Source organism: Sphingomonas sp. ID0503 (assembly GCF_048565625.1).
In the GTDB taxonomy this organism is placed as follows: Bacteria; Pseudomonadota; Alphaproteobacteria; order Sphingomonadales; family Sphingomonadaceae; genus JBLZUR01.
In genome coordinates, this window is sequence record NZ_JBLZUR010000002.1 from 1,358,518 (window position 1) to 1,414,207 (window position 55,690).

Sequence of the window (55,690 nt, forward strand, 5' to 3'; positions counted from 1 at the left end):
GGTCGCCCGCATCGATCTGCATCGCCAGGCGATGCTTCGCGAGGCGCGGTGGTTGGTCGAGAATGGCGTACTCGACCGGATCGACGACATTTACTACCTCCGTTTCGACGAACTGCGACAGGCGGTCAGGGCGCAATGCGCCGACCGCGACCTCGTCGCGGCGCGCAGGGCCGAATTCGCGTTACACGAACGGCTTGTACCGCCTCGGGTGCTGACGTCTGACGGCGAGGCGCTGTTCGGTGATTTCAGGCGCCACGATCTGGATGCGAACATGATCCCCGGACTGGGGGTTTCCGCAGGCACGGTCGAAGGTCGCGCCCGGGTCATCCTTGACGCGGCGGCGTTGGATATCGAGGCCGGAGACATTCTCGTCACCACCTTCACGGACCCGAGCTGGACACCGCTGTTCCTGACCGTGGCAGGGCTTGTCACTGAAGCCGGTGGACAAATGAGCCATGGCGCAGTCGTCGCGCGCGAGTACGGGATTCCCGCTATCGTCGCCGTCAAGGATGCGACGCGCCGGATCGAGGACGGCCAGACAATCCGCATCGATGGAGCGACGGGCATCATAACCGTTCTGTCGTGATACCGCCCGCGCGATGTTCCTGAGGTTGGATGACAGACCTAAGCCTTGATTTTCGGCATCTCAGGTGTGCGCTTGCGGTCTCCGACTGGGGCAGTTTCCGTCGCGCGGCCTTGGAGCTCGATTTGCCTCAATCGACGGTCAGTCGTCGGGTTCAGTCGCTTGAACATCAGCTTGGCTTCCCACTTTTCATTCGTGACCGGCGGGGTGCGAATTTGACTGTGGCGGGCTCGAGCTTTCTCAAGGACGCATTGCCTAGCGCCAGGGATATTGCTCTTGCGGCGGAGGTTGCCGCCAAAGTTCAGAAGGGCGAAACAGGCGGCCTCTCGATCGGCATGCTCGCCTCCCTGACGCCGGGCCCGATCCACGATATTATTTACAAATTCAGGAAATCTGTTCCGAAAATCCGCATCACGCTTCGAGAGGGGCAACGTCAGGGATTGTTGCGGGATTTGGCGACTGGCACCTTAGATGCCGCGTTTGTTACCGGTTATTTCCATGTCGCCAAGCTCAATATGCGACAACTTTGGACCGAGGCGGTTTTCGCAGTGCTGCCGCAGTCACATCGCCTAGCGAATTCCGGGACCCTCTCCTGGGACGATCTGCGTGATGAACTCTTTCTCGTCACCTTCAGCGATTCTGGGAGCGAAATACACGACTTCATCATTCGGAAGGTCTCGCAACTCGGACTCAAGCCGCGGATCGACGTTCATGAAGTATCGCGCGAGAGCCTTTTAAGCTTGGTTGCAATGGACGACGGCATCACGCTCTCACGGACTTCCTCGATGAGAGAGGGGTTCCCTGGAATCGTCTATCGGCCGATCATCGGCGAGCATGAGGCTGTTCCTGCGAGCATTGTCTGGGCGTCCGAAAACGAGAACCCCGCATTGCGTCGCTTCCTCGCGCTCTCTAACGAGTTCATTGCTTCGGCGGCGCATTCCAACAGCAAGCACCGTGAAGAAGGCCGCGATGACCCGGAGTAAGGCTCGCAGATAGCATCGTACTCACGATCGGTCCTTGCTAGGGCGTACTCCCGGAACCAGCTCTACGCGACCTGGCAAATCCCCGATCGGTCGCGATGAACCGCTCGAGCATGGGGACGATTAGGCGCACTGGGTCGACGGCAGGCTGGCCGTTCTCCTGTGCCAGAATCTCCGCATAGGCTGCTAGATCTCGATGCAGAGGAGCCGGCAGTTCGACCGTAATCTTGATCGGCTTGTCATCGGTGATCGCGCCGAGTTTGAGCTTGGTCATCTCAGCCTCCGTAGGGTTCGAGCACAAGGTCGCGCGTGACGATCACCCGCACGGGGAAACCCGGCCGGATCGTCAGCGTCGGGGCAATATTGAGCTGGCGGCGGATGATCTGCTGGCCTGCGTCGTTGATCGTGTCCTGGCCGCCGTTGCGGATCGCCTGGATCAGCCGGTCGTCGTCATTGGTGGCGAGTTCCGCGCCGACGCTCAGCAGCGTCGAGAGGCCGGCCGCCTTGGCAAGATCCCACCAGTGGTAATCGACACCGTCCTGCAGGCCGGCATAGCCCTCGGCATCGGCGCCAGGCTGCCGCTCGAGCACGATGCTCCGGCCATTCGGGAAGATCAGGCGGTTCCACACCAGGAGGACGCGGCTTTGTCCGAACTGGACGTTGTTGTCGTACTGACCGATGACGCGCGTGCCCTGCGGGACCAGAAGGATGCGGCCGGTCGGGCTGTCATAGATATTCTCGGTAACCTGCGCGGTGATCTGACCCGGCAGGTCCGAGCGGATGCCGGTGATCAGCGCCGCCGAGATGACCGCGCCCGCCTGCAGGATGTTCGGCGATGCCGGAGCGGCGACCCGGTCGGTCGCAACGGTGCGTCGGTCGACTGGAGCGTTGAGGAACGCCTGCTGCCGCTCCTGAGCCGTCGGCGTCGCCGCCGGCGGTGCGAGGCCCAGGCTCGTGAGGTCGGGCTGTACGGTCGGCGTGCTCGTCGTCGCTGGCGTCGTGGTGCGTGCCTCCGAGGTCGCAAACAGCCGGCTGGTGCGCGCGGTCTCGATCTCCTGAAGGCGACGCTGTTCTTCCGGGCTGACACCGGGCTGCACAGGCGCGACGCCGGGCGTCGGCACTGGCTGGCCGCGGTTCTGAGCGCTGACGATCGGCCGGCCGAGATCGCCGGGCAATGGCGGCCCGAGCTGGGGAACGCCGGTATAGTCGCGCGGCAGGCCCTGGAGGCCATCCGCCGTCGAGCGGTTGTCGGTCGAATAGAGTTCCTCGGGCGGCCGCCCGCCGTTGCGGGTCTGCAGCGCGTAGACGAGCGCGCCGCCGAGGCCTAGGCTCGCCACCAAGCCAAGCCCGGCCAGCACCTTGCGCGACAGCCGCGTGACACGGGGAGCCGCTGCGCGCAGCCGCATCGGCGCTGCCGCCTCCGGCGCCGATCCCGTCAGCGGCGCGCCGGCTTCCTCTTCCTCGTTTCGGTCATCACTCACGACGCGGGCCTCCCGTCGGTACGGGTGATCCGGACGCGCTTCTGGGTTTTCCCCGAGCCGAAGCGGAGCTCGGCAGCGGCGAACAATCGGTCGACGACCATGTAATTGTTGCGGACCCGGTAATTCACGAGTTCGGAGGTGTTGCCCTCGGCTCCGACGACGAAGAGCGGCGGCATCTCGCCCTGGCTGATGCCTCTCGGAAACTCGATGAAGACCTGCCGGCCATCGTCATAGGCACGCAAGGGACGCCATGGCGCACGGTCGCCGGTGACTTCGTAGCGGAAGTTGATGCGCGAGAGATCAACGCCGGTCGCCACCGGCTTGGCCGCCTGCGCCTCGGCGTTCTGGCGGCGGAGCGCGATGAGCTGGTCCTGCGGATACTGCCAGGAGACCGAGGCCATATAGGTGCGCTCGGTCGAGCGCAGCTCCATGTGGTAGGTGCGCAGATTGGTGTTGATGACGAGATTGGTCATCAGGTCAGCGCGGGTCGGCTTCACAAGTATATGGACCTGTTGCGTCGCGCCCGAGCCGCTCTGCGTGTCGCCGATGATCCAGCGTACGGTGTCGCCGGCGGCGACCGGCCCGGAACCGACGAGCTGCTCGCCGGGCTGCAATGCGATGTCGGTGATCTGACCGACTGCCGTATAGACCTGATAGAGGGCGCCTTGCGTGAAGGGATAGACCTGCATCGAGTTGATGAAGCCGTCGCGCACCGGCTGAATGCGGGCGGCGGCATTGGCCTGGTTGACGCGGGCCGTGGGATCGGCTGGCTCCGGCGCTCGCCGAGATTGCTCAACGGGCTTCATCTGCCCAGGCAGCGGCAGCGGCCTCGGCAATTCGATCACTTGGACCGGTGCTGGCGGATCTACGTTCTGCACGGCGGCGGGCGCATCGTCGTAGCTGATCTCGGGCGGTTTCTGCGTCGTCGCGCAGCCAGCGATCGCCATGGCGGAAAGCAGCGAAGCCGCCAATGTGTGAGTACGGAAAGCCGGTTCTCCGGCTTTACGGAAAAGCGGCTTCTTCATTGCCCCAGCTCCCGTGACCATGAAATTGCGTTGACGTAGATCCCCAGTGGATTGGCGCGCAGACGGTCGGCGTTGCGCGGTATCTGGACGACGATGGTAAGGATCGCCGTCCACCGGGTCGTTTCGGCGAGTTGGCCGTTCTCGTAGCGGCGCTCGGTCCATGCGACCCGGAAGCTGTCGGGAGACGCGCGAATCACGCTCGAGACGTCTACGGCGATCTGCTGGCGGCCAACCTTGGTGAAGGGATCATTCGAACGCGCATAGTCATTCAGCGCCGCCGCACCTCGGTCCGTCGTGAAGTCGTAGGCGCGCAGCCAGTTCTGGCGCACGATGATCGCGTCCGCCGGAATCGAGCGGATTTGCTCTATGAAGCGTGCCAGATGAAACGCGATCTGCGGGTCGGTTGGCTGATAGTCGGCCGTGGCCGGCGCAATCGCCTGCGCCTGGCCGAGCCGGTCAGTCTGGACAACCCAGGGAACGACGGTCCCGCGCGCCGATTGCCAGACCAGCGCGGCCGCAAACCCTGCCGACAGGAAGAGCGAGCCGAACGCCATGTAGCGCCAGTTTCTTGCTTGGACACGGGCCGAGCCAATGCGGTCGTCCCAGACCTGGGCTGCGCGCTGGTACGGTGTTTCGGGTTGGGGGGCTTTTCCATAGTGCGTTGAGGGTCGTCGAAACATCAGCGGTCACCTTCGGAGAGATTGACGGAGGAGCCGCCGCCGTGGCTGTCGCCGCTGCGCACGGCACGGATTGTGGTCGAGACGGCATGGCTCATCTGTTGGGAGCGCTTCATGCGGCGGGCCCAGGCGGGCGGCTGATCGCCGCCGCCGGTGGGGCTCGCGGCTGGATCGGTGGCTGCCTCGCCGACGGTGCCTATGATCGAGGAGCCGCCAGTCGCCTCGAAGCCGGCGCGGGCTCCATCGGCGAAGCTGCTGCGCATGCTCGACGAAGCGCGTTCGGCAGCGCGCCGGAGCGGCGATGTGGCGACGGAACCAGCGGCCCGCGCTACTCCGCCCAGCCCGCTGGCCACACCGGAGGCGCCCGTCTGCCCTGCGGCGCCCAAGCTGTATGCGGTCGACGCGCCACCCGCGAGGGCCGCACCGCCGCGAGCTGCGGCGGCTACACCGCCCGCCAGCGCGGCGCCGCCGGAGGCGACAGCGCCAACCGTGGCGGCTCCGGCCGCGACCATGCCCCCAGCGGCGAGCCCGGTGCCCACGGCAGCGCCTGCGCCGAGTTGGGGACCGCCGGACACGAGGCCGTTGGCGATACCCGGGCCGAAGATGCCAAGTCCGAGCAGCGTCAGCGCCGCAAGCACGATCGCCATGGCTTCGTCGATTGTCGGCGTGCGGCCGCCGAACCCGGCAGTGAATTCGGAGAAGAGGCTCGATCCGATGCCGATGATGACGCCAAGGACAAGAACCTTGATGCCGGAGGAAATCACGTTTCCGAGCACGCGCTCGGCCATGAACGCCGTCTTGCTGAACAGGCCGAAGGGGATGAGCACGAACCCGGCGAGCGTCGTCAGCTTGAATTCGATCAGCGTCACGAAGAGCTGGATCGCGAGGATGAAGAAGGCGAGCAGCACAAGCGCCCAGGCCAGCAGCATTACCGCGATCTGAATGAAGTTCTCAAAGAAACTCCAGTAGCCCATCAGATCTGATATGGAATCGAGCAGCGGCCGGCCGGCGTCGAGACCGGTCTGGGCGATGCGGCCGGGACGCATCATGTCGGCGACTGTGAAACCCGTGCCGGACGCCCTCAGCCCGAGCCCGGCAAAGCTCTCGAAGATGATCCGCGCCAAGTTGTTCCAGTTGCCGATCAGATAGGCGAACACGCCGACGAACAGGGTTTTCTTGACCAAGCGCGCCATGATGTCGTCGTCGGCGCCCCAGCTCCAGAACAGCGCGGCGAGCGTCACGTCGATCACGATCAGCGTCGTGGCGATGAAGGCCACTTCGCCGCTGAGGAGGCCAAAGCCGCTATCGATGTAACGGGTGAAGACCTCCAGGAAATGGTCGATGACGCCGGTGCCGCCCATGATCTCAACGCGCCTCGTTCGTGTGAGAGCCGATCACCGGCGCGGTCTCGTTCACGGCCGGATGGCGGGCGGACGGGAGGTTCTGCGGGTGGCCCTGCGGGCCCGGCGCTTGCGGTGCCGGCTGCTTCTGCAAGGCCTGCGACGGTTTCAGGAAGCGGTCGCGGTTGTCCGCCCAGGCTCGGAGGCAGGCGGCGTCACGGGTGCCGGCTTCTCCGAGCTGCTGGCAGCGCCGCAGCTCTGTCTTCAGCGGGTCGACGCCCGCTTCGGTCTGCGCTGCGAGGCTGCGATAGTGCGGCGGTTCGTCCTTGCGGGAGAGCTCGATCGCCGTCGCCGTAATCGCGAACGTCACGAACCCGACGGCACCGATACGCGCGAGAATCTTTCCGTCCATCGCCGCGACCTCAGTTGTTGCCCGGGAACATCTGCGCGTTCCCGGGCTGGTATCCGGTGCCCGGCGTCAGAAAGCGGCGGCGCTGCTCGCGGCCCTGTTCAGCAGCCGCGGACCGCTCGGCTTCGGCGAGGGCCTGGGCCCTGCCGTTGGCGGAAACGACTGCGGTGAGATCGGCGAGCTGCTGGGCCTGCAGCGCGAGAAGCTGGTTTCCCGCCTGCGTCGCCTGCAACGCTCCGGTCGCGCCCTGGCTTTGGCCGACCAGCGCCGACATCTGCGTTCGGTTGGTGTCGATGTTGCCGACGACGCCCGCTTGGACGCGCATCGCGTCTTGCAGCCCCGAGACGGTGTTATTCCAGCGCTCCTTCGCCTGGGCGACGAGTTGCTGATCGGACGCGCTCATCGAGGCGCTGCCGGCGCCGTAGTTCGTGCGGAACGCCTGGTCGATGTTCTGGACGTCATAGGCGATGCGCTGGGCTTCGCCGAGGAGCTGCTGCGTCCGCTGAACCGACTGTTGAAGCTGTTGGAGCGAGGAATATGGGAGGCTGGCGAGATTGCGGGCCTGGTTGATCAGCATCGTCGCTTCGTTCTGAAGCGACGTGATCTGGTTGTTGATCTGCTGCAAGGCGCGTGTCGCCGACAGCAGGTTCTGGGCATAGTTGGTGGGATCATAGACGATCCACTGGGCCGAGGCCGGCGCGATCAGCACCGGCGACACCGACATCGGCGCGGCGAGGATGACTGCGGCAAGCGCCGCGCGAGGGATGCGCAGTTTCATGGCTGGGTCTCCAGGTTGGTGAGGTTGGGAATGAGGTCCGCCGCCCAATCGACGCCGCGATGGCGCAGCCACGCGGCGAGGAAGCCGTCGCGCCCGTGCTCAGTGACGATGCGGTCGATGGCGGCCTGGTCGGTCTTGGAGGATGCCGCGCAGAGCGCGAGCGCGACATCGGCGAGGCCCAGCTCGAACAGCCGGTTGCCGCGACGGCTCTGGCAGTAATAGTCCCGCTTGGGCATGGCCCTGGCGAGGATCTCGATCTGCCGGTCGTTGAGGCCGAAGCGGCGGTAGATCGCGGTTATCTGCGGCTCGATCGCCCGTTCGTTCGGCAGCAGGAGCCGCGTCTGGCAGCTCTCGATGATGGCGGGCGCGATCGCCGACCCGTCGATGTCGGAAAGCGACTGCGTGGCGAAGACAACGCTGGCGTTCTTCTTCCGCAGCGTCTTCAGCCATTCACGGAGTTGGCCGGCGAAACCCTCGTCGTCGAGGGCAAGCCAGCCCTCGTCGACGATGATCAAGGTCGGCGCACCGTTCAGCCGGTCCTCGATGCGGTGGAAGAGATAGGCGAGCACCGCCGGCGCCGCGGCTGTCCCGATAAGCCCTTCGGTTTCGAAGGCCTGGACGGTGGCGACACCGAGATGCTCGCTCTCAGCGTCGAGCAGTCGGCCATAGGGTCCGCCGACGCAATATGGGCGCAGCGCCTGCTTCAGGTCGTTCGATTGCAGCAGCACCGAGAGGCCGGTCATCGTGCGCTCAGCCATGGGTGCGCTGGCGAGCGACGACAGCGCCGTCCAGATGAGCTCCTTGACCTCGGGCGTGATCTGGATGCTCTCGCGCATCAGGATGGCGACGATCCAGTCGGTGGCCCAGGCGCGTTCGGCCGCCTCATCGATGCGGGAGAGCGGCTGAAGCGCAACGCTTTCGGCCGAACCCTCGGTCAGGCCGCCGCCGAGATCGTGCCAATCGCCGCCCATGGCGGTGGCGGCGGCGCGGATCGAGCCACCAAAGTCGAAGGCGAAAACCTGCGCCCCGGGGTAGCGGCGGAATTGCAGCGCCATCAGCGCCAGCAGCACGGACTTGCCCGCGCCGGTTGGGCCGACGACCAGCGTGTGTCCGACGTCGCCGACGTGAAGGGAGAACCGGAACGGAGTGGACCCTTCGGTCTTGCCGTACAGCAAGGGGGGTGCACCAAAGTGCTCATCCCGTTCCGGCCCCGCCCACACGGCACTTAGGGGGATCATGTGGGCGAGATTGAGCGTCGAGATCGGCGGCTGACGCATATTGGCGTAGACGTGGCCCGGCAGTGAACCGAGCCAGGCGTCGGCCGCGTTGATCGTCTCGGGCATGGCAGTGAAGTCGCGGCCCTGGATCACCTTCTCGACGAGACGGAGCTTCTCCGCGGCAACGCGGGGATCATTGTCCCAGACGGCGATCGTGGCGGTAACATAGGCCTGACCGGCATAGTCGGCGCCGAGTTCCTGCAGCGCCTGATCGGCATCGGCGGCCTTGTTGGCGGCGTCGGTATCGACCAGGGCGCTCGCCTCGTTGGTCATCACCTCCTTGAGGATCGCGGCGATCGACTTGCGCTTGGAGAACCACTGCCGGCGGATCTTGGTTAGCAGTTTGGTCGCGTCGGTCTTGTCGAGCAGGATCGCCCGGGTCGACCAGCGATACGGAAAGGCGAGCCGGTTGAGATCGTCGAGGATGCCGGGCGTCGTCGCGGTCGGAAATCCGACGATCGTCAGAATGCGCAGATGCGCGTCGGCAAGACGCGGCTCCAGCCCGCCTGTGAGCGGCTGATCGGCGACCAGCGCGTCGAGATACATCGGCGTCTCGGGAACGCGCACGCGGTAGCGCTTCGTCGAGACAGTCGAGTGCAGGTAGGTCAGCGTCTCGACATCATCGAGCCACGCGCATTCCGGCATGAAGGCTTCGACGAGCTGCAGAACGCGATCGGTACGGTCGACGAAGCCGCGTAGCGCCTCCCAAGCGTCGACACCGCGCTCGGCCTTGCCTTCGTAAAGCCAGCTCTCGGCGCGCGCGGCATCCTCGGCCGGCGGCAGGAAGGTGAACGTCAGAAAGTAACTCGAACTCGTAATGGGCCGCGTCCTCTTCGAAATCGGCCTTGCGCTCGGCGTCGACCATCGCCGAGGCGGGGTCGGGAAACCGGCTTGCCGGATATGCGCCGACGGCATGGCGCTGCGCCTCGACGAAGATCGCCCAGCCGCTGCCGAGACGGCGGAACGCGCTGTTGAGGCGGCCGGCGACGGCGACCAGCTCGGCCTGCACTGCGGAATCGAGATCGGGGCCGCGAAATCGCGCGCTGCGTTGGAAGCTGCCGTCCTTGTTCAGCACGACGCCGGGCGCGACGAGCGCCGCCCAAGGGAGGAAATCGGCGAGCCGCGTCGAGGTGCGGCGATATTCGGCGAGATTCATCATTCGCGCGCCTCAGACGTTCAGGTGACCAGGGATGCGGAGGTGCCGGCGCCCGACATCGACGAATTGCGGGTCGCGCTTCGCCGCCCAGACGGCAGCGAAATGGCCGATGGCCCAGAGACTTAGGCCGACAAGCCAAAGGCGAAGGCCGAGACCGATGGCGGCGGCGAGTGTGCCGTTGAGGATGGCGATCGCCCGGGGTGCGCCGCCAAGCAGGATATGCTCGGTCAAGGCCCGGTGGACCGGGACGGCGTAGCCCGGCACGTCGCCGCCGCTCTCGATCAAGCCAGCCATCAGACGAGCGCTCCGCCGCCGAACGAGAAGAACGACAGGAAGAAGCTCGACGCGGCGAAGGCGATCGACAGACCGAAGACGATCTGGATCAGGCGGCGGAAACCGCCCGAGGTGTCGCCGAAGGCCAGCGTCAGGCCGGTGACGATGATGATGATCACCGCGACGATCTTCGCGACCGGGCCTTCGATGGATTCGAGAATCGATTGCAGCGGCGCTTCCCACGGCATTGAGGAGCCGGAAGCATGGGCGGCCGGCGCGAGCAGGACGCTGGCCAGGAGGACGGACGAGGCCGTCGCCACATGGCGACGGGAATGCAGGGCACGGCGGATCATTCGGGTTCTCCTTCGAGGGGCTGGGTTGCGGGGCGGACGCGGTAGTCGCCGTCGGGGCTGAGCCCTTCGACGCGACCGAGCGCGGCCAGGCGCCGGGTCGAGCCGCGGCCCGAGAGGACGGCGACGAGGTCGATCGTCTCGGCGATGAGCGCGCGCGGGACAGTGATCACGGCTTCCTGGATGAGCTGCTCGAGACGCCGCAGTGCGCCGAGCGCGGTGCCGGCGTGGATCGTGCCGATCCCGCCGGGATGGCCCGTGCCCCAGGCCTTGAGCAGGTCTAGCGCCTCGGCGCCGCGCACCTCGCCGATCGGAATGCGGTCTGGCCGGAGGCGCAGCGAGGATCGGACGAGATCGGAGAGCGTCGCGACGCCGTCCTTGGTACGCATGGCGACCAGGTTCGGCGCGGCGCATTGCAGCTCGCGGGTATCCTCGATCAACACCACGCGGTCGGATGTCTTGGACACCTCGGCGAGCAGCGCGTTGGTGAGCGTCGTCTTGCCGGTGGAGGTGCCCCCAGCGACGAGGATGTTGCGGCGATCGGCGACGGCCTGGCGCAGGATCTCCGCCTGCTCGGCCGTCATCGTGCCGGCGGCGACGTAGTCCTGCAGCGTGAAGACGGCAACGGCGGGCTTGCGAATCGCGAAGGCCGGCGCCGCCACGACGGGCGGCAGCAGGCCCTCGAACCGCTCTCCCGTTTCCGGCAGCTCGGCGGAGACCCGCGGATTACCGGCATGGACCTCGGCGCCGACATGGTGGGCGACCAGGCGCACGATGCGCTCGCCGTCGGCCGCCGACAGCCGCTCGCCGGTGTCCGACAAGCCTTCCGAGAGCCGGTCGACCCAGAGACGGCCGTCGGGGTTGAGCATCACCTCGACGACGCTGGCGTCCCCGAGAAAACCGGCGATGGCGGGGCCAAGGGCGGTGCGCAGCATGCGCGCCCCGCGAAGTAGCGCCTCAGATTTCTCGGAAGAGACTGCCACGTTGTCCCCGTTCTTTGCGGGACCGCGTCAGGCCGCCCCTGGATCGGGGATGATTAAGAGAACTGGAAATCAGTCCTCGGCAACAGGTGTCAGGGCGTAGTAGTAGCCTAGCGCGCAAAGACAGGCGTTCGGCGGAATTGACGATTACTTGAGTTGCCGCAATCGATGCTTATTGCGCGTCGCGCGCGGGGTCGATGTCCTCCGAAATCTCCTGCCGCAGCTTCGGCCCCTTGGCGAGTCTGCGCCCGAGTGCTGCGACGAAGGCGTCGTAGCGCTCGGCGGCCTGGGCGCGTGCGGCGGCCTGCGCCGGTTCGGGCAGCGGCGGATTGGCGGTCAGCCAGAAGCGCACGAAGACGGCGAGCATCTCGACCGAGATGCCGATGTCGCGCTCCATGCGCGTCATGCGCCGGTCGAGCTGGTCGAGGCGTTTGGTCGTCGCCGCCTCCTGCCGCTCGGAGGCGTCCGGCGAGAGGAAGGATGCGATCGCCGCTTCGGCGATCAGCGAACGCGACTGATCGCGCCGCGCCGCATAGGCGGCGAGCGCCTTCATCACCTCGGGTTCGAGATAGACCGATAGCCGCTGTTTCTTCGAAGGATTGGCCATGGGCGTCTCACAGCTCCATGCCGTCGTTCGGGTCGAGCGCGACCTGGCGCGCCACGCCCTGCATGATCTGGTTGGCGCGGCTGATCCGAGCCGTGTCGTCATCGGCCTCGTCGTCGAAGCCGTCGAATTCATTCTCGATGGGCGCCTTCTTATCGATCGGCACTGCGCGGTCCAGCTCGGGCTGGCGACGCCGTTCCGATCCGGTTGGATCTTCGTCGCCGGTGTCTGCGGCGCCGGATGCGTCGGCGGAGACCATGCTCGCCGGGCGTACCGGAAGTGGCAGCCGGCTCCAATCGTCCATTCCATGGTGTTCTGGCCTGGTGAGCGCCGGCGGCGCCAAGATCCGATCCTTGAAGCGGCGATCCTGGTAATAACGCGCCTTCTTCGCGCGGATCGGCGGCGTGCCAGCCACCATGACGATCTCGTCGGCGGACGGGAGCTGCATGATCTCGCCCGGGGTAAGCAGCGGCCTTGCTGTTTCCGAGCGCGACACCATCAGGTGGCCGAGCCAGGGCGAGAGCCGATGACCGGCATAGTTGCGCATGGCGCGCATCTCGGTCGCGGTGCCGAGCGCATCGGAGACGCGCTTGGCCGTCCTTTCGTCGTTGGTTGCGAAACTGACCCGGACGTGGCAGTTGTCGAGGATCGAATTGTTTGGGCCATAGGCCTTCTCGATCTGGTTCAGCGACTGCGCGATCAGGAAAGCCTTCAGGCCGTAGCCGGCCATGAATGCCAGCGCCGATTCAAAGAAGTCGAGCCGGCCGAGCGCCGGAAACTCGTCGAGCATCAGGAGCAGCCGATGCCGGTTGCCCCGGGCCTTGAGATCCTCAGTCAGACGCCGGCCGATCTGGTTGAGGATCAGGCGGATGAGGGGCTTGGTCCGGGCGATGTCCGACGGCGGCACCACCAGATAGAGACTTGTCGGTTGCCGGGCGCCAACGATGTCGGCGATGCGCCAATCACAGCGGCGCGTCACCTCGGCGACCACAGGATCGCGATAGAGGCCGAGGAAGGACATGGCGGTCGAGAGCACGCCGGAGCGTTCGTTGTCGGACTTGTTCAGCAGCTCGCGCGCGGCCGATGCGATCACCGGATGCGGTCCGGCGTCGCCGAGATGGGCGGTTTTCATCATCGCCGCCAAGGTCGACTCGATCGGCCGCTTGGGATCGCTGAGAAAGGCGGCGACACCGGCGAGCGTCTTATCTTCCTCTGCATAGAGGACATGCAGGATCGCGCCGACCAGGAGCGCGTGACTGGTTTTCTCCCAGTGGTTCCGCTTCTCGAGGCTGCCTTCCGGATCGACGAGGATGTCTGCGATATTCTGAACGTCCCTGACTTCCCACTCGCCGCGGCGCACCTCAAGCAGCGGATTGTAGGCGGCCGACTTCGCATTGGTCGGATCGAAGAGCAGCACGCGACCGTGCCGCGCTCGGAAGCCGGCGGTCAGCGTCCAGTTCTCGCCCTTGATGTCATGGACGATCGCCGAGCCCGGCCAGGTGAGCAGCGACGGCACGACAAGGCCGACGCCCTTGCCGGATCGCGTCGGAGCGAAGCACAGCACATGCTCGGGCCCGTCGTGACGAAGATAGGCGCGGTCGAACTTGCCGAGCACCACTCCGTCCTCGCCGAGGAGGCCGGCGCCGCGCACCTCGTCATGACGCGCCCAGCGCGCTGAGCCGAAGGTCTCGGCATTCTTCGCCTCCCGAGCACGCCACACCGACATGCCGATGGCGACCGCGATCGACACGAAGCCGCCGGAGGCCGCGATATAGGCGCCCTCGACGAAGATCGGCGGTGCATACGCGTCATAGAAGTACCACCAAGGGAAAAACGACCACGGATAGTAGATCGGCCAATCGCCGAGCATGAACCACGGCGGTCCGAGCTGGGGCTGGAAGCCGAGCCTGTAGGCCGTCCATTGCGTGGCGGACCATGTCGTCAACAGGACGATTGCGAAGACGGTGAGGATTTGCCCCCAGAGGATCTTGGTGGCAGACATGGCGGGGTCCTTTCGCTTGGGATGGTAATCACAGGCCGAGCCCCCGCTGGCGGCCGAAGCTCCAGTCGACGCCGCCGTCGGCCCTCGCGACGCCGGAGACGTGACGGCCGAGCTGCTTTTCGATTGATGGCGTCCAGGGCACGAGGCTGAACCCGAGGCCGTCATCGATCATGGCGAAGCGGCCGCTCGCGAGGTTCAGCCGTCGCTGGTAGGTGCCGGTCACATATTCGCCGGACTCAGGCTTGACCTGCGGCCGACCGGTCTCGGCGGCGATGCGGTCGGCAACCGCCTCGAGCTCGCGCCGGCGCAACGCGTCGATCAGGCCAGGCTGGAAGCTGACGCCGCGCTTCTGGCGTTCGGCGAGGCCCTGGTCGACGAGGTGCTCGGACCGCCGATCCATGGCGTCGCGCACCTCAGCGCCGAAGCCCCCGCCGAGTGCCACCGGCTCGCGCGCGATGTTCTGCCGGTCGAGCCAGGTGGCGCCGGTCGCTGACACCTGCCGCTCGATGTCCAGGTCGGAGCGCACCGCGATCGCCACGCGGCGTTGGCCGCGCGCGTCATCGAACTTGCGAAGCTCGACGATCGAGCCGGGCGCGCTGTCGCCGGCCGCGTCGAGGTCGGGCAGCTTGATGTGATGGGTACGGCCGTCGACGCCATCGACGACCGCGAAAGCCGTCCCCTTCAGCTCGTCGTCGAGGCCGCGGGCGACCAGGCGGCCGATGACCGGATCGTTGAGGCTTTCGGACGCCAGCACGTAGCTCGCCGCGCCGCGCTCGATGCCACGCTCGGTCAGGCCGTGATGGATGCGCTTGATGATGTCGCCACGCTCGCCGAGCTCGCGCAGCGTCGCCTCGGCCTTGTCCGAGATGGTCCACTGTCCCGGACCGATCTCGTCGGCGAGCCCGAGCCCTTCGAGCTTGCGCAGCCGCCCGACCTTCAGCGCGTGGAACTCGTCGGGCTGTCGATCAGCCCGTGGCGCGAGATCGATGACGCCGGTGCGATAAGCGTCGCGGGCGAGCTGCCGATCGAGATTGGTCCAGCGGTCGGCGTCGATCTGGCGCTGCAGGGTTCGCCGGATCTCCTGATCGGTGCGCGGTCCCAGCTCCTGGGTGATGAGGTCGCGCGCCCGATCGCGCATGCCCTCTTTGATATAATCGCGCGAGATGACCAGGTTCTCGCCGTCATCGCGCACGCCGCGCACGATCAGATGGACATGCGGATGCTCGGTGTTCCAATGATCGACCGCGACCCATTCGAGGCGTGTGCCGAGATCCTTCTCCATCTGGCCGACCAGCTCGCGGGTGAAGCCCTTGAGATCGGACATTTCCAGCGCGTCGTCCGGCGAGACGATGAAGCGGAAATGGTGGCGGTCGTCCTCGGAGCGCTCTGCGAAATCCTTGGCGTCGACATCATCGCCGCCCAGACCGAACAGCCGAGCCTTCTCACCGTCGCGGGTGACGCCGTCACGGCGCAGGTAATCGAGATGCGTCGAGAGCGGCGCGGACCGCCCGCCGTGGCGAACGACGCGCGCCTTGATTACCGCGCCGCGCGAGCGCGCGGTGATGAGGCGGTTCGCCTGGATCGAGGCGCGCTGGCCGCGCCCGAACCGGGACCGCGCGCCCGACCCGATCTTCCCCTGCCGGGAGACGCTGCCGCCGGCGCGCTGGGCGGCCGCCAGCGCCTGGGCGATGAAGGGCCGCGCCCGCTGCGCGCTGGTCGAGCGGATGCGGCCTGGCCGGATGCGGAAGTCGTGCTCGTCAGTCATGACGAAGCCCCCGCACATCGCGCCAACACGATGATTTCTCTTGCAAATGCGCGGAAGCGCAGGCTGCGCCGATCAGGCGCACCTCGCGAAATCGCGCTATATCCCCTTGAAAAAGCACAACCGAACCGAGGCGCACATCGCGCCCCTTTATCCTGCCATCGTGCGGTTGTGCTTGCGGTTCTCCCTCCCAACGCCCTCCAATCTGCGCTGGGGTTCGCTATGCTGCGATGGGCGGGTGAGACGGTCATCGCGGGCCTGCAGGCTCCCAGCGGGAGACGAACAGGCCGCCGGTCGGGTTCGCATCGGCCGCCGCATCACGCGGTGGAGCCGCGGTGTCGCCGTCACGCGCCTGCGCATCGGCCTGCGCCGGACCTGCGCCCGGGCCGCGATCAGAGGCGCCGATGAAGAGCGGCGCGCGCGTCCACGCCAGGGGATCGGCGGCAGCCACAGTGACGATGGCCGGAGATGCTTCGCCGCCGACAAGGGGCGTGAGTTGGGCGACATATGCGCGCGTCTCGGCCGGCAATGGGCGACCCTTCGCGAGGTATTCGTCGTATCGGCCAGGCCCCGCATTGTAGGCGGCGAGAAAGCCCGGAGCGCCGTATCGATCATAGAGCTCACGCATGTAGGCGGTGCCGGCGATGATGTTGTCGCGGGGATCGAATGGATCGCTGCCAAGCCGATGCCGGGCACGCAGATAGGCCCAAGTATCTGGCATGATCTGCATCAGTCCCATCGCACCCTTGGGCGAGACGGCGCGCAGGTCATTGGCGCTCTCGACCCGCATGAGCGCACGAATCCATGCGACCGGAATGCCGAACCGCTGCGAGGCCTCCGCCACAAAGGGAGCGAACGGCGCGCCGGCCTCGGCCGAAACCGGCGGCATAGACTGAGTGTGCCCGGGCGACGTCGCCGAGACGGCCAGTGACAAGCCGGAAAGGAGAAGGAGGACCGTCAGCCGGGCGGCGCTAGACCGCCCGCTGACAATGTGATCACGGCGGGCCAGCATCGATCAGTCCCGCTCGCCGCGTTTTGGCGCGCGGTTCCAGTGCAGGCTCCAGGTCGATTTACCGTCGGTCGACTGGAACAGACGGGCGCGGATCGGCTGCAGGAAAGTTGGATCGTCGAACTGCAACGAAACGTAGTCGCCAGCCTTCTCCCCGGTGCGCTTCCATCCTGCACCGATTTCCGGTCCGGTTTCATTGTTCATGCTGTCGAAGATATGGACGCGGTAATCCGGTGCATTCTCGGCGTCGGAGGGCTCGACCGGGACGATGATGATGTCCTGGTGGAGCGATAGGGTCTGCAAGTGGCCGATAAAGCCGGAATCGTCGCGGCGGAATTGTCCGATCTGGGTCATGGTCTTCTCCTTCGGTTGGGGGTGGAAGCGGCGGTTCAACGGGGCGGCGCGCGCCACACGTAGCGGCCGTCGCCGTGCTCATCGGTCCAGAGCGGCGTCGCTCGGCCGATCACCGTGCTGGTCGGCAGCGGGCCGAAATAGCGACCGTCCAGGCTGCCGCTGACCGACCAGTTCATCAGGAAGAGTTCGCCGTCAGCGATGCGGCGGCAGCCATGCCAGACGGGCAGCGAGCGGCCGAGATGATCGCGATCGAGCGCAAAGCCCATCGGCACGCCATCGACGGTGATGGCGTGATCGCGGCGGCAGACCTGTTGGCCAGGAACACCCGCGACCCGCTTCATCAGGGGCACACCGTGGCCGATGTAGCCACGTTCGACCATGAAGGCGGCGAGCGGTTCCGGCGCGCGGACGGCGACGAGATTGGTGACCTCGAAGCGATCGGCCGGGGCGATGCTGTAAAGCCCGATCGGCGTGCTCGCCGACGCGTTCCAGATCAGCTTTTTGGGGAAATCGACGAAGGCGGCGATCGCCGTTCCCATGGTCAGGACGTAGGTGACCATGACGTAGCCGAAGCGGCTCATGATCCGACCCTCCGACGCAGGAGGAAGGCCTTGTGGTGCTGGGCCGTGTAGGGTCGCGGCTGTTCGCCGGCGATCATCCTGTTGTGGACGTGCCGCCAATGATCGGGCGAGACGTCGCCGGGATCGATGCCGATCGCTTCGATCGCATCGATCATCTGCAGCACGCGCTCGACTTTCGGCCAGCCCTCGACCTTGAGCAGGATGTCGCCGCCGGGACGCACGAAGGACACGGTCTGCTGCGGCTCGCCGGCACGGACGGTGCGCAGCACGTCGAGATGTGAGGCGATGGTCCCGTAGTCGTTCGCGGCCCAGCGCACGAAGCCGAAGACGCTGTCCGGCGCAAAGCGAAGCACGCGCCGACGGCGGTCGAGGATCTGTTCGCCGACCTCGCGGCCGAACCTGATCCAATTCTCGATGCGCTTCTCGATCCAGGTGAGCTCGACTTCGGTCAGGTTGTCGGGCGGCGGCGCGGCCGGCCTCGGCTCGCCGCGCGCATGGATGGCGGCGGCGCCGGTCATGTCGCGTCTCCAGTGCTCTCAGGGAATTCGCGCGCGAGCAGCTCGCGCAGCATGTCGGCCACGGTGACGCCGCGCTGGAAGGCGGCGATCTTGATCCGGGCGCGCTGGGCCGGCGTGACGTCGATCGTCAGCCGTGCCGAGTAGATCGCGGCGTCAGGCACGCGCGGCGCAGGCGCATCGGCGGACCTGATCCAAGTCTCTGCATCGCCTGGCCGGGTGGCGAAGGCCCGCTTCGGAGGCGTCGCTGTCATGGCGCGATCCTTCCAATCTCGGTAACAAGCGCGGCGATCTCGCGCGCGGCAGCGCTGTCGCTGTCGATTTCGCTGACCAACCGCCCGGCCTGTGCAGTGTCGGCGAAGGCGACGCGCTGGCCGATCCTGGCTGCGAGCAGCGGCGGGTCATGGTCGGCGAGCGTTTCGGCCGTCTCGCGAGCGATGACCGTGCGGGCAGCGCAGCGATTGAGGACAAAGCGAGCCACGAGTTGCGGCCGGTAGATGCGGGCTTCGCCGAGCAGCGACAGCATCTCGGCCGACGCCCACCCGTCGAAGGGAGACGGCTGTACGGGGATCAGCACCAGATCAGCGGCGAGCAAAGCTGAGCGCATCAACCCGGCGACCCGCGGCGGCCCGTCGATGATGACGTGGTCGACGTCGCGTGCGATCTCCGGCGCCTCGCGATGCAGGGTGTCGCGCGCCAGGCCGACGACGCCGAAGAGCCGAGGCAGGCTTTCCCGCGCCCTCTGTTGCGACCAGTCGAGCGCGGAGCCCTGCGGGTCCGCATCGATGACAGTGACGCGCTGACCACGCTTCGCCCATTCACCGGCGAGATGAAGAGCGATTGTCGTCTTGCCGACGCCGCCTTTCTGGTTGAGCAGCGCGACGATCATGACGGTCTCCCGGCGATCGGGGACTCGTCCACAGAGGGCGAAAAAGCGCTCCGCGTTAGAAAGATTCCGAAGGAATTTAGGTTAGAGAAGTTACGGGGCTCGCAAGTCGCTGATTTTGCGAGCGGATTCGGCGATTCCGGTCCCCGATAGCACGAGGATCGGGTCCTCGATGGCACGATGGGTCCGGTCCCTGATAGCACGAGACGATTCACAGCTTATCCCCAGGGCGCTTGGTCGAGCGGCGGCGCTGGCGGGGGATGCCGAGCGCGTTCGGATCGATGGGTTTGAAGGAGAGGATTTCGGGACCGCCGAGGCACTGCTCGATGGTCAGGCGATAGCCCGGCAGCGGCTGCCGGCGGACGATGTCGCGCAGGTCGTAGGCGAAGTGCTTGAGCGGCGAGAGCGATCCGGACTTGGCGTGGAGATGCGGGAAATCGAAGCTCCAGCCGAATTCCTGCTTGCCGCCGTGCTTGCGCACGAGGCGATAAAGCCAGCGCTCCAGGCCGCCAGTCAGACTGAAATAATTGCGGTCGATCGTCAGCACGAGTGCGTCGTCGAGAACGGCAGCGTAGAACCAGTCCGGCACGATCAGCTCGAGGCCGAGTGGCCGGCCTCTGCCGTCGGCGCGCTCCTTCCATTCGTTAATCCAGGAGAAGCGGTGCAGCCGCCGCTCGGTCGGCTGACGGATAGACGTCGCCACCGTGGTCGACTGCAAGCGGTCGAGCGCGGCCTTCAATCGGTCGTAGTCGCGCAACGAAACACCGCGGCCGATGAACTGCAGAATATCGTAGGGCGTGGTCGCCATCAGGCGCGATGGCCTCAGACCGGCGTCGCGCGCCTCGACGATCTGGGAGGCTGCCCAGATCAGCACGTCTGCGTCCCAGATGGTGGCCATTCCGTGCTCGGGAACGGCCTCCACGCGGATGACGATGGAGCCGGCTTTGAAGTTGATCGGCGCCAGTCGCTTGGACTTGCCGAGCGCAAAGAATGGGTACGCCATCAAGTCCTGCGCGTCGCGCGGCGCGAGATCGCCGGGGAGCGCCCGGAAGAGATCGAGCTGCTCACGTTCGCTGCTGTGATGGCGCGCCGGCATCTGCTGGTCGCTCAGCGCTGCGGCGCGGGGTTGCCTGCCGCGCCGTTCGTTTCGTGACGTTTCGCCGGCAGGATGGTGTCGCTTTCGGCGGTCGAGTTCTTGGTGCCGCGGTTGGCCCAGGCTTGCAGGTCGGCGATCGCATAGACCACGCGGCCGCCTAGTTTCTTGAAGGCCGGTCCGGTGCCGTAGGTGCGGTGCTTTTCCAGCGTGCGGCCCGACAGTCCGAGGAAGCGGGCCGCCTCCGGCGTGCGCAGGAAGCGTGGTGGAACGTGGACAGTCGCACTTTCGGCCATGATCGAAGCTCCGTGTGGTGCTGGGTGGCTGCCGGATGTCGGCGGCGGTTCCAGCGCACGGTCGTTCGCTCAGGCGCGATCCACGATGTCGAAGATTTGAGGGAATAATCGACACCCCTTCGGGTGCCGGTCCGGCTAGGGCTTGCGCGGCCGCTTCAGGAGGTCGCGATAGCCGCCATTGACGAGCTTCATGCCGTCGCGGGCGAGACGGATGGTCGTCTCCCGGAGCGCGTCGCCCGCCCATGACGCGGCCTCGATGTGGTGCTTCGGGAAGAGCACGGTCGCAATGGCCCGGTAGCTCTCCCGTTCGAGCCGGGCATCGACGGCGCGCAGCATCTGTCGTAGGCGCTGCCGGCGCTGCGGCGTGACGCGCGGGTCAGGCGGCGCCGGTGGCGCGCGCAGGCCGCGCCAATAGCGGGCGAGCGCCTCCAGACGATCCGGTGTGGCCTCGTCGAGCAGGACGATCGCGACGGCGGGCGGCTGCGCGCCATCCAGGCCGTGACTGCGCGTGCGCATCACCTCATCGCCCACGCGGATACGCATGTCGGTGACATCGTGGGATGTACGCAGCGATGCCCGGTCAGCAGTAGGTGCGGGTGCAACCCAAGTCGGGAGCGCCTGCAAGATCAGCATCCAGGGATCGGCTGTCGGCGTCCAGGCGGCGTTCGCGCTGGGGGCCGGAAGGTCGGGATCGGCCGCGAAAGGATAACCCCCATTTGGCCGAGAGAGCTGCAGCAGCCTGATCTTCTCCAAGACCTCTTTGCTTCAGCCGGTTATAGTCTTGCTGATACTCGGGATTACGCCTCAGAAATTCCCAGGCCAGGTCCGGAGCGTCCAACTCATTCACATAATCATAGGCGGTTGAGATCCGCCATGTGCCTTGCTCCGGCATCCTTGGCCTCCCATTGCGTCGCTCAGCGCGAGAACTGCAAGCCCCAACGATTCTCGGTTGAGTGGCATTTTGGGAAGCCCGAAGGCGCGTGTGGGTGATGCAAGATCTGCATCACTGGGCGCTCAAGGGTTAATGAAAGCTGGATCGTATAAGATCGCGGAAACCGTTGTTGGTCATCCAATGTGCTCGCGCCAGATGGTTCTGATACAAAGCTTCGGCGCGTACGTGATCGGTCTTCGGATCGATGCCAAAGATAATCTTGGCTACTTCTTCCCAGGGGGCGCCTTCACTTTCCGCGTCGAGTAGGCGCAGATAGGTCGCGAGATGTGCGCGGTCATAGTCAGTGAGCCGCGCATCCGTCGGTGGCTTGTCGAGAAAGTCGGATTTGCCGCTCATAGTTAACGTCCCCATCGCGTCTTATCCGAAACGGAGGGAGTTTGCACGACGCCCATAGCGTAGAAATGACGGCGCAATGCGGCATTGTTGAGCTTAGGCGCGCCGAGAAGGCCGCTGGCGATTTTGCCGGACAATCATCACTCCTTCGCCCTGATCGGAGTTGAGGAAGACGATGCCGTTCTCCTCAAGGGCTCGGCGGACCTGATCGCGCGTCGACTCATGCACGGGGAGTCCGTTCGCGGACTCCACGCGCTTCAGAGCAGTCAGCGATACCAGGGCCTTGTCAGCGAGCGTCTCCTGATTCCAACCAAGTAACGCGCGGGCGGCCCGCGACTGTCGGGCGGTGATCATGCATGACCACCTCCTACAGTCCTGACTTCGCACGCTACGAAAACGACTATAATAGTCGTCCTTGGTCGGTTTGGCGAGCCGAAAGTCGCCCTTCGGCCTGTTATTGCCACCCTCACCAGGCGAACTGATTCGGTCGCCCTGAACGCCGAAGGCCCCGGCCTTTCCGGCCGGGGCCTTGCGCTTTGCCTCAGTCGCCGCGCCGGCCGTTGGGACGGGACCAGATCAGCGAGAAGGTGTCGCCTTCCTCGTCGTCGAAGAGGTTGGCGTAGATCGGGGCGTTGAAGCTCGGATCGTCGAGCTTGAGGCCCAGATAGTCGCGACCCTCGCTGGAGCGCTTGGACCAGGCGGCGCCGATCTCGGCGCGGCCGACCAGAACCCGATGGCTGGGTGCGTTCTCGCCGGTGGCGCGCTGATCGGGGACGATGCGCACGTTCTTGGCCTGGACGCTGAGGGTGACGATTTCGCCGGTGAACTCGTTCGAGCCGGTCTTCTTGAAGGTGCCGATGGTCGCCATTGTAGATCTCCGTTTTCCGTTCCCGAGCCCGCACCATTGCGGCCTCGATGGGGATCGGTTGGCCGGAGGCGATCGACGGCGCACCCCGCAGGGGCCTGACAGCTAAGGAGGACTTTCTTGTACCGCGAGGAATGACGGCGCAGCCGGCAGGGGAAGAAAGCTTGACGCCGCTGTTGCGTCATAGGCGATCGAGGCGCAGCCGGCCTTCGGCCAGATCAGCCCATTGAAGAGGCCGTTTGGAGCGGTCGAGCTACGGTCAGATAACGGAGGAAATGGCGGCCGTCCCGCATCGGCAAACCAGCGCCACGGCAGTCTCGCCGGCGGCGTCTTCACCTGCCAGGCCGACACTGCTGCATCCTGGCCTCCCACCGCCACCTCGGAGATCGCCGTGCCGGTTGGCCTGGCCGCCGCCAAGACACGGCTCTGCTCCGGCAGCGGTCCAGTGAGGACCGCCTTTTCGTGCCAGCCTCGATCCGTGGCGCACACGCCCACCGCTCGGACATGAGACGATGGAAGCGAACACGACCACGGACGCCCTGATCCTCCTGACGGCGATGACGACGATCAGGCTCGCGCAAGGTCCCGACCGGAGGGGCTTGGTGCCGCCATTCCAGCGACCCGCACGAAGGCGGTGATGCCGACCGCGATGGCGCCGATGACGGAGAACGTGATCTGCCACGCGTTGGACGGCATGAAGTGCTTCACAACGCCATGGGTGGCATGAAAGCCTGCGATCGCGGCCGGTGCGACGAAGGCCGCGGCCACTACCAGCTTCAACCACATCGGCCGGACGAAGGTGATGAGCAGATGGCCTGCGGCGAGCGTGATCGCGGCCGCGACGGCCCCGACGAGGATGGCGCCCGGGATGCCGGCGCCCGTGCCGTGCGCCCAGGCGCCAGCAGTCAGCCCGACGAACGCCGGCAGAGCGAAGACGGCCAGCGTGAACAGCAGCCAGCAAAGCAGGCCTATCGCCGCGACGGATGCAAGTATTGCGAGGATCATCATGGTGGTGGTCTCCGTATGGACAAGGTCTGACGGGCGCGCCTTCCACCACCACGGCGCGGCTGAAGTATAGCGCAAGAGTGCGCGTGCCGGGAGCGGAAATCGGCGGCGATTTCCGCACCTTCGGCCGGGTCGCCCCAGTCATGGGGCGAAGGGGTCGATCTCATGGACGATCGCGGCCGTGTCGCCGTCATATTCGCTGGCGGGCGTGACCGACAGCGTGCCGTCGCCGGCCTGGAAGATGATGATGGCGGCCATCAGCGTGGTCGCGAGGCTGAAGGCGAAGGCGTGTGCATCGTTGAGGGACATCGATCCGACTCCTGTTTCGAGCGGAGGACCATCCCCCGCTGACAGGCGCCCGAGGTGTCGGACTGAGCGCTGCGATCACCGCGCAGGCGAAGCCGCAGCGGCGGCATGCTCGCATAGCCGACCCTTTACGGGTTGATGGCGTCAAGCGATCAGTCGGACCAAGGATCAGCGCAGATAAGCGGGGGTGCGTCAGCCGGTCCGAAATGGTAGTCAGTGAATATCTCAACAGCCCAGGTGCCAAGACTTCTGCCGGACGTCTCGCGCAGCGTGGCGACAACATCGGTAGGGGAATTGTGGCGGGTGGATTTCATGTGCCTGACGGCAACGAGGCGCTTCGGGCGGACATTCCCGCGATCGTCGAGCTGATTGAGCGAACGGCGCGGTGGGTCCATCCGGAGACGTTTCGCGCGCTGCCGGTGTGGGCGCCGCACACGGCGCGAGGCCGCGCGCTCTACGATGCCGGTTGGTCTCGCCGATATACCAATACGCGGAAGGCGACGGGCGTAACCGCAGAGAAGTTTGAGGGGAACGTGGCGGCGCTCAATGCTCTGGTGGCTGCGCTCGATGTGGCGGCCCCCAAACCGAAGAATTGGACCGTCTGTCATATCTGGGGCTACGACGATCCGTCGTTCGCTCAGCGTAGCAGTGTTGTGCAGGACCCTCGTTACTTCTCCTGCGTCGCGAACATGGTGTGGCTGCCGACGTCACTGAAGGGCTTCACCGACACGATTCCCGAGATCAAGTCTATGCTGCGGGTCTGCTCGTTCCATCTCTATGGATGGGCGTGCGAGCACGAGTCCGTACAGTCGCAGGCGGAACAGGTTCGATCCGGTTGGGAGCCGTCAGATTACCCCATAAGCTGGCCGAGTCCTGATCGGCCCGGCATCTTACCGCCCGGCACTGCACCGTTCACGCAACGCATTGAGCGTGAAATCGCAAAGCGCAAGGCGAAGATGCGCTCCGATTTGGCCAATGCCGACTACCTCCATTACCCAAAGGCCGAGGTTGAGGACGTGCTGAGATTCTGGAAGATTGACTTGAGCTAGGCGGCGCTCACGCGCCGCCGAACTTCCATACCGGGATGCCGAGCTTCTTGGCCTTGTCGGCGAGGTTGTCGTGGATGCCGGTCCCGGGGAAGTGCATGACGCCCTTGGGCACGATCTGCAGGATCTCGTCGTTGCGCTTGAATGGTGCTGCCCGGCCGTGCGTGGTCCAGTCGGGGGCGAAGCCGATCTGCGGGACATTGCGGTTCTTCGCCCAGAGCGAGGCGATTTTCTCGGCGCCTTTCGGCGATTTTCCGTGGATCAGCACCATCTCGGGATGCTTCTCATGGACCTGGTCGAGCTTGGCCCAGATCAGCCGGTGATCGTCGTAGTCGAGCCCGCCGGTGACGACGATCTTCGGGCCCGGCGGCAGGAGCACCTCCTGGTCGGCACGTTTCTTTGCCATCAGGAAATCGCGGCTGTCGATCATCGCCGAGGTCAGGTTGCGATGGTTGACCTTGGATCCGCTGCGCGGGAGCCAAGGCTTGCCAACGTGGCGTTCGTAGTGCTCGGCTGCCTGATCGCGCATCAGTTCGAAGGCGTTCTGGCGCTCGATCAGCGTGATGCCCTCGGCGCTCAGGCGCTCCAGTTCGACGGACTTCACCTCGCTGCCATCCTGTTCGCGCTGCGCCCGCTTCTGGGCCTGCTCGTTGTCGTCCAGTTCCCGGCCGATCCGGTCGGTTGCGCGGTGGAAGACGTTGACCGTCGACCAGAGGAGATCGTCGAGGTCGGGCTCGAGGCGCGTGTCCTCCAGGGTGCTGATCAGTGCGTCGAAGATGTCTGCTACGACGCCCGCGACCTGGTTGCCATCGGGCAGAAGCCGTTGGTCTGGCTCGTCGGCGAAGGGGCGGTAGCCGTGGAGCTGAAGTTCGTTGAGGACATGGTCTGTCGGTGAGGATTCGTGGTGCGGTTCGTAATCGTCGTGATAGCGCATGGGATGCTCCGTCGGCTGGACCGCGACCGTCGCGGCCTTCATGGCGACGAAGCCCACGGGCCGGACAGCCGGGCACCCGGAGCGCAGCGCAGGGCCTGATGGCTAAGGCCGGCTATTTTGCCTCGCGATGGAAAGGCCCGCAGGGCCGCCGGAAAATAGTCGGCCGCCGCCATTGCCCGGCTGGCCGGTTTGTGGGCCGATCGCCCTCTCGAAGGCCGAGGCGCAGTCCCTCCGATGGATTGATGCATCCGCCGAGCACGGCATCGAGCCGCTGGCGCGTTCTCCTGCCGGCTATGCCGCCAACGCCATGAAGCGCGCTACGTCCTGCGGCACCACCTGCAACCTGGCTTCCATGCGCAGTGCGTCCAGTCCGAGGGTGCGCAGATCTTCGTTGAAGTCGCCTAGCTCCGGCGAGATGACGATCGCCTCGATCCCGGCCGCGTTCGCCCGTTCGATCAGTGTGTCGCGGGCCGCGTCACCGGCCGGATCGTTGTCGCGGACGATGTAGAGCCGCCGTAGCGTGTCGGGGAACAGGATGGCGGCGAGATGCGCCGCCGAAAGCGCCGCCGCCATCGGCATGTCAGGAAGAACCTGCCGGAGCGACAGGACGGTCTCGATGCCTTCGCCGGCCGCCATAACGTCGCCACCGATGCCGAAACGCACAGCGTTCCCGAGAAGATCGCCCATTGCCCGCCTTGGCGTGTCGATTGGCGCCTTGTCGCGGCGGCAGGGATCGATCCAGGTGCGATGCGCGCCCGTAATCTTGCCGTCGAGGTCGGTGACGGCTGCGATCATCGCCGGCCAGGTCTCAGTCTGCGAATACTCGTCAGGTCGATAATAGCAGCGCGGGTGGTAATTCAGGCTTCCGGTTCCGCGTAAATCCGTAATGCCGCGTTCCCGTAAATACGCCTGTACGAGGGTGCCGAAGATCGGCTGTGACATGCGAACCAGCCGGCGCGCTGCTTCGGGCGATCCATGCGGCGCTGGGTTCTGCCGCTGGTGCTCACGAGGTTCCGGCTCCGGTGGCGGCATGCTGAGGAAGGTCCGGGCTTCGTCGGCGACGTCTCTGAAGTCGATCAGGCCGCAGCTTTCGCGGATGACGTCGAGGAGATCGCCATGCTCGCCGGTCGCCGCGTCGGTCCACTTGCCGGCAGGACCTTTGGGCGTGTCCTTGAGCCGAACATACATCGAGCGACCGGGCGTGTTGCGCGCGTCGCCGACCAGCCAGTAGCCTCCCTCGCGACGGCCGCTGGAGAGATAGTGCCGGCACACCGCCTCGGTCTGCTGGCCGAGACTGTGCGCGAGATCAGAAGCGCCCTGACGTGCCATTACGCGGCCTCCCGCTCGGAGATGCGCTCCATCGGGAAGGTGTCGAGCAGCTTGGCGAGAACGCCAGGCCCGGTGGCGTCGACCGGCACGAAGAAGCGGAGCTTCCACGAGATGATCTCACTGAATAGACCATAGGCCCGCAGCCGGTCTCGCATCGCCTCGGTGAAGCCGCTCAGTTCCAATCGCTGGGCTCCCATGACGCGCGCGCGGCGGAGCTGAAGGCCGTCGGCGAGATCGAGGATCGTCTTGCCATCCATCAGCGCCGCGAAGGCTTGATCCGGAGTCAGCGATGCAGCTCCCGTGGCGACGGCGTTCGCCGCCCAGGCGGGCGAGACGCGGCGGCCGATGATGCGCTCGCCGGCATCGGTTTGGAGCCGATAGACGCGGGTCGACTCGTTCGGCAGACGCTTCCAGATCGGCAGGAGCAGGCCGGAGACGATATGAATCGTGCTGTCGGCGAACTCCGGCACGTCGTTGAGCTCCGCCCACCACGCGGCGGCGAAGGCGCCACGATCGGCTTCCTCCCAATGGCTCTCGTCCATCATGCGCAGCGGCGCGTGATGCTGCTCCATCGGTCGGATCAGGCAGACACGGCGCTCGATCTCGCCATCGTCGAGCATCATCGACGGTGCCGACACCTGCACGGCGGCGCGCCCGGAGCGGCCGTTGACCAGGAGCCGAGCCCGCGGATCGGAGAGGTGGTCGAGCGCGTCGGCGAGACTCGTCGGCCGATTGCGCTCGCGGCGGGTGATGGTGAGCAGCCGCGTTTCCGCGCCCGTGCCCGGATGGGTGTGGATCACTTGGCTGTCGGTGACGACGAAGCTCTCGGCCTGCAGCGTCTCGAGCCCGATGTCATAGATGCCGCTGCGGATCGCGCCCTCGACCTTTGCGGTCAGGAGCTGCTCGAACGCCGTGAACAGCACGTTCTGCAGGTCGATGGTGAGCGCCAGCAGCCGGTTGAGGAAGGTAGTGATGGGCGGCAGCTCGTCCTTGATGCCGTTATCGTCCATGAGCTTGAGGCCGGTGGCGGACTCGAAGCGGTCGAGAGAGCAGCCCTCGACCTTGCCGCGGACGAGCAGCAGGTAGAGGTGGCGCAGCGCGTCGCGGGCATAGGCGCTTTCCAGATTGTCTTCGGGCCGGAAGAGGCCCTGGCCGCCGGTCTGGCGCTGCCCGCGCGTGATGGCGCCGAGCGTGTCGAGCCGGCGCGCGATCGTCGAGAGGAAGCGCTTCTCGGCCTTCACGTCGCTGGCGATCGGCCGGAAGAGCGGTGGCTGCGCCTGATTGGTGCGGTTGGTGCGGCCGAGCCCCTGGATCGCCGCGTCCGCTTTCCATCCAGGTTCCAGGAGATAGTGGATGCGCAGGCGCTGGTTGCGGGCGGCGAGATCGGCATGATAGCTGCGCCCCGTTCCGCCAGCGTCCGAAAAGACGAGGATGCGTTTCTGGTCGTCCATGAAGGCGGCCGCCTCTGCGAGATTGGCTGACGCCGCCCGGTTCTCGACAGCAAGGCGTTCGCCCTTGCGCACGACGCGGCGCGACCGGCCGGTGACCTCCGCGACCACATCGGTGCCGAAGCGTTGGACGATTTGGTCGAGCGCGCCGGGTACGGGCTCAAGCGATGCGAGCCGTTCGATCAACTCGTCGCGGCGGGCGACGGCTTCCCGGCTCTCAACCGGCTGGCCGTCCCGGTAGACTGGCCGCGACGACAGATTGCCCTCACTGTCGGAGAACGGCTCGTAGAGCTGCACCGGGAAGGAATGGGCGAGATAGTCGAGAACATATTCGCGCGGTGTGATGTCGACGCGGACGTCGTTCCATTCCTCGGTCGGAATCTCGGCCAGCCGCCTTTCCATCAGCGCCTCGCCGGTCGAGACGATCTGGATGACGGCGCTGTGCCCGTCGGCCAGGTCCTGCTCGATCGAGCGGATCAGCGTCGGGGTTTTCATGCTGGTCAGGAGATGGCCGAAGAAGCGCTGCTTCGCGCTTTCGAAGGCCGAGCGCGCGGCCGACTTCGCCTGCCGGTTCAGCGTGCCGCTGTCTCCGGTGATGTTGGCGGCCTGGATCGCCGCGTCGAGGTGATTATGGATAATGGCGAAGGCGCCGGCATAGGCGTCGTAGATGCGGGTCTGCTCGGGCGTGAGCTGATGCTCGACCAGCTCGTATTCGACGCCGTCATAGGAGAGCGACCGGGCGGTGTAGAGACCAAGTGAACGCAGGTCGCATGCGAGCACTTCCATGGCCGCGACGCCGCCATTCTCCACTGCCTCGACGAACTCGGCCCGATTGGCGAAGGGGAAATCGTCGCCGCCCCACAGACCGAGCCGCTGGGCGTAGGCGAGATTGTGGACGGTGGTCGCACCGGTTGCCGAAACGTACACGACGCGGGCGTTCGGGAGCGCGTGCTGGAGCCGGAGCCCCGCACGGCCTTGCTGCGATGGGGCCACATCACCCCGTTCTCCCTTGCCGCCGCCGGCGTTCTGCATCGCATGGGACTCGTCGAAAATGATCACTCCGTCGAAATCGGAGCCCAACCATTCGACGATCTGCTTGACCCGCGAAAGCTTCTCCCCGCGGTCGTCGGACCGTAGCGTGGCGTAGGTTAGAAATAGGACGCCTTCGTTGAGCCGGATCGGCGTGCCCTGCGGGAAGCGCGACAGCGGTGTAACCAGCAGGCGCTCCATGCCGAGCGCTGACCAATCCCGCTGCGCGTCTTCGAGCAGCTTGTCCGACTTCGAGATCCAGACGGCCTTGCGGCGGCCCTGGAGCCAGTTGTCGAGGATGATGCCGGCCGATTGGCGGCCCTTTCCCGCGCCGGTGCCGTCGCCGAGCATGAAGCCCCGGCGAAAGCGGACGGCGTTCGGCGCATCGTCAGCGGCGGCGTTGACGAGATCGCCGGTCGCATCGACTGTCCAGGCGCCGGCGAGATATTCGCCATGGGCCTCGCCGGCATAGATCACCGTCTCGAGCTGGGCGTCGGACAGCACGCCCTCGCTGACGATCGCGGCCGGTAGGATCGGACGGTAGCTCGGCGTTGGCGGTGCGACCGACGCCATGGCGGCCGATTGCACCAATTTGGTGGGATGAGGTTGCGCGTCCGGGATGCGGATCGACTGGAGGGCATAAGCCTCGTAGATCGAGTCCGACAGGCGTCCACCCTCGGGCGGCGTCCACTCCACGGCATCATAGTCGAGCGGCACGCCCTCGATCTGCGCCGTGCGCCGGGCGGGCGATGTGGCCGCGGCCCGGGCGAGATAACCGCGCACCGTGCGCGGCGCTGCGTCCGGTTCGACCTTTGGCAGGGTGACGGCCATGCGCGTCGGAACATCGCGCTCGATCCAGGCAAGCAGCGACCCCACGTCCGGCGCGACACCGGGAGATTCGGGGAAGCGAGCCGCATCTCCGGCTGGCGTCTTGTCGATCACGGTCAAGCGCGTCTCGATGGTCGTGCCCTGCTTGGCATAGACCGAGCCCGCGATGGCCGCGGTGAACACGACGCGGCCGCGCTCTTGCAGCCGGATGAAGCTGTCCCGCCAGGCTGGCAGCTCGGGCGAGAAATTCGCCCCGGTGATCGCCACCAGCCGGCCGCCCGGTGCGAGCCGCGCCAACGCCGAGGCGATGTGGCGATAGGCGGCGTCCGCCACGCGACCGGAAACATTCGCCATGACCGAGAACGGCGGGTTCATGATGACGACGCTGGGAATGGCGGCCCGATCGAGATGATCGTCGATCTGAGCGGCGTCGAAGCGCGTGACGGCGATGGCCGGAAAGAGGGAGGCGAGGAGATCGGCGCGGGTCTCGGCCAGCTCGTTGAGGATAAGATCGGAACCGGCGACCTCGACAAGGACCGCGAGCAGGCCCGTGCCGGCCGAAGGCTCCAGGACCCGGTCGGCGGGCGTCAGCGAGGCGGCGGTCAAGGCCGCGAGGCCGAGCGGCGTCGGCGTCGAGAATTGCTGAAAGGCCTGGGCCTCCTCAGACCGGCGCGTGTGGGTCGGCAGCAGGCGGGCGACCTTGGTTAGCGCGGCGAGCCGTTCAGCCGGAGACGCGGCTTTTCGGAAAAGCGGCTTTCCGTATTTGCGCAGGAACAGGACGGTCGCCGCCTCACAGGCGTCGTAGGCGGCTTTCCAGTCCCAGGCGCCGCTGGCGTCGGACGCGCCGAAGGCCTGTTTCATGGCGGTGCGCAGGATCGCGGCGTCGATCGCGTGCCCTTGTTCGAGGTAAGAAAGGAGGCGGCCGGCGGCGGCGAGAATAGCGACGGCCGGAGGCGCGCCGGGCGCGAGCGGAAGCGAGGCTGCTGGAGCGGCTCTGGAGACGGGAGCGTGAAGCATGGAGGATACCTCGAAAGAGCGGAAGACGGACGAGCCGGCCCAGCGCTCTCTCTCGACCAGACGGGCTCGAACCCGTCCCGGCCGACCTCTCACTCTTGCGCGGTCGGCGCCTGTCCCATCGCTCCGGCTTCCAGCGGCGGCGATGGGACGCTAATCTCGGTTGGGAAAATTAGCCGCGCGGCGTCTTCTTCGACGGGCTCGCCGCGCCGCGCGAAAGGCAGACGGCATGAAGGGACGCGCGATCGTGCGACGCTGAATCTCGGCGACTGCTCGCCGGGTGGTGTCGGTCCCGGCGTGACCTGCATGACGCAACTCGTCATGGACCCGACGAAGGCCGGTGCGGCTCCGCAGAACCGCCCAATCGGCTTCGCCCGGGTTAACGGTCAGTGGGAAGTGGCCGTCTGGTAGCGCAGTCGAGATCGACAGCGAGCTGGCAGCCACGTTCCTCGCCAATGGCGAAGGATTCCTACCGGGCGCAGACACGGCCGATCGCGGAGATGCGCGCGAGATCTGCTACGCGATCGCCATTGCCATCGAGCTGGCGCTGAAGGCGTTCCTCGTGGCCCAGGGCTGGAGCGACGATCGCTGCCGCAACAAGGTGCGGCACGATCTGGAGAAGGCGCTGGCCTTCGCTAAGGCTGAAGGTCTGAAGGCGACGGCGGAGCTGGAAAGCACCGTCTCAGTGCTGAACGCCTAATATCCGAAGCACGCCTTCGGCAGCTTCCTCGTGCCGGCCGGCGACGCGATGTTTCCGGTCAATGCCCGCGCGATCGCCGCGGACCTCATCGAGCGCGTCCGCCCTCAGGTCGAGGCCTCGGGCGGACGGTAAAGCTCGAAGGGGTCGCCGTCGGCGAGATGGCCGAACGGCGTGAACATATAGTCGTCGCCATCGCGCCCAACGGCGCAGATCACGTAGCGGATCTCGCCCGTCGCGATTTCGGTGCATTCCACTAGCGCTAGGTCGCCGCATGTGGCGGCGCGCAGCAACGTCTGGAAGTTCGCGCGGGCATGGTCGGGAATGCTCATCGCGGGCCTCCCTCTCCAAGGCGGTCGGCGAGCCATCGCCCGGTGCTGATCCATTCGAGCGTCTCGCCGGTCGAAAGATCGAGCACATGGGCTCCGCCGGAGAAGCCGTTAATGACGGGGTCGGAGGCAATGTTCGCCCATTGGAATCCCCAGCGGCCGGTCAGGCCGAAGGCTTCGGCGCAGCGCGTCACGAAGGTGATCGCGAGCTGCTGGTCCGCGCTGCCGGGATCGCGCAGCCAAAGGCGGTCCGGGCCGTGCTCGGGCGTCAGCGAGAGCAGAAACGGTTCGGCGGGCGGGTGTTCGCGGGCGTTTTCCGCGATCAGCGCGGTGTAGATGTCGAAGGCGCGCGCCGCGTTGCCGGCCGTGCCAACGTCGAGCAGGCATGAGAAGCGGCTTAGAAAATCGGTCATGAAGGGCTCCTGAAACGAAAAAGAGCCCGGCGCTGGGCCGTGCTCGGTAAGGATCGGAGGCTGGTTGGGCTAGTAGCCGAACTGCCAGGACGGCCAGGGCTGGCCGTCGTCGGCGGCCCCCACGGCATCGTCGAGATAGGCAGGGTCGCCTTCGACGACGGCGGGATCGCGGACCGGCGTCTCGTCGATGACGGTGACGCGGGCAACGCGCCCGTCCTCGACCTCGACATGCACGGGCACGAGATATTGGAAGACGACGCGCCGGAGCGCGGGGCTCGAATGCGACATGGCGCAACTCCTTGGTTGGAGGGGGGCGGAGCGAACGAAGCCGCTCCGCCTGAGCGATCACTCGGCCGCGACGAGGTGGTGTTCGTCGTCTTCGCCTGCGGACTCCTCGTCATCGCCCGCGAGGAAGTCGGGCAGCGCCGCGCCGTCATCCTCGCCGACGGTTTCGGTCGCCGACGCGGATGCCTCGGACGCGGCGGCCAGACGCAGCGGCTCCGGCAACCAGCCACTATCTGCCAGCAAGCGCTCGGCCTCCTTGGCCATGTCGCCCTTTTTCAGATGGTCGATGAGCTGCGCGGCCTGTTCGCCGGCGCCTTCACGGACCGCCTGCAGGATGCGGGGCTTTGTGACCCGGTTTAGGTAGTTGCCGAAGGTCGGACGCCAGCCGGCCTCGACCAGGTCAAGCCCGGTCGCCCGTGTCAGGCGATCGGCCTGGGCGAGCCGCATATCGAGCGTGTGCCGGGATACACCGCCGGCGCTGTGCGGGTTCGGTCGCTCATAGAGCGCGTTGACGCCGTAGCTGACACAATGCGCCAGGAGAGCCATCCGGCTGGCCTCGTCGAGGGCCGCGAGCCAATCCCACAGAGCGTCGTCCTCCTTCGGGATGTCGCCTGCCCAGGCGGTGTGACGGTCCTGGACCGCGCGCGCGGATGGGCTGTCCTTCAGTGCATCGTCCTGGGCCGGGAAGAAGATGTGCCTCACTCCGGCCTCCATGGCGCCCGTATACATCCGGGTCATGAAGGTGTCCGAGACGAGCTTGTGGAGCAGCGCGGTCATGGCGACGTGCGGATTCTCCGCGACGGCGTTCCGCAGCGCGAGCGTGCGATAGGCCGTCAGCTCGATGACGAGGCGCTCCGGCAGCGGCTTGATGACCTCGTCCTCATCGTCATCCTCCGGCTCGGCTTGCTGGCCGCCGAGGGTGATCACGGCCCGCTGCACAGCGGGTTCGGTCGGATCCCCGTCGGCTTCCACACCGGTCTCGCCCTCGGGCACGATCGGAGCTTCGTCTTCGGCCCGCACATAGCCGCGGTCGATGTCGAGGCTGCCGTCATGGGCGATGCTGATGAATACGCCGGCACGGGCGATGTCATCCGCATCGAAGCGAACCGGCCGGATCTCGAATGCGGAGAGCGCAGTCTCGATCTCGCCGAGCCGCTGATCGACCTCGTCCGGCAGTTCGTCGGCGCCTTCATATTCGGCCTCGAGCCTCTGGTACTCGGCGTTGAGCGCCTCGATGGTGGCGTTCTCCTCGGCCGAGAGATCGAGCGGTTCGCCCCGCAACTCGCGCAGCCCGCGCGTGGTGTCATAGGGAAAGCTGACTGCCACCTCGATCCACTTCCAGCCCTCGGCGGCGACCGTTTCGGCCGCGGCCTTCAGCTTCTCGGCGACCAGGCGATCAAGCAGCGCCGGGTCCTGCAGCCAGCCGCCATCGTCGGACTGGAAGAGATCGCGCATGGTGACGCCGCCGGCGGCCTTATAGGCCTCGACGCCGACGAACACAGCCCGCTTGTCGGAAGCGCGCACGGTTGTCTCAGTGAGCATGCGCCGGATCTGGTACGGCTCTTTCGACCAGGCGTCCTTGATCGCGTCCCAGACCTGTTCCTGGCGGGCGTGGTCGTTCGACACGGTGAACGCCATGAGCTGCTCCAGCGTCATGCCGTCGTCGGCGTAGACGTCGAGCAGCGTCGGCGATGCGGACGCGAGCCGCAGCCGCTGCTTCACGACCTGGGCCGGCACGAAGAACGCCGCGGCGATCTCCTCCTCGGTCATGCCCTTGTCGCGCATGTCCTGGAAGGCGCGGTACTGGTCGAGGGGATGGAGCGGTGCGCGCTCGATATTTTCGGCAAGCGAGACCTCTTCGGCGAGGATGCCGCTGTCGCGCTCACGCACCACGCAGGGGACCGGCGCGGTCTTGGCGAGGCGCTTCTGCTTGACCAGCATTTCCAGCGCTCGGAACCGGCGGCCGCCGGCGGGCACCTCGAACATGCCGGTCTCGTTGCCTTCGGCGTCGACCACGGGGAAGACGCTGAGGCTCTGGATCAGGCCACGCCGGGAGATCGAGGCCGCCAGGTCCTCGATCGAGACGCCGGCCTTCACGCGCCGGACGTTCGACTGGCTGAGCACCAGCTTGTTGAAAGGGATGTCACGCGAGGACGACAGGACGATCTTATGAGCTGCAGTAGCCATCGGGATTTACTCCGCGACGGGCGGCCGAGAGCCTCTCTCTCGACCTCCAACCCGTCACGGAAAACCGGTCCTCCCTCTCACTCTCTACTTGCTGGCGCTTCCCGTTTGGCTTGATGGACGGCGTGAAGCAGGCGTTCGGCCTCGCGGATGCTGCCCGTCCGGTGCGCCGCCTCGACCCACACCGAGATCGGGAACAGGCCTTCGAACAGGATGTCGCGCTCGATGCCGAGCCCGAAAGGCAACCGCACAGCGATCATTTCGGCGAGGGTGAACGAGCCCAACTCTGGCTCGCCGAGATCGGCCAGGCCGAAGAGGGTGTCGCCGTCCTCATCGAGTTCGGTGGCGAGCCAGACGCCTTCACCGAGCGGGTTGAAGAACTTCACGACCGGGACATGGTCGACGTCGTGTGCGCGGCCATTGGCGAGGAGCTGCTCGCGCAGCTCGTCCGAGAGGAGGATCATGCCGCCCTCCTGTCGATCGAGGTGTCGGCCTGCAGCTCGGCGTCATCGGCCAGCATGAATCCGAGCAGCCAGTCGGCTGCCTTGCTCGCCTGGCTGGCTGCGCGGACGATGGCGCGATTGTCCTCGCGCAACACCTCCAGCCAGGAGCCGATGTAGTCCGCGTGCCTGACGGTCGGCACGATGCCGAGCGAGGCGCAGCAGAAGGCGGCGTTCATCTCGGCGACTAGTTCCTCAAAGGCGTATTTCTTGGTGCCGAAGCCGCCGCTCATGTCACGACCGAGCCGGGAGGGATGGCCAGTCGCGTGGCCGAGCTCGTGCAACGCCGTGCGATGCCAATTGATCGGCTCGTAATAGGCCTGGGGCGGCGGGACCTGCACGTAGTCGAGCGCCGGTACATAGAAGGCATGGTTTCCACCGATGCGGAAGTCGATCTCCGTCGCACGGATGAGGGCCTCGACCCTGGGCTCGATCAGGCCGGGCAACGGAGGCGGTGCAACGATAGCGACGTCCTCCGGCAGATTCTCGCATTGTGCGGCGTTGAAGACGGTGAAGCGCTTCAGGAACGGTATCGCCTGGGCTTCCTCGCCGGTTTCGCGGGCGCGCCGCTTCTCGTCGTCAGGAACGAAGCGGTCGGCATAGACGACGGTCGTGCCACATTCGCCCTTGCGTACATTGCCGCCGAGCGCGAGCGCCTGGCGGAAGGTGAGCCAGCTCTGGCCGGGAAAACCGTGCTCGATCACGGCGCCCCAGAGGATCAGCACATTGATCCCGGAATAGTGCCGGCTGGTGGCGGCGTTTCGCGGCATGGCGAGCGGTGCCTTCGCTGCGGCCGTTCCCCAAGGCTGAACCCACGGCACGCGGCCGGCTTCCAGCTCGGAAATGATCTTGCCGGTGATTTCGTCGTAAAGGCTCGCCCGGTCTTGGCCGGCGCGAGCGGGTGCGGTCTTTCTGGACATCGCGGATCTCCGCGACGGGCGCCAGGAGCCTCCCTCCCAGCCCTCAACCCGTCACGGCAAACCCCGTCCGCACTCTCACTCTAGGGGGCGTTGCGGGGGTCTCCCCGCAGAAGGGGTCGGCCGAGACCAAGGGCTCGGCCGCAGGGGAAGGCTTTCCCCTTCAAAATCGTAACTGCGTAGAACCGGATTTCAGTAAGTCAGAACGCGAGCGGCACCTGCGCCTCGCGCGGCTGCGACACACGAACGCTCCCCGCCGGCAAGGGGCGCAACAGTTCTTCTTCCGGGCAGGTCAGGTCGAGCCAGTCCATGCGCTGATCCCGGCGCAGCACCGCCATCTGCCGGTGGTGATAGGGTTCGACATCGTCGTTGGCCGCCGTCGTCAGGATTGCGTAGGCCTCCGGCCACTCCAATGTCGCCGGCCTCCAGATGCCTGCGAAATAGAACCAGTCACCACTGGCGAGCGAGAAGCTGTAGTTCTTGCCCCGGCTGCGGTGCCTGAATTCGGAGGCAGGAACGAGGCAGCGGAAGGACGGGAACGCCCGACCTTCGGCGCGCACGACGGTGAAAGGCCGGCCGCCGCGCTCGCGGGGTTGAAGGCCCCATGGCAGCTCCACCATCTCAACATCGCCGCCGTCGCGCCTTATGATGATACGGCGTTCGTCGAGCGATGCGTCGGAATCGAAAACCTTCGCGCTCATGATCTGTGAACATAACAAGAACGCGATCGTAAGGCAATGGCGATCGAGACGGAGGACCGATGTGCAATGACTATAGACTGAAGGTGGATGTCGCTTCCATCGTGGAGGACTTCGCCGACCTGAAGATCAAGATCCGTTTCGGCGAAGGGACCCCGAACATCGAGGCGCGCGACGAAATCAAGATCACGGATGTCGCCCCGATCATCCGCACGGTTGATGGCGTTCGCGGCGAAGGCGACATGGTGCAACGTCGGTGGAGCTGGCCGGCGCCGAACAAGCGGCCGGTCTACAATTTTCGATCTGAGGGGCGTGAGTTCACCTCGAACCGTTGCCTGATCGTGGCGGATGGTTTCTACGAGTTCACCGATCCTGCCGAGAAGGGAAAGAAGCGGAAAGACAAGTGGCTTTTCACCAAGCGCGACGAGCCGATCTTCTGCATCGCCGGCATCTGGCGCGAGACAAAGGATGTCGGCGAGGCCTTCACGATGCTGACCATGGAGCCCGGGCCCGACATCGCGCCGTACCATGACCGCCAGATCGTCATCCTCGAACGCGATGCCTGGGCCGACTGGCTTGATCCGTCTGTGCCGGCTCAGTCGCTGATCCGGCCGCTTGCGGCGGGAACGCTCGCCGTTGAACAGGTGGGATAGATACGGCAGGTATCGCGTCGAACGCTTTGTTTCTCAATTCTCTAGGGACGTGGACACGCTCGAAGTGTATGATCCGTGAATCAGAATTGGGCGCGGGGCACAGCTTTCTCACGACCGGCACGACGCAGTCGTTCATGGGGCGAAAGTGAGGTTTGTTCGTCAGCGCTGGTGGGGAGGCGCGGCGTGCCGCTATACGAAGAGTGGTGCGACACCACGAAAGAGAAAGACGGGCGCAAGGAATACTGGTGCCTCGTCGAAAAAGCCGGCGGGCGCGAGGCGATCCGCGCTTCTCTCGCGGAGACCGTCCGGTCCCACTACGATCGGCTCGAACGGATCGCAGATGATGTGGCGCGCTTGGGCTATGAGGGCGCAGCCGAAATCCTCCGGGCGCAGCTTCCGCAGACCGCCAAGGGACGCTCGGGTGATCTCGGCGAGATTCTTGCGACCGAGCTGGTCGAGGAAGGGATCGGCCTTCGCGTTCCAGTGCGTAGGCTCCGTTATAAGGACGGACGCAACATGGCGATGCGCGGCGACGACTTCATAGGTGCCGGCTATGGTGCCGGTGACGACGGAGAGCTGTGGCTTCTGAAGGGCGAAGCAAAGAGCAACAGGGTCTTAAGGAAATCGACCGTCACGGCAGCGCGCAAGGTTCTCAACCGTGACAGCGGCCGATGCACGCCGGACTCATTGTTGTTCGTTGCCAACCGTTTGCTCGAAAGCAACGAGGCCGACGACATCGCGCTCGGACGCGCGATCCGTGACGAGATAGGTCTCAAAGTGCCGCGCGCGGGTCGCATCGACCACATGCTGTTCACGATGTCCGGCAACGCGCCGCCCGCCGCTTTGAAAGAGGACCTGGACGCGGCGAGCACGAACCGGGACCAGTTTGTGGTGAACCTGCGGATCGAGGACCACCAGGAATTCATCAAGGAGATGTACGAAGAGGCGGAAAACCTTGGAGACGAGTGAGGAACTGCGGACCTTTCTCACCGCGGCGACCCAGGACGGAATCCTGCGTCGGTTGCTTTACCGAGGTGCCGCTTGGTCGCTGATGCGGACTGACGGCGTTTTGCCGGCGGACGCACCCGCGCTTGGGGCGACGATCGAAACCGACCTGGCCGAGCACGGCTTCGCGCTGCTGCGCGGCGCGATGGCGCTGCGCACCGGTGAAGGCGCATCGCCGCTGACCAGTAAGGCTTTCGAGCGAGCAGCCAACGCGTTCGAAGCTCTTGTCCGCAATGGCGATCCGGACGCGCCGGATCGTGGATTCCGTAGGACGATCGCGGCGGCTGCCTATCATCTCGCCGGCTATTCGGCCGTCGCTTACTCGCTGTTCAACGAGGTTCCCGGCGACCTCAATGCCGCGCCTGGCGAGACGGCGGTCATGTTGCTCATCCTGCGCGACCTTGACCGCCTTCGCTCCTATGTCCGCGATTGGCTGAACGACGAAGCGCATGGCGATGCACAGATGTCGGCCGAGCTGCGCGGCGAGGAAGCTGATCCCGACGAAGTGCTGGCAACGATCCTCAACACGACGATCTGCCGCGCCCTGGCTCACTTCGAATTCGCGCTTGCGACCGGGGATGAGGAGCCGTTGGAAACTGCCCGTGGGCTCCTGGCCACGGCCATCAGCTTGGCGAACAACGCTGAGAACGTGCCACTCTGGTGGATCTCAAATCTTTGCCGCCACCTGATCGATGATCTGTGGGCGCATTCGCTGCATCAAAATTTGCCGATCGATCCGCCAGACGGCGCCGAAGAGCGATATCCGGAGCTTCGGCAGCTCTTCATTGGCTCGCTGTTCGCCCGAAAGAACTCCGAGGTCGAGCTGTGGCCCTCACAGCGGGAGGCGGCGCGTCGCTCGACGGATATGACCGACGATCTCGTAGTCGCGCTTCCGACCAGCGCCGGAAAGACCCGCGTTGCCGAGATCGCTGCGCTGATGACGCTATCCGCGGCGCGCCGCGTCCTGATCGTCACGCCGCTACGCGCGCTGTCTGCCCAGACCGAGCGTTCTTTCCGCAAGACGTTCGCTCCGCTGGGCTTCAGCGTTTCGTCGCTCTACGGCGCAAGCGGCTTGTCCGCGGGCGACGAGGATGCGCTCCGGTCGCGGGAGATCATCATCGCGACGCCGGAGAAACTAGACTTTGCGCTTCGCAGCGACCCGAGCTTGATCGACGACGTAGGCCTGATCGTTCTCGATGAAGGCCATATGATCGGCCCGAGCGAGCGCGAAATCCGCTACGAGACGCTCGTGCAGCGCTTACTCCGGCGGGGGGACGCTGCCGATCGGCGCATCGTCTGTCTGTCCGCCATCCTTCCGAGTGGCGACGAACTCGACGATCTGACTGCGTGGATACGATCCGATCAGCCAGGCGAGCCCGTGCGGTCGGATTGGCGGCCGACGCGACAGCGGTTCGGCATGCTGACTTGGCGCGGACGCGATGCCCGTCTGACGCTTGATCTCACTGCGAACGGACCTTTCATCGATCGTTTTGTGGTCCAGAAGCCGCCGCTGGGCCGGGAGAAGAAGCCGTACCCGCGCGAGGCTGGTCATTTGGCCTTGTTCGCTGCGTGGGAGTTTGCAGGCCAGGGCAAACGGACGCTGATCTTCTCGACGCAGGCCAATTGGGTCGAAGGCTACGGCAAGCGTGTCGTCGACTTGTGCCGCCGCGGTTATCTGGAGCCGCTTCTCGACGACGAGGGTCCGATCGCGAGGGCGCTGGAAGTCGGAAAAGAATGGCTCGGTGAGGATCACCCTGCCGTTGCCAGCCTGAAGGTCGGTGTTGCCATTCACCACGGCCGCCTCCCGAGCCCGTTTCTGCGCGAACTGGAGATCCTGCTGTCGGAGGGCGTGCTGAAGGTTATCGTGGCTTCTCCGACGTTGTCACAAGGCCTCAACCTCAACGCGGCGGTGCTTCTTGTGCCGGCGCTCTATCGCTCTGGCGAACTCATCACCGGTGAAGAGTTCGCAAACGTCGCCGGTCGAGCCGGACGTGCGTTTGTCGACGTCGAGGGCCTTATAGTCCACGTCATGTTTGACCGGGTGGACTGGCGTAGTGGCGAATGGCGGCAACTGGTCGCCTCGTCGAAAGCGCGGACATTGCAGAGCGGCCTGATCCAGATCGTCGCCGAGATCCTGGAGCGTTTGACACGCGAAGGCGTTCTCGGGCGGGATGACGCCTGGGAATACTTGGCGAATTCGCGGGAAGGCTGGAAATCCGAGGCGGAAGAAGCGGCTGTTGCTGCCGAGCTGGCTGATCCCGACGCCGGCGATGATGACGATGAGGAAAACGAAGACGGTGATGGCGGCGGCGATGAAGAGGAGAACATCGAGGAAGAACCGCTGTCGCAGCTTGTCGAGCGTCTCGATGCCACCGTCTTCGGTTTGATCGAAGCGCTCGACGCTGATCGGGCGGACCTGCCACGGTTGCTCGATGAAGCGCTGCAGGGCTCGCTTTGGGCGCGCCAGATCGCCCGCGAGGGCGAAGCGACAGTCGCGCAACACCGGAGGGTCTTCGAAGCCCGCGCCAATCTGATCTGGAGCGTGACCACCCCGCAAGCGCGCAAGGGCCATTTCGCGATGGGCGTCGGGCTCGAGGCCGGCCTGGCCATAGACGCGATGGCTGACGAGTTGGGAGCGCTCGTCGATCGAGCTGATGCGTCGTCGCTGCCGGGTGATGTCGACGAACTCGCGGATGCTCTTGCCGGGCTCGCGGAGCGGCTGCTTGTCATGCGGCCCTTCATTCCGGACAAGAGGAACGCGCTTCCGGCAGATTGGCGAAGGATTCTCCGCCAATGGGTGTCCGGCGCGGACGTGACCGAGATCGGCCCGGACAACATGCGCGTGGTCGAGGAGGCCTTCACCTATCGACTGGTTTGGGCGCTCGAGGCGATCAGGACGCGGCGTCTTTCGCTGGGATGGTCGCCGGACATCATCCCGGGTGGCGGGGCGGCGGCGCTCGAGACGGGTGTGCCGCGGTTCATGATGTCGATGCTGATCCGTGCCGGCCTGCCGTCGCGCCGCGCTGCAATAGCCGCGATCGAAAGCGCCGAGCCGGTCTTCGTAACCCCTGCCGAGATGCGGGCCTGTTGGAATCGGACGAGATCACTGCCTTCACGGATTTGGGAGATTGGCCGACACCGGATACCGCAGCTCTCTGGGCGCGGTTCAGAACGGAAGCCCTGAGCGGCGGCATCCAAAAGTGGAACGTCGAACCCAATAAGCGCTTGCTGGATGTTCCCGCTGGCGGGCGAGCTCCTGGACCCGGCCTGTACCGGATCATCACGGATGCCGGCGACGGACAAACCTGGCTCGCAACTCCGGATTACCGAAGGCTGTTTGCGTTCAAGAAGCCTGCGGTCGATCCGAAGCCGAGTCTTTCTCGGGCCGAATTCCCGGCCGGACGACGTTGGTCGATGTGCTGCGGATCGGCCGCGGCAAGATGCGGTGGCCTCGCGCTGATGCTTGAGTCACGCCCCCTAATGAAAGTTCCGGCTCTTCACCTTTATCGTGTCGATATGCAGATCGGGGATGTAGATATCGCGGGTGCGCAGTCCCTTGGGTGGCAGCTCCCGCGGATCAGGACCGGAGCCGCCGTTGCGGACTTGGTCGCCGCGGCCATGCGGCAGCGGGAACGCCGCATCGCGGCTTCCCACGCTGGCAAGATCGGCCGAGAGGTCGGTAATCCGCTGAGCGACTAAGTGAACGACGTCGCCCTCGCGCTGGATGCGGCCGCGCACCGCCATCATGCTTGCCGACAGGATGGCGCGGCGGTTCGCCTCGAACACGTTGGCCCAGACCACGAGGTTGGCGATTCCGGTCTCGTCCTCCAGAGTGATGAACATCACGCCTTTCGCGCTGCCAGGACGCTGGCGGACGAGGACAATCCCGGCCGCCTCCAGCCAACGGCCGTCGCGCGTCGCCATTGCCTCGGCGCAGGTGACGATCCGTCTGCGGCGGAGGTCCTCTCGGAGGAAGCTGAGCGGATGGGCTCTGAGCGTCAGCCCGACATGTCCATAGTCTTCGACCACCTCGCTGCCGGCGGTCATGGGACGCAGCGCGACGGTCGGCTCGTTGATCTCGGGCACGATTTCGGCCTCGCGCGCGGACGCAGCAGCGAAGAGGGGGAGCGGCTCGTCTCGCAGAGCTTTGATTGCCCATAGGGCCTCGCGACGCGCAAGCCCGAGCGCCGGGCGAAAGGCGTCGGCCTCGGCGAGCTGGACCAGAGCCGCTGATGGCACGCCGGCACGCCGCCAGAGATCGGCGATCGAGGCGAAGGGCTGGTCGGCACGCGCAGCGACGATCGCGGCTCCATGGGAATTGGCGAGACCTTTGACCATCCGCAGGCCGAGCCTGACGGCGAAGCGACTGTCGTCCTCCGTTGGTTCGAGCGTGCAGTCCCATCGGGACGCGTTGGCGCAGACGGGCCGGACATCGACGCGGTGTTCGATCGCATCCCTGACGATCTGGGCGGGCGCGTAGAAGCCCATGGGTTGGGCGTTGAGCAAAGCCGCGCAGAATATGTCGGGATGCCAGCATTTCAGCCAAGCGCTGGCATAGGCGATCAGTGCAAAAGAGGCTGCGTGCGATTCCGGAAATCCGTAAGAGCCGAAGCCCTCGAGCTGCTTGAACGTGGCCTCTGCGAAATCGCGCTGATACCCGTTGTCGACCATACCCTGGATGAGCTTCTCCTTGAAGCTGGAGACGCCGCCTGTGAACTTGAAGGTGGCCATCGACTTGCGGAGCATGTCGGCTTCGCCGGGAGTGAAGCCGGCGCACTCGATCGCTACGCGCATGGCCTGCTCCTGAAAGAGCGGCACGCCCAGGGTTTTGCCGAGCACCTTTTCCAGCTCCGGCTTCGGAAAGACGACGGGTTCGAGACCTTCGCGGCGGCGCAGGTATGGATGGACCATGTCACCCTGGATCGGCCCCGGTCTGACGATCGCGACCTGCACGACAAGGTCGTAAAAGGTCCGGGGCTTCAGCCTCGGCAGCATTGACATCTGCGCACGGGATTCGATCTGGAAGGTGCCGAGTGTGTCGGCTCGCCGGATCATCGCGTAGGTGCGCGGATCCTCGGCGGGGATGGTGGCTAGGTCGAGATTGACGCCCTTGTGGTCGGCAAGCATGTCGAGCCCGCGCTTCATGCAGCTCAGCATCCCCAGCGCCAAGACATCGACCTTCATGAAGCGCAAGGCGTCGATATCGTCCTTGTCCCATTCGATCACCTGGCGGTCCACCATCGCCGCGGGCTCGATCGGGACCAGCTCGTCGAGCCGGTCATGGGTCAGGACGAATCCACCCGGATGCTGGGACAGGTGCCGGGGCGCCCCCATGAGCTGGCGCGCGAGATCGAGCGCCAGGCGCAGCCGTCGGTCGCCAAGATTTAGGTTTAGCGCCTCGACATGCTTCTCCTCGACGCCTTCCGACCAGCCCCAGACCTGGCCTGAGAGCGTCTTGATGAGGTCTTCGGTGAGGCCGAGCGCCTTGCCGACATCGCGGATCGCGCCCTTGGTGCGATAGCGGATCACGGTCGAGCACAGCGCAGCGTGGTCCCGGCCGTAAGTGTCGAACACCCACTGCATTACGATTTCGCGCCGCTCGTGTTCGAAATCAACGTCGATATCCGGCGGTTCGCGTCGCTCCTCGCTGACGAACCTTTCGAACAGGAGGTCGTTGCGGCCGGGATCGATCGACGTGATCCCGAGGACGTAGCAGACGGCGGAATTTGCTGCTGATCCACGACCCTGGCAGAGAATATCCTTGGATCGGGCAAACCGCACGATGCTGTTCACGGTCAGGAAGTATGGCGCGTACTCGAGCTTCTCGATCAGGCGCAGCTCGTGCTGCAGGGACGCTCTGACGGTGTCCGGCACGCCCTCGGGGTAGCGGGCATCCGCGCCTTCCCAGACGAGTTTTTCGAGCGTCTCCTGCGGCGTGAGCGTCGGATCATCTCGCTCCTCCGGATATTGGTAAGCCAGCTCCTTCAGGTCGAACCGGCAGCGCGCCGCGATCTCTATCGTGCGGGCGACTGCCTCGGGATTGCGCGGAAACAGCCGGTACATTTCCGCCGGCGGCTTCAGGTAACGGTCGCCGTATTCGCGCCGGTCGCCCAACTTGTCGATGGTGATGCCGTGACGGATGCAGGTCACGACGTCCTGCAGGATACGTCGGTCCGGCGCGTGGTAGAGCACATCGTTGGTGACGACGGCCGGCACGCGCATCTGCGTCGCCATGTTCGACAGCTCGTGGATACGGAGCTGGTCGTTGGGGCGGCGCCGGAGGGTCAGGGCAAGATAGGCACGGTCCCCGAAGGCCTCGCGCAGCCGGCGGAGCTGGAACCCGCAGGTCTCGTCTGGCTCTTCCGGAACGAGGATTGCGAGCAAACCTTCGCTGTAGGCTACGAGATCGGCCCAATCGAGGATGCACTTCGCCTTGCCGCCGCGCTTCTTTCCAAGCGACAGCAGCCGGCATAGCCGGCCATAGGCCGCTCGGTCGGTCGGATAGACCAGCACCGACATGCCGTCGGCGAGATCGAGGCGACAACCGACAATTAGGCGCACCCTCGTCGTTTTCGCTGCCTCGAAGGCGCGAACTATGCCGGTGAGCGAATTGCGGTCTACGACGGCGACAGCCTCGATACCCTGGATCGCGGCCTGGGCGAACAGCTCCTCGCAGGATGAGGCACCTCGCAGGAACGAGAAGTGGGAGGTGACCTGCAGCTCGGCGTAGCGGGTCATCCGAACACCCCATGCAGAAACCAGCGCTGCGATCCCGTATTGGGATCTTCTCCGTCGCCGGAGCGGAAGATCCAGTAGCGCTCGCCGGCGTCATCCTCGACTCGAAAATAGTCGCGCACGGCCGTCAGCTCGGAATCGCGTCGCCACCATTCGCCGCGGATGCGTTCCGGTCCGTCAGCCTGCCGAACACGCCGGCGGATGCCCCGCCAGGTGAAGGCGACGGGAGGATGGTCGGGCAGAAGCGCCATAGTCTCGATCGGTTCTGGCGAAGCCAACAGTCGCGATGGTCGTGGCCAATGACCCGGCCAGCTCGCGCCGGTCTCGGGCGCCATCGGAGGAATGCGCCGTACTGAGCGCTCGGGGACCTCGGTGGCTACCGGAGCCGCCCGGTAGAGACAGCGCTCGCCAACCCGGTTGATCAGCGTGTCGACTAGGTCGGAGACATCCGGCGCGCCATCGTCGACCATGGCTGTGAGCGTTTGCTTCTGCGAGAGCGGCTCGGCGAGCGTCGCGGTGAGACTCAGAATCTCGATACCGAAGCCGGGCTCGATCGTCTCGATTTTGTCGGTCAGCAGGCGCGTTAGGCGCTTCACGTCGCGCACCGGCATGGCGGTGCCGACACGGACGGCCTGCATGCGATTGTCGACCCGGTGACAGATCAGGTCGAGGCGCTTGGCGCCGAGGCCCTTGGCTTCCAGTTCGGCGCAGAGCTGGACAACCAGCTTGCCGACATAGCGGGCGATCGTCTCGGCCGCGCCGATGGGCTCGGCGAAATTCCGCTTTACCTCGATCAGCTCGTCAGGACGGATCGGATCGATCGGTTCGCTGAGCAATCCCAGGGCCTGGTCGAGGCGGCGACCGAGCTGCGGCCCGAAGCGCAGGGCGAGCGGAGCGCGCGGTTGCGCGAGAAGATCCCCGATGCGTTCGAACCCGAGAACATGGAGCGCTGCGGTCATATCTGTCGGGAGGCGCAACGCCGGCAGTGGCAGACCGGCCAAGATCGCGCTGCCGTGACCGGGTGGCGCAACCACGATCGGCTTAGCGGCATAGCGGGCCAGGGCGTGCGCAGCGCCCCAAGTGTCGGCGATAGCGGCACGGGCGCACACTCCGGAAGCGGAAAGCCGGTCGACCAGGCCGGCCAGCATCGCGTCTTCTCCGCCATGGAGATGATCGGCCCCGGTCGAATCGATCACCAGCCCGTCCGGCGCATCGGCCGCGACGATCGGCGCGTAGCGCTGGAGCATCCACAGCGCGAGGCGGTCGAGAGCTCGAGCGTCGGCCGCCTCGTCGTGGTCGCGGACCACGAGGTTCTGCACGAGAACCCGAGCCTTGGTCGCGGGCATCCCTACGCGCACGTTGGCGGACTGGGCCGCGGCGTCAACCGCCAGCACCACCTGCTTTCTCCCGTCGCGGCCTATCAAGGCGAGCGGCGCCTCAGCCGGAGGCGCCGCGTCGCCAGCCTTCCGCCGGAGCCGGTCGGTGGACCAGCTCGGCAGGAAGAGCGAGACGACCCGTGTCATCACACGCCTCCACTTCAAAATCTGCACTTTCGCCCGCACGGGCGCGGATGAGTTCGAGGAGCCAACGATGGCGGCCGACGCCGGGCACCGGCAGGGTCGCCGAGGGAATGACGGACACGCGCCACCTGGTGGCGGCGGCCGTCGGCTGGCCGAAATCAGAAGCCTCGGTCTGCCGGCGCCAGCGCCTCAATGCGATGCCGATCGTGCCGCTGCCTTCGGCGCAGAGCTGAAGGCGCCGCGATGCGGTCATGTCGAGCCGTGCGACTTCGCCGACGACGGCGCCAAGGCCGCCATGGCGCAAGCCTTCCTCGACACAGGCCAGCACGGTCTTGTCGTTGCCCGCCTCGACGTAGATCACGCGATCGGGCGAAAGGCCCGCCTGCGCCAACGCTGGGGCGAAGAGATCGGGCCGGGTGATGACCCAAAGAACCTTGCCCCTGGTTCTCGCTGCGATCCCGGCGGCGAAGAGAGCGGCGGCCGCACCGTCAACGGCACCGTTGCCGCCGCCGGCAATTTCATGGAGTGCGCCGAGCGTGAGGCCACCGCTGGGAAGGCGCGAGTCGATCTCGGCGATCCCGAACGGAAGCACCGATTTCACGCGCCGGCCTCTGCCTTCGATCTTCTCGATCTGCGCGCGCAACGACTCTATGGCGGGCTCGGGCCGCAAATTCCTCGTTGACCTCCGGGGACGGGTTTAGCATCATGTTCTCTATTTGTTCTAACTTTCAGAGCCGTGAGTCAAGGGCCGAGTCTGCACAGGGCGACTTACGGCCGGGTGTGGTCATAGCCGTTCGATCTCATCGGCGGCGAACCATCCCTGTTTTTGAACCTGAGCAGCCAGAAGGTCCGGGCTCTCGGTGTAAGCCACCAAAGCAAGGCTCTTCTGTGCTCGCGTGCATGTGACATAGAGAAGGCGACGCGTGCGATCGACACCAGTTTCCCCGCCATCCGACCGATCTGTTGTCGCTTTTACGCCCAGAAGCCTTTCATACGAGAACATGAAGCCTTTTGCTTCGCTGTCATCCAGAACAACCAGGACCCGATCAAACTCAAGTCCCTTCACGCCCTGATGAGTGCCATATGGACCTTTGTCGCTGACGTATTCCGCGAACGGCTTCACTTGGCTATACGCGGTCTCCAGGAACGCTCGCCAAGCCTGAAGGCTGGAAGGTGAAGCTTCTGCTTCCTCTTCCGGCTCTTCTTCAACTGCTTCTTCCGGGGTTATCGAAGCAGGGTTCGAAGAATCCTCTGCGTCTACAAATGGTCTGAGAGCGGCTGGGATCTCGAATAGCCCATGCCTCGCTGTACATTCTAGAATGTCTAAGAAGCGCGCCTCCGGCTCGGATGACGCAATTGCGGTCAGTTCATCTACGGCCGCTCGAATAGGGGCCAAAGGGTCGCCCGGCGAAGGAGTCTGCGCCAGAGCATTTCGCTTCAGGAGCGGTGAAGTCTTTCTTAAATGGGCCATGACTGCGAAGCGGTCTCCTGCCTGAGCCGCGGCTAACAACGGCTCCACTCGCTCCGTAAACAAGCGGAGGCCCGCGAGTTCGCCCTTTCTAAGGCCAGTCCCAAGCCTGGAGTCGCTGTCGAGAGCCTGAAACATTGGGAGAAAGCCGCGCCGGGATGCCGCCATGTGATGCTCGAGCGTCAGCGTCTTCACGGAAGCATCGTCGTTCCAGCCGTCGTCGCCGCAAATTTCGGCCATGCGCTCGCGAACACGCCCCTCAGCGGCGGGTTTATCTGAGGTGCTGGCAGGCGCTATAAAGATCCTGGCGACACCCTTCGCGCTGTCGTCTCGGGCTATTTGCGTCTGCCCATCGACGGCGGCCCGGAGGACGTTGCCGAGTTGAACGATCCGGCGCGGCGACCGGTGGTTCATCCGTTTAACGGGACGAGCCCATTCTGCAGGAATGTTCTGTCCTAGCTCAGGATGACCGTCGGAATAAATGCGCTGCATTGTGTCTCCGAAGAGACCGAGCGCGAATTTTCCCTTGTGCAAGGCTGCGAGGGAAAAGAACGCCTCTACAAGCGACTTGTTCGTGTCCTGACTCTCGTCGATCAATAGAAATGGATATTTGTTGACAAGAACCGCCTGCATCGAAGGCTTGGACAAAATGAATGAGGATGTGATCTTGAGAACTTCCGAGTGCGATAGTGAATCCGCGCCGAAATTGTCGCCGTTCGGATTGTAGGTGAAGCGCCTTGGCGTAGCGAGCCATTCGAGACGTTTGATCGTCGATGCAATCGCTCGCTCACGATCCTGAGCAGCTTTCGAGCCTGCGCGGCCCTTGGCTTGCTTCTCTCGAAGTTCCGCCAGATCCTCAGGAAGAGTCTTCAGCAGCCAGGCTTGGATGTCCGTGTGATGTGTCCCAATCTGGCTCCAACAGAAACTGTGAATCGTGGAAATCGGAAACAGCGCGTCCTGACCAACGCGCGCGGCAATCTCATCTGCCGCCGCGTTTGTATATGTTATGACCGCGACCTTCTTCCCAGAACGCCTGAAGCCAGCGCCGAAGCTATCGCGGAAGTAGTCTAGCGCCTCCTTCAACGAGCGCGTCTTCCCTGATCCCGCGCCGGCATAAAGGAAAAAACTCTTCGGAGCGCCGGGGTCGAGGCAGGCTTTAATCTCACGATCGACACTATCGTCCGTTTCCGGAGGACCGAGCTCAATTTCCAGCAAACTCATGCTCCAGCTCCCGTAGGCACGCTGTCGCTAATCTCGCGGGTAACTGCGTCCTGGAACCATTTGAGGCCTGCACGGATATACTCGGGTGGCTTCAACGCGGTTGGATCCTTGAGCATCAGGCAGTCCAGCGCGAATGCCGCTTTCTCGGCCGTTTTCAGAAGTTCGAAGAGTTCATCTTCGAGCTCGTCTCCGGTCACACCACTTGCGACGATTTCCTTGATGCTGTCGCTAGTACGGGACCCTTCAACAGCAGAAATTACGTCCAGATTCTCGAGCACGAGAGCGTCTTCGAAGGTGCGCGGAATTATGTATTGCGGGCTACCGTCACCGCCTGCGATCGGAACCGGTTTTTGGTAGGCGACGTAGAGCGCATACCCTTCGGTCGTTATCGCTGCGTGCTGTTCCGGCTCCAGCGCTATCAGATCGTCGATGTTCTCCTTTCGCGGGTGCCACTCCTTCAGCACCTGATTGGCGGACTTCTGGTTTGCGCCGACCTTAGGCCTTGCGGCCTTCCACCGCGTTGTCTCGCCGCCAGTCTTCAGAGGAACCTTGGTTGCGACCGTGGCGTCGAGGTCGCTGATTATCAGCGTAGCCAAGCCCAATTCATCGACCAGATCCCTGAAGCTGTGCGCGTGGCTGCCACCAAGCTCGAGAAGTGTCGTGTAGCGCCGCGCCAGTTCCGGGAAATGATGCCGGATGAAGTGCGGGACAAGGATGCGCTCAGCTTGACCCTCCACGAATACGATGCCGTCTGCGAAGAAAAGATCGCAGTGGGTCGCTTTGAGATATCGACGCACGAACCGCTTTGTCTCGTCTCCCGGCCCAAATATATACGACAGGTTGGCAACCGTGGTGGTGGGAATGTCCTCTTTGGAGGTGGCCGGCCGTCGCCGGAAATAGCGAAGGTTGGCGAAATCCGCCTCGTGCGCGACATGGCTCGAATGCGTGCTCACTACGAGCTGAGTGCAATAGGCTGTCTTCTCACCGAGATCATCGTGCTTTCGAAGAAGCGCGTAGGCCTTGTTGATAAAGACCTGCTGGACTTGCGCGTGGAGATGAGCTTCAGGCTCCTCGACAAGAACGAGATGTAGCGGTGGAATTTGATCCTGCGGCGTGAGGTCTGCTTCGGCCGAGGCTTTTCCAACTCGCATCCATTCATCTCGGTATCCCATGAGCATGAAGACCATTGCGATGAGATTTTGATAGCCTAGACCCGAATAGTCTTCTGGAAGCTTCAGGAGCTTTGAACCGTCCCCGGTAGGATCAGCAATTTGGTACTGTACCGCCGAGCTGTGTTTAAGCCCGTCAGTCGCGTGGAGGAGCGTTGAAATTTTGAGCTTCGGATTTGTAATCCCAGGATAGCCGAGATCCTCTAGTTCCGCGAAAGCGGCGGCAAATCCAACCTGCAAGCGTTTGTCAAAGCTCTGCTCAGCCGTTTGGATTGCGCCTAAGGCCTCGAAGTCTTCCTCAGATGGCGTCTTCGCCGGGTCGAGGTGGCGGTCGTAATAGGATCGAAGCTGATCTGAGAGGCGGCGCTTGAAGCGACGTGTTGTTGGCTCGTAGCCATCTTCCGAGCTGGAGGACCGCTCCGACGCATCTGCGAAATCGCGCTGTGCGGCGATCTCATCGATCTTGATGAGATTTTTGAAGGGCGACCTGTCGAGGGGAAGAGCAGTGTCTGAAAGGGACTGTGGGCATGCGTAGCCCTTGATTGGTTCAACGACTGCCGACGGATCGAGAACGAACGCCCGAATGTCTATATGAGCGCGGAGGCGTCGTTCTAGGAAATCAGTCAAGCACCTTGGCCATACCTGAACTTTCACAACCTCGCCGTTGGGGCCCTTCGCGACCGCATCCCGAGCTGCGTTGCGCTGAAGAAGATACTCCGCCTTCAGCTTCTCAATATCAGCGACTCGAAATTGCAGACGGACACCGAGTAGGCCGCCGTTCCAATCGAGGGTCGGGAGAATGTGAACCACGTGCTGAATTTCGGAGACAGGCACATCGAGCCAAACATCTAGCGCTGGCAGTAGCGCATCCAGCTCTACATCGGCCTCGGTATCACCCTCCCAGGCCTCTCCGAGCGCGTCAATTTTGGGCCAGTTGGCGATTGTAATGTCGCGGAGTGCGAGGCGCGCCGGGGACAGCAGGAAATAGCGGAGGGCGACCATTGCGGACGTCTTCCCGCTATTGTTCGCTCCGACGAAAATCGTGGTCTTCTCGTCAAAATCAATGTGAGTCGACTTCAGCTTTCGGAAGTTCGAGACTTCCACAAATTTAATTTTCATCAGCCCATCCCCCAGTAGGGCTTTACCCCATTCCTGTCGCACGCCCTAGGTATTGTTGATCACTGCAACGTCCACAAATTATCCAGCTCTATCCGGACCTCTCTCTGAGCGGGTTGAGGATATTGATCCCGAGAAAATCGCGCTCATTGTCGGTGACGACGACGCAGTCGTTCGCGGCGGCGATGGCGGCGATGATTGTGTCGAGCCCGCTACGCGGACGGCCTGTGGCTCTACCTTCTGCCATCAACTCCGCCCAAACGAGACCGGCCCGTTCGTCGAAAGAGAGGATGCGCCCAGCGAACAAGGCCTGCGGACCTTGTGGCCCGCTGAACCAGGCATCGAGTTGGTCCCGACGTTTGCCGGCTGGCTTTTCGAGTACGCCTCGGCGCAGCTCGGCAAGCGTTAGCGATGCGATAAAGAGGTCATCGTCGGACTGTTCAGCCATCCAGGCGATCAGCGACTCCGATGGCTCCGGCTTGGTGAAATTGCTGATGATGTTGGTGTCGAGCAGGTAGCGCATCAAATATCGACCTTCCGTCCGTCCTCACGCGGACGGGTCAGGTCGAGTTCGGAGCCGATAAGGGGCGAGGCCAGCAGCGCCTTCAGGATACCCCCCTTTTTCGGGGGCTCGCCGGAAATGGACTGTTTGACGGCCGCGCGCAGTCGATCGGCGTCGGAACCGCCCTCGGCCAGACGCTTGGCGACTGACCGAATCAGCTCGCGGTCGTCGTCGCGACCGATAACCTCGAACCGCGCCATACCCCGCTCGGTCAGGCGACTGCGATAGTTGTCGATTGCTCGGCGCTGAGGACTCTTGCTCATTCTGGCTCTCCGGACTATAACCGGTAATATAACCAGAGCGCCGGGAATCTGCAAGGCCGACAGGTCGCGAGGGCGGATTCGGACTTTGCCGAGGAAACCTTAATGCGCAACAAGCCCGCCAAACGTACTACGCTAACGGGTGTTCGCGCCGTCGCCCGCACTTCATTGCACTATGCGGCGGTTTCAGATTGCCGCCGAGAGCTTTCCACGGCCGCCGTTCGGCGCCAAATGCCGCAAACCGAGGTTCGCATTAACACTCTGAATGGCTTGGAGAATTCATTGCTTAGCACGATCATGTCGTCATGTCGGCAAAGCAATCCATCACTGAAATCGAACCTGAGATCGACGATTTCTTCGACTATGCGGAGACGGGCTTTTATTCGCCCGCGCGTGAGCGTCGGCCACGAAAGGTCAAGTCCCGGCCGCGCGTCGTGGCCGAGTGGCCCGCCGGCGTCACGGAGGCGGAGCTGGACATCCTGGAAATCCACCTCGCTGACATCCTGGACGAGATATTCGATCCAAAGAACTGAACTTACTAAAGGAGGCGTCGCGTGAAAGCCAAAGCGAACCTCGCCTTGGCGACGCCGGGGCGTGCTGCACTCTATCTTCGTGTCTCGACGGGACGACAGGCCGAGCACGATCTATCGATCCCGGACCAACGTCGGCAGCTCCGAGCATACTGCGAGGCCAAGGGAATTGAGGTCGTCACTGAATACGTCGAGCCCGGCGCATCCGCGACCGACGACAAGCGCCCCGAATTCCAGAAGATGATGGACGCTGCCTCTGAGAAACCAGCGCCGTTCGATTGCATCATAGTTCACTCATTCTCGCGGTTCTTCCGGGACCAGTTCCAGCTTGAGTTCTATTTTCGCCGACTTGCCAAGAACGGCGTGAAGCTGACTTCGATCACGCAGGACCTGGGGGACGATCCGATCAGCGGCATGATGCGCCAGATCATGGCGTTGTTCGATGAATACCAGTCGAAGGAAAACGCCAAGCATACACTCCGCGCCATGCGCGAGAACGCCCGGCAAGGATACTGGAACGGCTCCAGGCCGCCCTACGGATATCGGATCGTCGCGGCAGAGACGCGTGGACAGCGTACCAAGAAGAAGATCGAGCCCGATCCGTTACTGATCGACAACGTCAAGCTCATCTTCCGCTTGGCGCGTGTCGGCGACGGGGATGGGCCGATGGGGTCAAGGCAGATTGCCGGATACCTCAATGATCGCGGCATCCGAACGCAGACTGGCGGACGGTGGGGCGTCGGCGGCGTCCACCAGATACTGACCCGCGAGACCTATATCGGGAAGCATCGCTTCAACGTGTCTAGCTGGCGGAAGGGCGTCAAGAACCCGGCGGACGAAGTCGTCAAGGTCGAGGTCGAGCCGATCATTGCCGTAGAAGAGTTCGAGGAGGTCCAAGCGATCATGCACTCGCGCAGCCCGCAACTCCGGGCGCCCCGTTTCGTGAGCGGCCCGACCTTGCTCGGCGGCGTGGCGTTCTGCGCCGATTGCGGTGGCGCTATGACGCTTCGAACGTCCGGAAAGGGTACTGAATACCGCTACTACACCTGCTGCACGGCTGCGCGGCAGGGTCCGAAGGGCTGCAAGGGCCGATCCATCCCCATGGACGAACTGAACGACCTTGTCGTCAGCAGCGTGGTCGATCGCCTCCTCAGCCCGCATTTCCTCGAAGAGGCGCTCAGCGCGCTATTGAAGCGCCGGGATGAGGCGGCGGAACGCGAGACGGGAAGGATCATCGCACTCAAGCGGAACGCCTTGGACGCAGAAAACAAGCTGACGCGTCTCTACGAGGCCATCGAGGCGGGCTTGGCCGATCTGACTGACTCAAACCTCAAGGGGCGCATCGCGGAACTGAAGAGGATTCGGGATTCGGCCCAGGCCGATGTGGAGCGGGCAGAAGGTCGGCGGGGAGAGAGAATCGAAATTACTCCACAGGCCCTCCGGACATTCGCGGCCGCAGCAAAGGACCGGATGCGGGGCGAAGATGGTTCTTTCCGGCGGAACTACATCCAGCAGCTCGTGCAGCGAGCCGAAGTGGGAACCGACGAAATTCGGATAGTGGGATCGAGGGCCCGGCTCCTCCAAACGCTCGTAGCGTCTGGAGGAAAGCCTGGAGTGGAAACTGCGGCGCACGGCGTTCGCAGTTTCGATCTGAAATGGCTCCCCGGGCAGGATTCGAACCTGCGACCATTCGATTAACAGTCGAACGCTCTACCACTGAGCTACCGAGGAACAGCGCATCCGCGCGCCCGAGGTCGCCCTCGGGAGGCGCGCCTATAGCAGCGGGTTTGCTGCCGTTGCAAGCGGGTCAGACGACGAACTGTTCCATCGCGATGCGATCATCCAGCGCATGTTCCGGATCGAACATCAGAGTGAGGGCGATCGACCGGTCTGCGGTCACCTCCACCGTCTCGACGTCGCGGACTTCC

General features: G+C 64.8%; 55 protein-coding genes, 1 tRNA gene and 1 pseudogene (2 of these 57 running past the window's edge). 9 read left to right on the forward strand and 48 right to left on the reverse strand.

Annotated features, from left to right (window positions below; translation table 11 throughout):
* A protein-coding gene (locus ACM608_RS07535) for a phosphoenolpyruvate synthase (protein WP_419682627.1) crosses the window boundary here: on the forward strand, window positions 1–586 show its end. The gene continues 1,922 nt to the left of window position 1, outside the view; the window shows 586 of its 2,508 coding nt (coding positions 1,923–2,508); the start codon falls outside the window, past its left edge; its stop codon occupies window positions 584–586.
* A 29-nt stretch (window positions 587–615) separates the two neighbouring features.
* Window positions 616–1,566, forward strand: a complete 951-nt coding sequence (locus ACM608_RS07540) for a LysR family transcriptional regulator (protein WP_419682628.1) — start codon at window positions 616–618, stop codon at window positions 1,564–1,566.
* 37 nt (window positions 1,567–1,603) lie between these two features.
* On the opposite strand, the gene ACM608_RS07545 is transcribed toward ACM608_RS07540, so the two are convergent.
* The 29 genes and pseudogenes from ACM608_RS07545 to ACM608_RS07685 form a co-directional block, all read right to left on the reverse strand.
* Window positions 1,604–1,837: a DUF2274 domain-containing protein gene (locus ACM608_RS07545; RefSeq protein ID WP_125333934.1), complete on the reverse strand. Its 234-nt coding sequence runs from the start codon at window positions 1,835–1,837 to the stop codon at window positions 1,604–1,606.
* Window position 1,838: 1 nt separating this feature from the next.
* A complete protein-coding gene (locus ACM608_RS07550; protein WP_419685132.1) occupies window positions 1,839–2,969 on the reverse strand; it encodes a TrbI/VirB10 family protein in 1,131 nt (376 codons plus the stop codon).
* Between the two features lie 71 nt (window positions 2,970–3,040).
* The gene (trbG, locus tag ACM608_RS07555; RefSeq protein WP_185755977.1) at window positions 3,041–4,069 is read right to left on the reverse strand and encodes a P-type conjugative transfer protein TrbG; all 1,029 of its coding nucleotides are present in this window, start codon (window positions 4,067–4,069) and stop codon (window positions 3,041–3,043) included.
* A complete protein-coding gene (gene trbF / locus ACM608_RS07560) occupies window positions 4,066–4,749 on the reverse strand; it encodes a conjugal transfer protein TrbF (RefSeq protein ID WP_419682629.1) in 684 nt (227 codons plus the stop codon). Before trbF ends, trbG begins: the two co-directional genes overlap by 4 nt.
* A complete protein-coding gene (gene trbL, locus ACM608_RS07565; protein WP_419682630.1) occupies window positions 4,749–6,107 on the reverse strand; it encodes a P-type conjugative transfer protein TrbL in 1,359 nt (452 codons plus the stop codon). The genes trbF and trbL overlap by 1 nt, the downstream gene beginning before the upstream one ends.
* Before the next feature lie 4 nt (window positions 6,108–6,111).
* Entirely contained in the window at window positions 6,112–6,498 is a 387-nt protein-coding gene (trbK-alt, locus tag ACM608_RS07570; protein ID WP_419682631.1) for a putative entry exclusion protein TrbK-alt, read from the reverse strand.
* A 10-nt stretch (window positions 6,499–6,508) separates the two neighbouring features.
* Entirely contained in the window at window positions 6,509–7,273 is a 765-nt protein-coding gene (gene trbJ / locus ACM608_RS07575) for a P-type conjugative transfer protein TrbJ (protein ID WP_125333928.1), read from the reverse strand.
* A pseudogene (gene trbE, locus ACM608_RS07580) lies at window positions 7,270–9,709 on the reverse strand (conjugal transfer protein TrbE). The gene trbJ and the pseudogene trbE overlap by 4 nt, the downstream one beginning before the upstream one ends.
* 9 nt (window positions 9,710–9,718) lie before the next feature.
* Complete coding sequence (locus ACM608_RS07585) at window positions 9,719–10,000, reverse strand: VirB3 family type IV secretion system protein (RefSeq protein WP_419682632.1); 282 nt, start codon at window positions 9,998–10,000, stop codon at window positions 9,719–9,721.
* Entirely contained in the window at window positions 10,000–10,332 is a 333-nt protein-coding gene (locus ACM608_RS07590) for a TrbC/VirB2 family protein (protein WP_125333925.1), read from the reverse strand. The genes ACM608_RS07585 and ACM608_RS07590 overlap by 1 nt, the downstream gene beginning before the upstream one ends.
* On the reverse strand, window positions 10,329–11,264 hold the full coding sequence (gene trbB, locus ACM608_RS07595) for a P-type conjugative transfer ATPase TrbB (RefSeq protein WP_419682633.1): 936 nt from the start codon (window positions 11,262–11,264) through the stop codon (window positions 10,329–10,331). Before trbB ends, ACM608_RS07590 begins: the two co-directional genes overlap by 4 nt.
* 217 nt (window positions 11,265–11,481) lie before the next feature.
* Window positions 11,482–11,916: a ribbon-helix-helix protein, CopG family gene (locus ACM608_RS07600; protein WP_419682634.1), complete on the reverse strand. Its 435-nt coding sequence runs from the start codon at window positions 11,914–11,916 to the stop codon at window positions 11,482–11,484.
* Between the two features lie 7 nt (window positions 11,917–11,923).
* On the reverse strand, window positions 11,924–13,915 hold the full coding sequence (locus ACM608_RS07605; RefSeq protein WP_419682635.1) for a conjugal transfer protein TraG: 1,992 nt from the start codon (window positions 13,913–13,915) through the stop codon (window positions 11,924–11,926).
* A 28-nt stretch (window positions 13,916–13,943) separates the two neighbouring features.
* Window positions 13,944–15,680 carry a relaxase/mobilization nuclease domain-containing protein gene (locus ACM608_RS07610; RefSeq protein ID WP_419682636.1) on the reverse strand — a complete coding sequence of 579 codons (1,737 nt, stop codon included), beginning with the start codon at window positions 15,678–15,680 and terminating at the stop codon, window positions 13,944–13,946.
* Between the two features lie 244 nt (window positions 15,681–15,924).
* Complete coding sequence (locus tag ACM608_RS07615; RefSeq protein WP_419682637.1) at window positions 15,925–16,689, reverse strand: lytic transglycosylase domain-containing protein; 765 nt, start codon at window positions 16,687–16,689, stop codon at window positions 15,925–15,927.
* Between the two features lie 3 nt (window positions 16,690–16,692).
* Entirely contained in the window at window positions 16,693–17,040 is a 348-nt protein-coding gene (locus ACM608_RS07620; RefSeq protein ID WP_419682638.1) for a DUF736 domain-containing protein, read from the reverse strand.
* 35 nt (window positions 17,041–17,075) lie between these two features.
* Complete coding sequence (locus ACM608_RS07625) at window positions 17,076–17,621, reverse strand: S26 family signal peptidase (protein WP_419682639.1); 546 nt, start codon at window positions 17,619–17,621, stop codon at window positions 17,076–17,078.
* Entirely contained in the window at window positions 17,618–18,139 is a 522-nt protein-coding gene (locus ACM608_RS07630) for a DUF2840 domain-containing protein (protein WP_419682640.1), read from the reverse strand. Before ACM608_RS07630 ends, ACM608_RS07625 begins: the two co-directional genes overlap by 4 nt.
* Window positions 18,136–18,390 carry a hypothetical protein gene (locus ACM608_RS07635; RefSeq protein WP_125333916.1) on the reverse strand — a complete coding sequence of 85 codons (255 nt, stop codon included), beginning with the start codon at window positions 18,388–18,390 and terminating at the stop codon, window positions 18,136–18,138. Before ACM608_RS07635 ends, ACM608_RS07630 begins: the two co-directional genes overlap by 4 nt.
* Entirely contained in the window at window positions 18,387–19,025 is a 639-nt protein-coding gene (gene parA, locus ACM608_RS07640) for a ParA family partition ATPase (RefSeq protein WP_419682641.1), read from the reverse strand. The genes ACM608_RS07635 and parA overlap by 4 nt, the downstream gene beginning before the upstream one ends.
* 208 nt (window positions 19,026–19,233) lie before the next feature.
* A complete protein-coding gene (locus ACM608_RS07645) occupies window positions 19,234–20,118 on the reverse strand; it encodes a replication initiator protein A (protein WP_419682642.1) in 885 nt (294 codons plus the stop codon).
* Window positions 20,119–20,129: 11 nt separating this feature from the next.
* Window positions 20,130–20,411, reverse strand: coding sequence for a helix-turn-helix transcriptional regulator (locus ACM608_RS07650; protein WP_125333913.1), 282 nt, complete (start codon window positions 20,409–20,411; stop codon window positions 20,130–20,132).
* A 135-nt stretch (window positions 20,412–20,546) separates the two neighbouring features.
* A complete protein-coding gene (locus ACM608_RS07655; RefSeq protein WP_235824250.1) occupies window positions 20,547–20,954 on the reverse strand; it encodes a DUF2285 domain-containing protein in 408 nt (135 codons plus the stop codon).
* Between the two features lie 37 nt (window positions 20,955–20,991).
* Entirely contained in the window at window positions 20,992–21,303 is a 312-nt protein-coding gene (locus ACM608_RS07660) for a transcriptional regulator domain-containing protein (RefSeq protein WP_185755992.1), read from the reverse strand.
* Window positions 21,304–21,432: 129 nt separating this feature from the next.
* The gene (locus ACM608_RS07665) at window positions 21,433–21,699 is read right to left on the reverse strand and encodes a DNA -binding domain-containing protein (RefSeq protein WP_125333912.1); all 267 of its coding nucleotides are present in this window, start codon (window positions 21,697–21,699) and stop codon (window positions 21,433–21,435) included.
* Between the two features lie 93 nt (window positions 21,700–21,792).
* A complete protein-coding gene (locus ACM608_RS07670; RefSeq protein WP_374996887.1) occupies window positions 21,793–22,050 on the reverse strand; it encodes a hypothetical protein in 258 nt (85 codons plus the stop codon).
* A 187-nt stretch (window positions 22,051–22,237) separates the two neighbouring features.
* Window positions 22,238–22,564: a DUF736 domain-containing protein gene (locus tag ACM608_RS07675; RefSeq protein WP_125333910.1), complete on the reverse strand. Its 327-nt coding sequence runs from the start codon at window positions 22,562–22,564 to the stop codon at window positions 22,238–22,240.
* A gap of 564 nt (window positions 22,565–23,128) precedes the next feature.
* Window positions 23,129–23,569: a hypothetical protein gene (locus ACM608_RS07680; protein WP_419682643.1), complete on the reverse strand. Its 441-nt coding sequence runs from the start codon at window positions 23,567–23,569 to the stop codon at window positions 23,129–23,131.
* Window positions 23,570–23,707: 138 nt separating this feature from the next.
* The gene (locus ACM608_RS07685) at window positions 23,708–23,875 is read right to left on the reverse strand and encodes a hypothetical protein (protein ID WP_008125146.1); all 168 of its coding nucleotides are present in this window, start codon (window positions 23,873–23,875) and stop codon (window positions 23,708–23,710) included.
* Between the two features lie 203 nt (window positions 23,876–24,078).
* Between ACM608_RS07685 and ACM608_RS07690 the strand changes: the two genes are divergently transcribed.
* Window positions 24,079–24,921, forward strand: coding sequence for a hypothetical protein (locus tag ACM608_RS07690; protein ID WP_235824249.1), 843 nt, complete (start codon window positions 24,079–24,081; stop codon window positions 24,919–24,921).
* A gap of 7 nt (window positions 24,922–24,928) precedes the next feature.
* Here the strand turns inward: ACM608_RS07690 and ACM608_RS07695 are convergent, their stop codons facing one another.
* The 3 genes from ACM608_RS07695 to ACM608_RS07705 all read right to left on the reverse strand — a co-directional run bounded on the left by ACM608_RS07695 (window position 24,929) and on the right by ACM608_RS07705 (window position 31,503).
* Complete coding sequence (locus tag ACM608_RS07695; protein WP_419682644.1) at window positions 24,929–25,852, reverse strand: DUF2493 domain-containing protein; 924 nt, start codon at window positions 25,850–25,852, stop codon at window positions 24,929–24,931.
* Window positions 25,853–26,143: 291 nt separating this feature from the next.
* Window positions 26,144–27,181 (reverse strand): DUF7146 domain-containing protein, encoded by a 1,038-nt coding sequence (locus ACM608_RS07700; RefSeq protein ID WP_419682645.1) that lies wholly within the window; start codon window positions 27,179–27,181, stop codon window positions 26,144–26,146.
* Window positions 27,181–31,503, reverse strand: coding sequence for a strawberry notch-like NTP hydrolase domain-containing protein (locus tag ACM608_RS07705; RefSeq protein ID WP_419682646.1), 4,323 nt, complete (start codon window positions 31,501–31,503; stop codon window positions 27,181–27,183). Before ACM608_RS07705 ends, ACM608_RS07700 begins: the two co-directional genes overlap by 1 nt.
* Window positions 31,504–31,840: 337 nt before the next feature.
* Between ACM608_RS07705 and ACM608_RS07710 the strand changes: the two genes are divergently transcribed.
* Window positions 31,841–32,200 (forward strand): hypothetical protein, encoded by a 360-nt coding sequence (locus ACM608_RS07710; RefSeq protein ID WP_419682647.1) that lies wholly within the window; start codon window positions 31,841–31,843, stop codon window positions 32,198–32,200.
* A 104-nt stretch (window positions 32,201–32,304) separates the two neighbouring features.
* On the opposite strand, the gene ACM608_RS07715 is transcribed toward ACM608_RS07710, so the two are convergent.
* The 7 genes from ACM608_RS07715 to ACM608_RS07745 all read right to left on the reverse strand — a co-directional run bounded on the left by ACM608_RS07715 (window position 32,305) and on the right by ACM608_RS07745 (window position 37,526).
* Window positions 32,305–32,529 carry a DUF6117 family protein gene (locus ACM608_RS07715; protein WP_125333903.1) on the reverse strand — a complete coding sequence of 75 codons (225 nt, stop codon included), beginning with the start codon at window positions 32,527–32,529 and terminating at the stop codon, window positions 32,305–32,307.
* Window positions 32,526–32,939 carry a hypothetical protein gene (locus ACM608_RS07720; RefSeq protein ID WP_125333902.1) on the reverse strand — a complete coding sequence of 138 codons (414 nt, stop codon included), beginning with the start codon at window positions 32,937–32,939 and terminating at the stop codon, window positions 32,526–32,528. Before ACM608_RS07720 ends, ACM608_RS07715 begins: the two co-directional genes overlap by 4 nt.
* Before the next feature lie 69 nt (window positions 32,940–33,008).
* A complete protein-coding gene (locus ACM608_RS07725; protein ID WP_419682648.1) occupies window positions 33,009–33,227 on the reverse strand; it encodes a hypothetical protein in 219 nt (72 codons plus the stop codon).
* Window positions 33,228–33,284: 57 nt separating this feature from the next.
* A complete protein-coding gene (locus ACM608_RS07730) occupies window positions 33,285–35,411 on the reverse strand; it encodes a ParB/RepB/Spo0J family partition protein (RefSeq protein WP_419682649.1) in 2,127 nt (708 codons plus the stop codon).
* A 77-nt stretch (window positions 35,412–35,488) separates the two neighbouring features.
* On the reverse strand, window positions 35,489–35,872 hold the full coding sequence (locus ACM608_RS07735) for a DUF2958 domain-containing protein (protein WP_125333899.1): 384 nt from the start codon (window positions 35,870–35,872) through the stop codon (window positions 35,489–35,491).
* Window positions 35,869–36,828 (reverse strand): ArdC family protein, encoded by a 960-nt coding sequence (locus ACM608_RS07740; protein WP_125333898.1) that lies wholly within the window; start codon window positions 36,826–36,828, stop codon window positions 35,869–35,871. Before ACM608_RS07740 ends, ACM608_RS07735 begins: the two co-directional genes overlap by 4 nt.
* A gap of 197 nt (window positions 36,829–37,025) precedes the next feature.
* A complete protein-coding gene (locus tag ACM608_RS07745; RefSeq protein ID WP_419682650.1) occupies window positions 37,026–37,526 on the reverse strand; it encodes an SOS response-associated peptidase family protein in 501 nt (166 codons plus the stop codon).
* A gap of 59 nt (window positions 37,527–37,585) precedes the next feature.
* Between ACM608_RS07745 and ACM608_RS07750 the strand changes: the two genes are divergently transcribed.
* The 3 genes from ACM608_RS07750 to ACM608_RS07760 all read left to right on the forward strand — a co-directional run bounded on the left by ACM608_RS07750 (window position 37,586) and on the right by ACM608_RS07760 (window position 42,365).
* A complete protein-coding gene (locus ACM608_RS07750; protein WP_419682651.1) occupies window positions 37,586–38,176 on the forward strand; it encodes an SOS response-associated peptidase in 591 nt (196 codons plus the stop codon).
* Window positions 38,177–38,359: 183 nt separating this feature from the next.
* Window positions 38,360–39,145, forward strand: a complete 786-nt coding sequence (locus ACM608_RS07755; RefSeq protein ID WP_419682652.1) for a Hachiman antiphage defense system protein HamA — start codon at window positions 38,360–38,362, stop codon at window positions 39,143–39,145.
* On the forward strand, window positions 39,132–42,365 hold the full coding sequence (locus ACM608_RS07760; protein WP_419682653.1) for a DEAD/DEAH box helicase: 3,234 nt from the start codon (window positions 39,132–39,134) through the stop codon (window positions 42,363–42,365). The genes ACM608_RS07755 and ACM608_RS07760 overlap by 14 nt, the downstream gene beginning before the upstream one ends.
* Window positions 42,366–42,658: 293 nt before the next feature.
* On the opposite strand, the gene ACM608_RS07765 is transcribed toward ACM608_RS07760, so the two are convergent.
* The 7 genes from ACM608_RS07765 to ACM608_RS07795 form a co-directional block, all read right to left on the reverse strand.
* A complete protein-coding gene (locus tag ACM608_RS07765) occupies window positions 42,659–45,919 on the reverse strand; it encodes an error-prone DNA polymerase (RefSeq protein ID WP_419682654.1) in 3,261 nt (1,086 codons plus the stop codon).
* A complete protein-coding gene (locus tag ACM608_RS07770) occupies window positions 45,916–47,439 on the reverse strand; it encodes a DUF6504 family protein (RefSeq protein WP_419682656.1) in 1,524 nt (507 codons plus the stop codon). The genes ACM608_RS07765 and ACM608_RS07770 overlap by 4 nt, the downstream gene beginning before the upstream one ends.
* Window positions 47,354–48,079, reverse strand: a complete 726-nt coding sequence (locus ACM608_RS07775; RefSeq protein ID WP_419682657.1) for an ImuA family protein — start codon at window positions 48,077–48,079, stop codon at window positions 47,354–47,356. Before ACM608_RS07775 ends, ACM608_RS07770 begins: the two co-directional genes overlap by 86 nt.
* A 141-nt stretch (window positions 48,080–48,220) precedes the next feature.
* Window positions 48,221–50,125, reverse strand: a complete 1,905-nt coding sequence (locus ACM608_RS07780; protein WP_419682658.1) for a UvrD-helicase domain-containing protein — start codon at window positions 50,123–50,125, stop codon at window positions 48,221–48,223.
* Entirely contained in the window at window positions 50,122–52,413 is a 2,292-nt protein-coding gene (locus tag ACM608_RS07785) for an AAA family ATPase (protein WP_419682659.1), read from the reverse strand. The genes ACM608_RS07780 and ACM608_RS07785 overlap by 4 nt, the downstream gene beginning before the upstream one ends.
* 88 nt (window positions 52,414–52,501) lie before the next feature.
* Window positions 52,502–52,933 carry a PIN domain-containing protein gene (locus tag ACM608_RS07790; protein WP_419682660.1) on the reverse strand — a complete coding sequence of 144 codons (432 nt, stop codon included), beginning with the start codon at window positions 52,931–52,933 and terminating at the stop codon, window positions 52,502–52,504.
* A complete protein-coding gene (locus ACM608_RS07795) occupies window positions 52,933–53,235 on the reverse strand; it encodes a hypothetical protein (protein ID WP_419682661.1) in 303 nt (100 codons plus the stop codon). The genes ACM608_RS07790 and ACM608_RS07795 overlap by 1 nt, the downstream gene beginning before the upstream one ends.
* A gap of 302 nt (window positions 53,236–53,537) precedes the next feature.
* Between ACM608_RS07795 and ACM608_RS07800 the strand changes: the two genes are divergently transcribed.
* Together ACM608_RS07800 and ACM608_RS07805 are read left to right on the forward strand one after the other, a co-directional pair.
* Window positions 53,538–53,765, forward strand: coding sequence for a hypothetical protein (locus ACM608_RS07800; RefSeq protein WP_419682662.1), 228 nt, complete (start codon window positions 53,538–53,540; stop codon window positions 53,763–53,765).
* Window positions 53,766–53,786: 21 nt separating this feature from the next.
* Window positions 53,787–55,460 carry a recombinase family protein gene (locus tag ACM608_RS07805; protein ID WP_419685133.1) on the forward strand — a complete coding sequence of 558 codons (1,674 nt, stop codon included), beginning with the start codon at window positions 53,787–53,789 and terminating at the stop codon, window positions 55,458–55,460.
* Here the strand turns inward: ACM608_RS07805 and ACM608_RS07810 are convergent.
* Window positions 55,419–55,493 (reverse strand) — tRNA-Asn (locus ACM608_RS07810). The two genes, ACM608_RS07805 and ACM608_RS07810, sit on opposite strands and share 42 nt — an antisense overlap.
* A gap of 76 nt (window positions 55,494–55,569) precedes the next feature.
* On the reverse strand, window positions 55,570–55,690 hold the 3' end of the coding sequence (locus ACM608_RS07815; protein WP_419685135.1) for an NAD kinase. The gene runs 647 nt beyond the window's last position; the window shows 121 of its 768 coding nt (coding positions 648–768); its start codon lies beyond the right edge, outside the window — the gene reads right to left on this strand; its stop codon occupies window positions 55,570–55,572.

What these genes read in the sequence shown, in the direction of transcription:
- ACM608_RS07540 (WP_419682628.1), top strand. Translation starts at nt 616, where the DNA reads ATGACAGACCTAAGCCTTGATTTTCGGCATCTCAGGTGTGCGCTTGCG.
- ACM608_RS07545 (WP_125333934.1), bottom strand. Translation starts at nt 1,837, where the DNA reads ATGACCAAGCTCAAACTCGGCGCGATCACCGATGACAAGCCGATCAAG.
- ACM608_RS07550 (WP_419685132.1), bottom strand. Translation starts at nt 2,969, where the DNA reads ATGCGGCTGCGCGCAGCGGCTCCCCGTGTCACGCGGCTGTCGCGCAAG.
- trbG (WP_185755977.1), bottom strand. Translation starts at nt 4,069, where the DNA reads ATGAAGAAGCCGCTTTTCCGTAAAGCCGGAGAACCGGCTTTCCGTACT.
- trbF (WP_419682629.1), bottom strand. Translation starts at nt 4,749, where the DNA reads ATGTTTCGACGACCCTCAACGCACTATGGAAAAGCCCCCCAACCCGAA.
- trbL (WP_419682630.1), bottom strand. Translation starts at nt 6,107, where the DNA reads ATGGGCGGCACCGGCGTCATCGACCATTTCCTGGAGGTCTTCACCCGT.
- trbK-alt (WP_419682631.1), bottom strand. Translation starts at nt 6,498, where the DNA reads ATGGACGGAAAGATTCTCGCGCGTATCGGTGCCGTCGGGTTCGTGACG.
- trbJ (WP_125333928.1), bottom strand. Translation starts at nt 7,273, where the DNA reads ATGAAACTGCGCATCCCTCGCGCGGCGCTTGCCGCAGTCATCCTCGCC.
- ACM608_RS07585 (WP_419682632.1), bottom strand. Translation starts at nt 10,000, where the DNA reads ATGGCTGGCTTGATCGAGAGCGGCGGCGACGTGCCGGGCTACGCCGTC.
- ACM608_RS07590 (WP_125333925.1), bottom strand. Translation starts at nt 10,332, where the DNA reads ATGATCCGCCGTGCCCTGCATTCCCGTCGCCATGTGGCGACGGCCTCG.
- trbB (WP_419682633.1), bottom strand. Translation starts at nt 11,264, where the DNA reads ATGCTGCGCACCGCCCTTGGCCCCGCCATCGCCGGTTTTCTCGGGGAC.
- ACM608_RS07600 (WP_419682634.1), bottom strand. Translation starts at nt 11,916, where the DNA reads ATGGCCAATCCTTCGAAGAAACAGCGGCTATCGGTCTATCTCGAACCC.
- ACM608_RS07605 (WP_419682635.1), bottom strand. Translation starts at nt 13,915, where the DNA reads ATGTCTGCCACCAAGATCCTCTGGGGGCAAATCCTCACCGTCTTCGCA.
- ACM608_RS07610 (WP_419682636.1), bottom strand. Translation starts at nt 15,680, where the DNA reads ATGACTGACGAGCACGACTTCCGCATCCGGCCAGGCCGCATCCGCTCG.
- ACM608_RS07615 (WP_419682637.1), bottom strand. Translation starts at nt 16,689, where the DNA reads ATGCTGGCCCGCCGTGATCACATTGTCAGCGGGCGGTCTAGCGCCGCC.
- ACM608_RS07620 (WP_419682638.1), bottom strand. Translation starts at nt 17,040, where the DNA reads ATGACCCAGATCGGACAATTCCGCCGCGACGATTCCGGCTTTATCGGC.
- ACM608_RS07625 (WP_419682639.1), bottom strand. Translation starts at nt 17,621, where the DNA reads ATGAGCCGCTTCGGCTACGTCATGGTCACCTACGTCCTGACCATGGGA.
- ACM608_RS07630 (WP_419682640.1), bottom strand. Translation starts at nt 18,139, where the DNA reads ATGACCGGCGCCGCCGCCATCCATGCGCGCGGCGAGCCGAGGCCGGCC.
- ACM608_RS07635 (WP_125333916.1), bottom strand. Translation starts at nt 18,390, where the DNA reads ATGACAGCGACGCCTCCGAAGCGGGCCTTCGCCACCCGGCCAGGCGAT.
- parA (WP_419682641.1), bottom strand. Translation starts at nt 19,025, where the DNA reads ATGATCGTCGCGCTGCTCAACCAGAAAGGCGGCGTCGGCAAGACGACA.
- ACM608_RS07645 (WP_419682642.1), bottom strand. Translation starts at nt 20,118, where the DNA reads ATGCCGGCGCGCCATCACAGCAGCGAACGTGAGCAGCTCGATCTCTTC.
- ACM608_RS07650 (WP_125333913.1), bottom strand. Translation starts at nt 20,411, where the DNA reads ATGGCCGAAAGTGCGACTGTCCACGTTCCACCACGCTTCCTGCGCACG.
- ACM608_RS07655 (WP_235824250.1), bottom strand. Translation starts at nt 20,954, where the DNA reads ATGCGTATCCGCGTGGGCGATGAGGTGATGCGCACGCGCAGTCACGGC.
- ACM608_RS07660 (WP_185755992.1), bottom strand. Translation starts at nt 21,303, where the DNA reads ATGCCGGAGCAAGGCACATGGCGGATCTCAACCGCCTATGATTATGTG.
- ACM608_RS07665 (WP_125333912.1), bottom strand. Translation starts at nt 21,699, where the DNA reads ATGAGCGGCAAATCCGACTTTCTCGACAAGCCACCGACGGATGCGCGG.
- ACM608_RS07670 (WP_374996887.1), bottom strand. Translation starts at nt 22,050, where the DNA reads ATGATCACCGCCCGACAGTCGCGGGCCGCCCGCGCGTTACTTGGTTGG.
- ACM608_RS07675 (WP_125333910.1), bottom strand. Translation starts at nt 22,564, where the DNA reads ATGGCGACCATCGGCACCTTCAAGAAGACCGGCTCGAACGAGTTCACC.
- ACM608_RS07680 (WP_419682643.1), bottom strand. Translation starts at nt 23,569, where the DNA reads ATGATGATCCTCGCAATACTTGCATCCGTCGCGGCGATAGGCCTGCTT.
- ACM608_RS07685 (WP_008125146.1), bottom strand. Translation starts at nt 23,875, where the DNA reads ATGTCCCTCAACGATGCACACGCCTTCGCCTTCAGCCTCGCGACCACG.
- ACM608_RS07690 (WP_235824249.1), top strand. Translation starts at nt 24,079, where the DNA reads ATGGTAGTCAGTGAATATCTCAACAGCCCAGGTGCCAAGACTTCTGCC.
- ACM608_RS07695 (WP_419682644.1), bottom strand. Translation starts at nt 25,852, where the DNA reads ATGCGCTATCACGACGATTACGAACCGCACCACGAATCCTCACCGACA.
- ACM608_RS07700 (WP_419682645.1), bottom strand. Translation starts at nt 27,181, where the DNA reads ATGGCACGTCAGGGCGCTTCTGATCTCGCGCACAGTCTCGGCCAGCAG.
- ACM608_RS07705 (WP_419682646.1), bottom strand. Translation starts at nt 31,503, where the DNA reads ATGCTTCACGCTCCCGTCTCCAGAGCCGCTCCAGCAGCCTCGCTTCCG.
- ACM608_RS07715 (WP_125333903.1), bottom strand. Translation starts at nt 32,529, where the DNA reads ATGAGCATTCCCGACCATGCCCGCGCGAACTTCCAGACGTTGCTGCGC.
- ACM608_RS07720 (WP_125333902.1), bottom strand. Translation starts at nt 32,939, where the DNA reads ATGACCGATTTTCTAAGCCGCTTCTCATGCCTGCTCGACGTTGGCACG.
- ACM608_RS07725 (WP_419682648.1), bottom strand. Translation starts at nt 33,227, where the DNA reads ATGTCGCATTCGAGCCCCGCGCTCCGGCGCGTCGTCTTCCAATATCTC.
- ACM608_RS07730 (WP_419682649.1), bottom strand. Translation starts at nt 35,411, where the DNA reads ATGGCTACTGCAGCTCATAAGATCGTCCTGTCGTCCTCGCGTGACATC.
- ACM608_RS07735 (WP_125333899.1), bottom strand. Translation starts at nt 35,872, where the DNA reads ATGATCCTCCTCTCGGACGAGCTGCGCGAGCAGCTCCTCGCCAATGGC.
- ACM608_RS07740 (WP_125333898.1), bottom strand. Translation starts at nt 36,828, where the DNA reads ATGTCCAGAAAGACCGCACCCGCTCGCGCCGGCCAAGACCGGGCGAGC.
- ACM608_RS07745 (WP_419682650.1), bottom strand. Translation starts at nt 37,526, where the DNA reads ATGAGCGCGAAGGTTTTCGATTCCGACGCATCGCTCGACGAACGCCGT.
- ACM608_RS07750 (WP_419682651.1), top strand. Translation starts at nt 37,586, where the DNA reads ATGTGCAATGACTATAGACTGAAGGTGGATGTCGCTTCCATCGTGGAG.
- ACM608_RS07765 (WP_419682654.1), bottom strand. Translation starts at nt 45,919, where the DNA reads ATGACCCGCTACGCCGAGCTGCAGGTCACCTCCCACTTCTCGTTCCTG.
- ACM608_RS07770 (WP_419682656.1), bottom strand. Translation starts at nt 47,439, where the DNA reads ATGACACGGGTCGTCTCGCTCTTCCTGCCGAGCTGGTCCACCGACCGG.
- ACM608_RS07780 (WP_419682658.1), bottom strand. Translation starts at nt 50,125, where the DNA reads ATGAGTTTGCTGGAAATTGAGCTCGGTCCTCCGGAAACGGACGATAGT.
- ACM608_RS07785 (WP_419682659.1), bottom strand. Translation starts at nt 52,413, where the DNA reads ATGAAAATTAAATTTGTGGAAGTCTCGAACTTCCGAAAGCTGAAGTCG.
- ACM608_RS07790 (WP_419682660.1), bottom strand. Translation starts at nt 52,933, where the DNA reads ATGCGCTACCTGCTCGACACCAACATCATCAGCAATTTCACCAAGCCG.
- ACM608_RS07795 (WP_419682661.1), bottom strand. Translation starts at nt 53,235, where the DNA reads ATGAGCAAGAGTCCTCAGCGCCGAGCAATCGACAACTATCGCAGTCGC.
- ACM608_RS07800 (WP_419682662.1), top strand. Translation starts at nt 53,538, where the DNA reads ATGTCGGCAAAGCAATCCATCACTGAAATCGAACCTGAGATCGACGAT.